The organism is Clostridium sp. AUH-JLR23 (genome assembly GCF_964238065.1).
Taxonomy (GTDB): domain Bacteria; phylum Bacillota_I; class Bacilli_A; order Erysipelotrichales; family Coprobacillaceae; genus Allocoprobacillus; species Allocoprobacillus merdigallinarum.
In genome coordinates, this window is the sequence record NZ_CAXSKY010000011.1 from 1 (window position 1) to 57,671 (window position 57,671).

The 57,671-nt window shown below is 31.7% G+C and carries 60 protein-coding genes, 1 pseudogene and 1 other annotated feature (1 of these 62 running past the window's edge); of the genes and pseudogenes, 6 read left to right on the forward strand and 55 right to left on the reverse strand.

Features of this window, described 5'->3' with window-relative positions; all coding sequences use genetic code 11:
- Positions 1 to 98 precede the first annotated feature (98 nt).
- The 14 genes from ACESR5_RS06725 to rpsO all read right to left on the reverse strand — a co-directional run bounded on the left by ACESR5_RS06725 (position 99) and on the right by rpsO (position 16,086).
- Positions 99 to 2,720 carry a valine--tRNA ligase gene (locus ACESR5_RS06725; protein WP_373154796.1) on the reverse strand — a complete coding sequence of 874 codons (2,622 nt, stop codon included), beginning with the start codon at positions 2,718 to 2,720 and terminating at the stop codon, positions 99 to 101.
- Positions 2,692 to 3,375, reverse strand: coding sequence for a DUF4375 domain-containing protein (locus ACESR5_RS06730; RefSeq protein WP_087244081.1), 684 nt, complete (start codon positions 3,373 to 3,375; stop codon positions 2,692 to 2,694). The genes ACESR5_RS06725 and ACESR5_RS06730 overlap by 29 nt, the downstream gene beginning before the upstream one ends.
- A 33-nt stretch (positions 3,376 to 3,408) precedes the next feature.
- Positions 3,409 to 3,615, reverse strand: a binding site (T-box leader).
- Positions 3,616 to 3,645: 30 nt separating this feature from the next.
- The gene (locus ACESR5_RS06735) at positions 3,646 to 4,551 is read right to left on the reverse strand and encodes a hypothetical protein (protein ID WP_087244082.1); all 906 of its coding nucleotides are present in this window, start codon (positions 4,549 to 4,551) and stop codon (positions 3,646 to 3,648) included.
- A complete protein-coding gene (locus tag ACESR5_RS06740) occupies positions 4,548 to 5,231 on the reverse strand; it encodes a LysM domain-containing protein (RefSeq protein WP_087936765.1) in 684 nt (227 codons plus the stop codon). The genes ACESR5_RS06735 and ACESR5_RS06740 overlap by 4 nt, the downstream gene beginning before the upstream one ends.
- A 95-nt stretch (positions 5,232 to 5,326) precedes the next feature.
- The gene (locus ACESR5_RS06745; RefSeq protein WP_087244084.1) at positions 5,327 to 5,635 is read right to left on the reverse strand and encodes a PTS sugar transporter subunit IIB; all 309 of its coding nucleotides are present in this window, start codon (positions 5,633 to 5,635) and stop codon (positions 5,327 to 5,329) included.
- Between the two features lie 162 nt (positions 5,636 to 5,797).
- Complete coding sequence (yihA, locus tag ACESR5_RS06750; protein WP_087936766.1) at positions 5,798 to 6,388, reverse strand: ribosome biogenesis GTP-binding protein YihA/YsxC; 591 nt, start codon at positions 6,386 to 6,388, stop codon at positions 5,798 to 5,800.
- A 43-nt stretch (positions 6,389 to 6,431) separates the two neighbouring features.
- The gene (gene lon, locus ACESR5_RS06755) at positions 6,432 to 8,759 is read right to left on the reverse strand and encodes an endopeptidase La (RefSeq protein ID WP_087304214.1); all 2,328 of its coding nucleotides are present in this window, start codon (positions 8,757 to 8,759) and stop codon (positions 6,432 to 6,434) included.
- A gap of 94 nt (positions 8,760 to 8,853) precedes the next feature.
- Entirely contained in the window at positions 8,854 to 10,134 is a 1,281-nt protein-coding gene (tig, locus tag ACESR5_RS06760; protein WP_373154797.1) for a trigger factor, read from the reverse strand.
- A 64-nt stretch (positions 10,135 to 10,198) separates the two neighbouring features.
- Positions 10,199 to 11,122, reverse strand: coding sequence for a DUF3196 family protein (locus tag ACESR5_RS06765; protein ID WP_087244088.1), 924 nt, complete (start codon positions 11,120 to 11,122; stop codon positions 10,199 to 10,201).
- Between the two features lie 127 nt (positions 11,123 to 11,249).
- Entirely contained in the window at positions 11,250 to 12,368 is a 1,119-nt protein-coding gene (locus ACESR5_RS06770) for a 6-phosphofructokinase (protein WP_373154799.1), read from the reverse strand.
- A gap of 117 nt (positions 12,369 to 12,485) precedes the next feature.
- Entirely contained in the window at positions 12,486 to 13,091 is a 606-nt protein-coding gene (locus ACESR5_RS06775) for a nucleoside triphosphate pyrophosphatase (protein ID WP_373154801.1), read from the reverse strand.
- Positions 13,027 to 15,159, reverse strand: a complete 2,133-nt coding sequence (pnp, locus tag ACESR5_RS06780) for a polyribonucleotide nucleotidyltransferase (RefSeq protein ID WP_087296617.1) — start codon at positions 15,157 to 15,159, stop codon at positions 13,027 to 13,029. The genes ACESR5_RS06775 and pnp overlap by 65 nt, the downstream gene beginning before the upstream one ends.
- A 126-nt stretch (positions 15,160 to 15,285) precedes the next feature.
- The gene (locus ACESR5_RS06785) at positions 15,286 to 15,657 is read right to left on the reverse strand and encodes a hypothetical protein (protein ID WP_373154804.1); all 372 of its coding nucleotides are present in this window, start codon (positions 15,655 to 15,657) and stop codon (positions 15,286 to 15,288) included.
- 162 nt (positions 15,658 to 15,819) lie between these two features.
- Complete coding sequence (gene rpsO / locus ACESR5_RS06790; protein WP_087245886.1) at positions 15,820 to 16,086, reverse strand: 30S ribosomal protein S15; 267 nt, start codon at positions 16,084 to 16,086, stop codon at positions 15,820 to 15,822.
- A 169-nt stretch (positions 16,087 to 16,255) separates the two neighbouring features.
- On the opposite strand from rpsO, the gene ACESR5_RS06795 reads away from it, so the two are divergent.
- On the forward strand, positions 16,256 to 17,107 hold the full coding sequence (locus tag ACESR5_RS06795) for an NAD(P)-dependent oxidoreductase (protein ID WP_373154806.1): 852 nt from the start codon (positions 16,256 to 16,258) through the stop codon (positions 17,105 to 17,107).
- Here ACESR5_RS06795 and ACESR5_RS06800 read toward each other — a convergent pair.
- The 12 genes from ACESR5_RS06800 to ACESR5_RS06855 are packed head-to-tail and all read right to left on the reverse strand — an operon-like array spanning position 17,102 to position 25,217.
- Positions 17,102 to 17,956 carry a DMT family transporter gene (locus ACESR5_RS06800; RefSeq protein ID WP_373154808.1) on the reverse strand — a complete coding sequence of 285 codons (855 nt, stop codon included), beginning with the start codon at positions 17,954 to 17,956 and terminating at the stop codon, positions 17,102 to 17,104. The two genes, ACESR5_RS06795 and ACESR5_RS06800, sit on opposite strands and share 6 nt — an antisense overlap.
- Before the next feature lie 45 nt (positions 17,957 to 18,001).
- Positions 18,002 to 18,922, reverse strand: coding sequence for a dihydroorotate dehydrogenase (locus tag ACESR5_RS06805; protein ID WP_087296621.1), 921 nt, complete (start codon positions 18,920 to 18,922; stop codon positions 18,002 to 18,004).
- Positions 18,915 to 19,673 (reverse strand): dihydroorotate dehydrogenase electron transfer subunit, encoded by a 759-nt coding sequence (locus tag ACESR5_RS06810; RefSeq protein ID WP_087245894.1) that lies wholly within the window; start codon positions 19,671 to 19,673, stop codon positions 18,915 to 18,917. Before ACESR5_RS06810 ends, ACESR5_RS06805 begins: the two co-directional genes overlap by 8 nt.
- Entirely contained in the window at positions 19,674 to 20,951 is a 1,278-nt protein-coding gene (locus tag ACESR5_RS06815) for a dihydroorotase (protein WP_373154811.1), read from the reverse strand.
- Complete coding sequence (locus ACESR5_RS06820) at positions 20,944 to 21,816, reverse strand: aspartate carbamoyltransferase catalytic subunit (protein ID WP_087245898.1); 873 nt, start codon at positions 21,814 to 21,816, stop codon at positions 20,944 to 20,946. Before ACESR5_RS06820 ends, ACESR5_RS06815 begins: the two co-directional genes overlap by 8 nt.
- A 19-nt stretch (positions 21,817 to 21,835) precedes the next feature.
- On the reverse strand, positions 21,836 to 22,309 hold the full coding sequence (gene coaD / locus ACESR5_RS06825) for a pantetheine-phosphate adenylyltransferase (protein WP_191340904.1): 474 nt from the start codon (positions 22,307 to 22,309) through the stop codon (positions 21,836 to 21,838).
- Positions 22,306 to 22,866 carry a 16S rRNA (guanine(966)-N(2))-methyltransferase RsmD gene (rsmD, locus tag ACESR5_RS06830; protein ID WP_087245902.1) on the reverse strand — a complete coding sequence of 187 codons (561 nt, stop codon included), beginning with the start codon at positions 22,864 to 22,866 and terminating at the stop codon, positions 22,306 to 22,308. Before rsmD ends, coaD begins: the two co-directional genes overlap by 4 nt.
- A 10-nt stretch (positions 22,867 to 22,876) precedes the next feature.
- Complete coding sequence (locus ACESR5_RS06835; RefSeq protein ID WP_373154814.1) at positions 22,877 to 23,224, reverse strand: YlbF family regulator; 348 nt, start codon at positions 23,222 to 23,224, stop codon at positions 22,877 to 22,879.
- 9 nt (positions 23,225 to 23,233) lie between these two features.
- Positions 23,234 to 23,416 (reverse strand): YlbE-like family protein, encoded by a 183-nt coding sequence (locus ACESR5_RS06840; protein ID WP_087245906.1) that lies wholly within the window; start codon positions 23,414 to 23,416, stop codon positions 23,234 to 23,236.
- Complete coding sequence (gene ylbD / locus ACESR5_RS06845; RefSeq protein WP_191340905.1) at positions 23,409 to 23,717, reverse strand: spore coat protein YlbD; 309 nt, start codon at positions 23,715 to 23,717, stop codon at positions 23,409 to 23,411. The genes ACESR5_RS06840 and ylbD overlap by 8 nt, the downstream gene beginning before the upstream one ends.
- 28 nt (positions 23,718 to 23,745) lie before the next feature.
- Positions 23,746 to 24,960: an FtsW/RodA/SpoVE family cell cycle protein gene (locus ACESR5_RS06850; protein ID WP_087245908.1), complete on the reverse strand. Its 1,215-nt coding sequence runs from the start codon at positions 24,958 to 24,960 to the stop codon at positions 23,746 to 23,748.
- Complete coding sequence (locus ACESR5_RS06855) at positions 24,957 to 25,217, reverse strand: UPF0223 family protein (protein ID WP_087245910.1); 261 nt, start codon at positions 25,215 to 25,217, stop codon at positions 24,957 to 24,959. The genes ACESR5_RS06850 and ACESR5_RS06855 overlap by 4 nt, the downstream gene beginning before the upstream one ends.
- A 123-nt stretch (positions 25,218 to 25,340) precedes the next feature.
- On the opposite strand from ACESR5_RS06855, the gene ACESR5_RS06860 reads away from it, so the two are divergent.
- Together ACESR5_RS06860 and def are read left to right on the forward strand one after the other, a co-directional pair.
- Positions 25,341 to 25,553, forward strand: coding sequence for a hypothetical protein (locus ACESR5_RS06860; protein WP_087245912.1), 213 nt, complete (start codon positions 25,341 to 25,343; stop codon positions 25,551 to 25,553).
- A gap of 73 nt (positions 25,554 to 25,626) precedes the next feature.
- Entirely contained in the window at positions 25,627 to 26,196 is a 570-nt protein-coding gene (def, locus tag ACESR5_RS06865) for a peptide deformylase (protein ID WP_087245914.1), read from the forward strand.
- A gap of 41 nt (positions 26,197 to 26,237) precedes the next feature.
- Here def and ACESR5_RS06870 read toward each other — a convergent pair whose 3' ends face one another.
- Both ACESR5_RS06870 and ACESR5_RS06875 read right to left on the reverse strand, forming a co-directional pair.
- Complete coding sequence (locus ACESR5_RS06870; RefSeq protein ID WP_087296624.1) at positions 26,238 to 27,512, reverse strand: O-acetylhomoserine aminocarboxypropyltransferase/cysteine synthase family protein; 1,275 nt, start codon at positions 27,510 to 27,512, stop codon at positions 26,238 to 26,240.
- 71 nt (positions 27,513 to 27,583) lie between these two features.
- On the reverse strand, positions 27,584 to 28,009 hold the full coding sequence (locus ACESR5_RS06875) for a hypothetical protein (RefSeq protein ID WP_087296625.1): 426 nt from the start codon (positions 28,007 to 28,009) through the stop codon (positions 27,584 to 27,586).
- A gap of 112 nt (positions 28,010 to 28,121) precedes the next feature.
- On the opposite strand from ACESR5_RS06875, the gene ACESR5_RS06880 reads away from it, so the two are divergent.
- Positions 28,122 to 28,547, forward strand: a complete 426-nt coding sequence (locus ACESR5_RS06880) for a spore coat protein CotJB (protein WP_224759449.1) — start codon at positions 28,122 to 28,124, stop codon at positions 28,545 to 28,547.
- 12 nt (positions 28,548 to 28,559) lie between these two features.
- Positions 28,560 to 29,141, forward strand: a complete 582-nt coding sequence (locus ACESR5_RS06885) for a manganese catalase family protein (protein WP_087245736.1) — start codon at positions 28,560 to 28,562, stop codon at positions 29,139 to 29,141.
- A gap of 21 nt (positions 29,142 to 29,162) precedes the next feature.
- On the opposite strand, the gene ACESR5_RS06890 is transcribed toward ACESR5_RS06885, so the two are convergent.
- The 8 genes from ACESR5_RS06890 to ACESR5_RS06925 all read right to left on the reverse strand — a co-directional run bounded on the left by ACESR5_RS06890 (position 29,163) and on the right by ACESR5_RS06925 (position 39,101).
- On the reverse strand, positions 29,163 to 29,639 hold the full coding sequence (locus tag ACESR5_RS06890) for a hypothetical protein (protein WP_373154818.1): 477 nt from the start codon (positions 29,637 to 29,639) through the stop codon (positions 29,163 to 29,165).
- A gap of 13 nt (positions 29,640 to 29,652) precedes the next feature.
- Positions 29,653 to 30,276 (reverse strand): rhomboid family intramembrane serine protease, encoded by a 624-nt coding sequence (locus ACESR5_RS06895; protein WP_373154820.1) that lies wholly within the window; start codon positions 30,274 to 30,276, stop codon positions 29,653 to 29,655.
- Position 30,277: 1 nt separating this feature from the next.
- Positions 30,278 to 31,273 carry a DNA-processing protein DprA gene (locus ACESR5_RS06900; RefSeq protein WP_087245740.1) on the reverse strand — a complete coding sequence of 332 codons (996 nt, stop codon included), beginning with the start codon at positions 31,271 to 31,273 and terminating at the stop codon, positions 30,278 to 30,280.
- Positions 31,274 to 31,367: 94 nt separating this feature from the next.
- Entirely contained in the window at positions 31,368 to 34,004 is a 2,637-nt protein-coding gene (gene ppdK / locus ACESR5_RS06905) for a pyruvate, phosphate dikinase (protein ID WP_087304163.1), read from the reverse strand.
- Between the two features lie 152 nt (positions 34,005 to 34,156).
- Positions 34,157 to 35,719 carry a DEAD/DEAH box helicase gene (locus ACESR5_RS06910; RefSeq protein ID WP_087245744.1) on the reverse strand — a complete coding sequence of 521 codons (1,563 nt, stop codon included), beginning with the start codon at positions 35,717 to 35,719 and terminating at the stop codon, positions 34,157 to 34,159.
- A 158-nt stretch (positions 35,720 to 35,877) separates the two neighbouring features.
- Positions 35,878 to 37,488 carry a GNAT family N-acetyltransferase gene (locus ACESR5_RS06915; RefSeq protein WP_373154823.1) on the reverse strand — a complete coding sequence of 537 codons (1,611 nt, stop codon included), beginning with the start codon at positions 37,486 to 37,488 and terminating at the stop codon, positions 35,878 to 35,880.
- Between the two features lie 41 nt (positions 37,489 to 37,529).
- Positions 37,530 to 37,856: a cyclic-di-AMP receptor gene (locus tag ACESR5_RS06920; protein ID WP_087245748.1), complete on the reverse strand. Its 327-nt coding sequence runs from the start codon at positions 37,854 to 37,856 to the stop codon at positions 37,530 to 37,532.
- A 57-nt stretch (positions 37,857 to 37,913) separates the two neighbouring features.
- Positions 37,914 to 39,101 carry a deoxyguanosinetriphosphate triphosphohydrolase family protein gene (locus tag ACESR5_RS06925; RefSeq protein WP_373154824.1) on the reverse strand — a complete coding sequence of 396 codons (1,188 nt, stop codon included), beginning with the start codon at positions 39,099 to 39,101 and terminating at the stop codon, positions 37,914 to 37,916.
- A 57-nt stretch (positions 39,102 to 39,158) separates the two neighbouring features.
- Here ACESR5_RS06925 and mutY point away from each other — a divergent pair, with 57 nt between their 5' ends.
- A complete protein-coding gene (gene mutY / locus ACESR5_RS06930) occupies positions 39,159 to 40,187 on the forward strand; it encodes an A/G-specific adenine glycosylase (protein ID WP_087304159.1) in 1,029 nt (342 codons plus the stop codon).
- Positions 40,188 to 40,255: 68 nt separating this feature from the next.
- On the opposite strand, the gene ACESR5_RS06935 is transcribed toward mutY, so the two are convergent.
- The 19 genes and pseudogenes from ACESR5_RS06935 to rsmB all read right to left on the reverse strand — a co-directional run.
- Positions 40,256 to 41,224 (reverse strand): PhoH family protein, encoded by a 969-nt coding sequence (locus ACESR5_RS06935; protein ID WP_087245937.1) that lies wholly within the window; start codon positions 41,222 to 41,224, stop codon positions 40,256 to 40,258.
- Complete coding sequence (locus ACESR5_RS06940) at positions 41,184 to 42,146, reverse strand: sporulation protein YqfD (protein ID WP_373154826.1); 963 nt, start codon at positions 42,144 to 42,146, stop codon at positions 41,184 to 41,186. The genes ACESR5_RS06935 and ACESR5_RS06940 overlap by 41 nt, the downstream gene beginning before the upstream one ends.
- Positions 42,130 to 42,327: a YabP/YqfC family sporulation protein gene (locus ACESR5_RS06945; RefSeq protein ID WP_224762526.1), complete on the reverse strand. Its 198-nt coding sequence runs from the start codon at positions 42,325 to 42,327 to the stop codon at positions 42,130 to 42,132. The genes ACESR5_RS06940 and ACESR5_RS06945 overlap by 17 nt, the downstream gene beginning before the upstream one ends.
- Before the next feature lie 64 nt (positions 42,328 to 42,391).
- Entirely contained in the window at positions 42,392 to 42,574 is a 183-nt protein-coding gene (gene rpsU, locus ACESR5_RS06950; RefSeq protein ID WP_087245930.1) for a 30S ribosomal protein S21, read from the reverse strand.
- 115 nt (positions 42,575 to 42,689) lie between these two features.
- On the reverse strand, positions 42,690 to 43,340 hold the full coding sequence (gene deoC / locus ACESR5_RS06955) for a deoxyribose-phosphate aldolase (protein WP_373154828.1): 651 nt from the start codon (positions 43,338 to 43,340) through the stop codon (positions 42,690 to 42,692).
- Positions 43,309 to 44,790 carry a UDP-N-acetylmuramoyl-L-alanyl-D-glutamate--2,6-diaminopimelate ligase gene (locus tag ACESR5_RS06960; RefSeq protein WP_373154830.1) on the reverse strand — a complete coding sequence of 494 codons (1,482 nt, stop codon included), beginning with the start codon at positions 44,788 to 44,790 and terminating at the stop codon, positions 43,309 to 43,311. The genes deoC and ACESR5_RS06960 overlap by 32 nt, the downstream gene beginning before the upstream one ends.
- The gene (mtaB, locus tag ACESR5_RS06965) at positions 44,777 to 46,084 is read right to left on the reverse strand and encodes a tRNA (N(6)-L-threonylcarbamoyladenosine(37)-C(2))-methylthiotransferase MtaB (protein WP_129738196.1); all 1,308 of its coding nucleotides are present in this window, start codon (positions 46,082 to 46,084) and stop codon (positions 44,777 to 44,779) included. The genes ACESR5_RS06960 and mtaB overlap by 14 nt, the downstream gene beginning before the upstream one ends.
- Positions 46,085 to 46,095: 11 nt before the next feature.
- Positions 46,096 to 46,866, reverse strand: a complete 771-nt coding sequence (locus ACESR5_RS06970; RefSeq protein WP_087245922.1) for a hypothetical protein — start codon at positions 46,864 to 46,866, stop codon at positions 46,096 to 46,098.
- The gene (locus ACESR5_RS06975; RefSeq protein ID WP_087245920.1) at positions 46,854 to 47,600 is read right to left on the reverse strand and encodes a 16S rRNA (uracil(1498)-N(3))-methyltransferase; all 747 of its coding nucleotides are present in this window, start codon (positions 47,598 to 47,600) and stop codon (positions 46,854 to 46,856) included. Before ACESR5_RS06975 ends, ACESR5_RS06970 begins: the two co-directional genes overlap by 13 nt.
- Before the next feature lie 91 nt (positions 47,601 to 47,691).
- Positions 47,692 to 50,262 (reverse strand): ATP-dependent Clp protease ATP-binding subunit, encoded by a 2,571-nt coding sequence (locus tag ACESR5_RS06980; protein ID WP_373154832.1) that lies wholly within the window; start codon positions 50,260 to 50,262, stop codon positions 47,692 to 47,694.
- Positions 50,263 to 50,403: 141 nt separating this feature from the next.
- Positions 50,404 to 50,679, reverse strand: a pseudogene (gene tnpA / locus ACESR5_RS06985) (IS200/IS605 family transposase); the annotation flags it as partial.
- Positions 50,680 to 50,833: 154 nt separating this feature from the next.
- On the reverse strand, positions 50,834 to 51,730 hold the full coding sequence (locus ACESR5_RS06990; protein ID WP_373154833.1) for a DegV family protein: 897 nt from the start codon (positions 51,728 to 51,730) through the stop codon (positions 50,834 to 50,836).
- A gap of 18 nt (positions 51,731 to 51,748) precedes the next feature.
- Positions 51,749 to 52,342: a thiamine diphosphokinase gene (locus ACESR5_RS06995; protein WP_087296638.1), complete on the reverse strand. Its 594-nt coding sequence runs from the start codon at positions 52,340 to 52,342 to the stop codon at positions 51,749 to 51,751.
- Complete coding sequence (rpe, locus tag ACESR5_RS07000) at positions 52,339 to 52,983, reverse strand: ribulose-phosphate 3-epimerase (RefSeq protein WP_087245214.1); 645 nt, start codon at positions 52,981 to 52,983, stop codon at positions 52,339 to 52,341. The genes ACESR5_RS06995 and rpe overlap by 4 nt, the downstream gene beginning before the upstream one ends.
- Positions 52,976 to 53,851, reverse strand: a complete 876-nt coding sequence (gene rsgA, locus ACESR5_RS07005) for a ribosome small subunit-dependent GTPase A (protein ID WP_087304149.1) — start codon at positions 53,849 to 53,851, stop codon at positions 52,976 to 52,978. The genes rpe and rsgA overlap by 8 nt, the downstream gene beginning before the upstream one ends.
- Positions 53,852 to 53,865: 14 nt before the next feature.
- On the reverse strand, positions 53,866 to 55,683 hold the full coding sequence (gene pknB, locus ACESR5_RS07010) for a Stk1 family PASTA domain-containing Ser/Thr kinase (RefSeq protein WP_087304148.1): 1,818 nt from the start codon (positions 55,681 to 55,683) through the stop codon (positions 53,866 to 53,868).
- Positions 55,680 to 56,420, reverse strand: a complete 741-nt coding sequence (locus ACESR5_RS07015; RefSeq protein ID WP_087304147.1) for a Stp1/IreP family PP2C-type Ser/Thr phosphatase — start codon at positions 56,418 to 56,420, stop codon at positions 55,680 to 55,682. The genes pknB and ACESR5_RS07015 overlap by 4 nt, the downstream gene beginning before the upstream one ends.
- Positions 56,398 to 57,447 carry a 23S rRNA (adenine(2503)-C(2))-methyltransferase RlmN gene (gene rlmN / locus ACESR5_RS07020; RefSeq protein ID WP_087304146.1) on the reverse strand — a complete coding sequence of 350 codons (1,050 nt, stop codon included), beginning with the start codon at positions 57,445 to 57,447 and terminating at the stop codon, positions 56,398 to 56,400. Before rlmN ends, ACESR5_RS07015 begins: the two co-directional genes overlap by 23 nt.
- 4 nt (positions 57,448 to 57,451) lie before the next feature.
- Positions 57,452 to 57,671, reverse strand: the final stretch of a protein-coding gene (gene rsmB, locus ACESR5_RS07025; RefSeq protein ID WP_191340918.1) for a 16S rRNA (cytosine(967)-C(5))-methyltransferase RsmB. The gene runs 1,028 nt beyond the window's last position; 220 of the gene's 1,248 nt are visible here — the last part of the coding sequence; its start codon lies off the right edge, out of view; the stop codon is at positions 57,452 to 57,454.

Sequence of the window (57,671 nt, forward strand, 5' to 3'; positions counted from 1 at the left end):
ATTTATCAATTTGCATAAAAAATAAAAAGAAGTGGTAGATTTAATAAAAAATTCTACCACTTTGTCAACAGCCTGAAGTGAAATTTTTCAATTTCACTTTACATCATATTCAATTTATCTTTCATCGCATTATATTTTGATTGGTAATCAGCCAATTTCTTTCTTTCCTGTTCAACTTTTTGAGCAGGTGCTTTTTGAACAAAGTTTGGATTAGAAAGCATAGATTCACAACGTTTAATTTCGTTTTCTAGCTTTTTGATTTCATCTTCCATCTTTTTCTTTTCTGCTTCCAAATCAATATAATCACCTAATTCAATAATCAAAGCATTACCACCTTTGATCATTTCTGTTGCTACATTTGAAGATGTTTCAACATTATAACCAAAGCAACGCGCATGACAAAGTTTATAAATATATGGTGAAAGATTTTCAAGTAAGCCTTCAAGCTGAGTATCCTGTGTTTGAATAGAATATGCAATTTCAATAGCATTTTTAATGACATATTGAGCTCTTAAATTTCTAATACCTTTAATGATATCAATTAAGTAAACAAATTGATCCTGAATTTGTTCATTATTGAATCTATCATTAATAGTAGGCCATTTCGCAATACAAATAGATTCTTCTATATGTGGAATAGATTGATAAATTTCTTCTGTCACAAAAGGCATAAATGGATGTAATAATCTTACAATTGCATTCAATACATAAACCAATGTATTTTGTGTTGCTTTCTTTTCAATGTCATTATCACTATTTAAATGAACTTTAGACAATTCAATATACCATGAACAGAAATCATCCCAAATAAAATTATAAAGTTCACTACCTACATTAACAAATTCAAATTTATCCATATTTTCATCAACAGAAGCAATCACTTCATTTAAACGATTGAGAATCCATTGATCAGCTAAATTTAAATGATCAAATGATAAATCCTGATATGACATATTTTCATCAATATTCATTAAAACAAATCTAGCAGAATTCCATATTTTATTAATAAAATTCCATGCAGCATCTAATTTTTCAGGAATATATCTTAAATCCATACCAGGTGCAGAGTTTGTTGTTAAAAAGAATCTTAATGTATCAGCACCATATTGGTCAATAACATCCATAGGATCAACACCATTACCTAAAGATTTAGACATCTTTCTTCCTTGCTCATCACGAATCAAACCATGAATCAGAACATTTTTAAATGGTCTTTGGCCAGTAAATTCTAATGATTGGAAAATCATACGAGAAACCCAGAAAAAGATAATGTCATAACCTGTGACTAATGTGTCAGTTGGGAAATAACGTTGATAGAGTTCACTCTCTTTATTTGGCCAACCCATTGTTGAAAATGGCCATAAAGCACTTGAAAACCATGTATCAAGAACATCTTCATCCTGTTTCCAGTTTTCAATATCTGCAGGTGGATTTTTACCCACATAGATTTCTCCTGTTTCTTTATGATACCATGCAGGAATCTGATGTCCCCACCATAATTGACGTGAAATACACCAATCTTCAATGTTTTCCATCCATTGTTTAAATGTTTTTTCAAAACGAGGTGGCACAAAAGAAACCTTAGAATCTTTTAATTGATTCTCTAATGCCGCATTAGCAAGTGGTTTCATCTTGACAAACCATTGTTTTGATAAGTATGGCTCAACAATAGCATGACTACGTTCAGAATGTCCAACCTGATGCATATGTTTTTCAATATGATCAACAACACCTCTTGCTTCAAAATCTTTGACTAAAGCTTCACGGCATTCAAAACGGTCCATCCCTTGATATTGACCACATAATTCATTCATTGTACCATCATCATTCATACATTTTGGCATCGCTAAATGGTATTTTTTTGCTAAAGCAAAGTCATTAGGGTCATGAGCTGGTGTACATTTCATAACAGCTGTTCCAAAACTCATGTCAATGTAGCTGTCTGCCATAATTGGTAAAGATTCACCATTCGCAGGATTAATTGCATGTTTTCCAACCAAATGCTGATATCTTTCATCATCTGGATGAACAAAAATCGCTTGATCGGCAAACATTGTTTCAGGACGTGTTGTCGCAATAATCAATTTTTCACCTGTTTCAACAACTTCATAATTGAAATAATACATATGTCCTTCAATTTCTTTATGGATAACTTCAATATTTGATAAAGCTGTACGTTGAACTGGATCCCAGTTAATAATACGTTCTCCCTGATAAATATAACCTTTTTCATATAGCGTTACAAAAACAGTTTTAACCGCTTCGCTTAATCCTTCATCCAAAGTAAAACGTTCTTTTGTATAATCTAATGATAATCCTAATTTTTCCCATTGGCTACGAATAATAGAAGCATATTCTTCTTTCCATGACCAAGCTTTTTCTAAGAATTTTTCTCTGCCCAAATCATAGCGAGAAACACCTTCTTCTCTTAAACGTGCTTCTACTTTTGCTTGTGTTGCAATACCAGCATGATCCATACCAGGCAACCATAATGCATCATAACCTTGCATTCTTTTATAACGAATAATCATATCTTGTAAAGTTGTATCCCAAGCATGACCTAAATGAAGTTTCCCCGTTACATTAGGTGGTGGAATAACAATACTATAAGGTTTCTTAGAAGTATCTCCCGCTTCAAAATAGTGATGATCTAACCACGTTTTGTATTTTCCTTCTTCTACACTTTTATGATTATATTTCGTCGCTAATTCTTTTTTCATCGATTTCATCTCCCTCTTTATCTTCGTCAGGAATATCTGTATCATAAAAATCTTCTTTATGATCTAAAACATATTGTGTTAACTTTTCTCCTAGATTTGTGGTACTGACAAGTGTCACAAATTCATTTGTAAAATCTGAAAAATTATATCTTGAATAATCTCCCATTTCTGGATCATCTTCATCATCTTCTTCATCATTCTCAATAATTTCTGCAAAACGTCTTGCTGCTTTCATTAAATCAGCAATTTCATGTGCACCAACTCTTTCAAAAATATCAACTACCATTGGTACATATGGTTGACTCGCTGGACTTAAAAAGAAACTATGTAAAGATGCATTACGACCTTCTAAAGAAGATGTAATCATATAAATACCATAAACAGTTCTCTCACTTTCATTCATTTTTTCAAAATAATGATCAAAATCATCATTTTCTTTTCTCATACAATGAAACAATGCTGCCGCAGTCACATCTTCTCTTGGACATGTTTCTAAGACTCCAGGTCTTAAATATGAATATCTCTCTTTTTTAGCTTCATATTCCATCGCAGCTTTTTGACGATGTGCCCTATTTTCATTAACTCTTTTTTTAAAGAAAAAACCTAAAAAGCAAAGTGCAAAAATAAATAATCCCCAGACAATATAATTAGCCATTTCTTCTCCTCCTTTAATAAAAAAGAACATTCGCATAAGGACGAATGTTCGTGGTACCACCTTAATTCATATACAATCTGTATACCTCATAAACCTTAACGCAGTTATACGTGTTTACCTACTTCAATATTCAGAAAACAAACTCCAAGGCTACCTTCCATTTCTTCTTCTATCTCTTCACACCAACCAGAGATTCTCTTTAAGAATACAAAATGTACTCCTCCTCTTCAACGTCTATTATATTCTAACAAACCTGACTATCAAAGTCAATTATAACTGTGTAATAAAATCATGAATTGAATCTAAATAATATAATAAGCGTGAAAGCTTAATAATGTTATCAATTTCGTCATGTTCTAATTGAATAATAGGCACAATATTCATTAAACAGCAAAGTAATAATTTTTCTTCTTCTCTTAATTCAAACTTTTTCAAATAGGATTGACTCAAACAATCCAAATCAAAAAGAATATCTGGTATTTTTTGATACATATCAAATATATCATAAATGGGTAAATCCATTTCCAGATAATCTAGTGATATTAAACATTTAGATTTCAGTGAAATATGTTGATAATCAAAATTTTTATATGTGATACAAATACGAATGGATCGACAATTTTGAACACAATTCATATACTGTGATAAATATTGGCGTGCTAAACATAATGCATCATAGATACGATAATAATTCATAACAAGCAGCCATTGACTAGGTGAACGGTAAAGCTCATTTTCATAATTGGTAATCATCTGTTCATAATAAGCCATACGTTCCTGAATCACTTTTAAAACATCATTTTCAAGTGTATGAAAATATTGCTGATTGACTTTCATATCATAAAAACTATGACCATGGAGATAAGCCAGTGTTTCAAAATAAAATTGAATTTTCATTTCCTTAAGATGTTGTGAACCACTTTCAATAAACGGCATAAGATAAAGATATTGTTGCTGATAGGAAGTCAGATATTCATGATGATCATTCGGTATGATATGAACAAAACAAGATAAATTCAATGTTTCAATAGAATCATACATATTCTGTAATGATTTCTGTGATGTGATTTTTGCAACATAATATCCTTCTTCACATTTTAATTTAAAAACATGTGAACTTAACTTAATTTCACCAATAACATGAAGTCCATAGTTTTTTAAAATAATTTCCTTCATATCATATATGGAATAATAACGATTGTTCCCTGGGTTAAAGAACGCTCATGATTGTACTGCTTAAGAGCATATTCATCTACTTTATAATGTCTAGCAATAGTTTCATAGCTATCACCGTCTTGAACAACATAAAAATAATATGTGCCTAAATCTTCATCATTATTGACATCTTCACTTTCTTGAACAGGCATATCAACTTGTTTATCTTCCAATGGCCTTGTCTGTTGAATTGTCACTTCCTTTGTTTCAGGAATAACATCCACAATTTTTTCTTCTTCACGTAAAAGCTTCTCAATCTCTTCTGCAGGATCCGCTTCTTCATTTCTCGTCACTGTATCAACAACACGATCTTCATCATCCAATACCCCATATACATAAGCCTGTATAACCAATGACAAATTACCATCAACAAGATGATAATCAAAATCTTCTACTTTCACATGAAAATCTCTTTTATCTGTAATCTTTTCAAATAATGCGAAAATATCTAAATCTATTGTTTCATGAAATTGATGTTTTTCCTGTGTATCTTTATATTCACCATTAATCATAATACTACCAACCGCACGCATTCCATTTGTTTCCATCTTATAACGAATAGATTCATCAACAGATATCGAAATTAATTCATGAAGTTGATGATTCAAATCAACCATTTTTTTAAAATATATCTTTTGCATACAATCCCTCCTATCAAACTGTATGCATAAGATTGAAGAATATGAATAAGAGAAACATTGACAATAAAAAAAGTAGAGCTTTTGTCTCTACTTCATTATTGATTTTTTTCAAGTATTGCTAATGCCTGTTTTAAAACAGATTGACCATTCATCATTCCATAATCTTTCATATCTATATGAGCAACTGGAACCCCAGGTGCTTCAGATTCAATTTTACGTTGAGCATAACGTACTTGAGGTCCTAATAAAATAATATCTGTTCGATTGGCATTAGCTTTCACCTCATTAGCACCAACAGCCCAAATTTCTGCCTCTATACCTTGTTCTAAAGCTGCTTTCTTCATCTTTTCAACAAGTAAACTTGTAGACATACCAGAAGCACAGCATAACATAATACGTATCATTTTTCTTCCCCCTCCCTTTATCTATTATACAAAAAATGAAAAGATTTGTTAAGAGCGAGATTATTTGTTATAGCATATGAAAAAATAGGTATTATTGTGTAAAGTTTATTCCTTGCCTCTTTCACCACTTAATTTTAAAATAATTATTTTCAATCAATATTTTTAGAGTTCACATAGTTGAAAAATAGCTTGCCATAATTCGTCAATTCCAACTTTATTTAGACTTGAAAAACGAACAAACAGATCCCCTTCTTGAAAATCCAAAGTTTCTTTAATACGTTTTTCATTTTTCTTTAAATCATTTCGTTTTAACTTATCTTCCTTAGTCGCCACAACAATAACAGGAATCTGATAATATTTAGCATACTGATACATTTGAACATCATCATGAGTCGGTTTATGTCGATAATCCACAATTAAAATTAAGCCTTTTAACAAATCACGTTCTCTTAAATATGTATCAATCATATCCGCAAAGCTTTCTTTTATAGCATCACTGACTTTCGCATAGCCATAACCAGGAACATCTACCAAACAGATTTCATCATTAATATTAAAGAAATTTAAAGTACGTGTTTTACCCGGTGTTGAAGAAACTTTTGCTAATTTTTGATGATTCGTCAACGTATTAATTAAGCTTGATTTACCGACATTACTGCGTCCGGCTAAACAAACTTCTGGTAATTGATGATCTGGCCATTGTGATTTCCATGCTGCACAGAGCAAAAACTGTGCTTTGTTTACCTTATACATATCTTTCTCCTTTCAAAAAAAGCTACTGATTCAATCAGCAGCTTTATTGTTTCACTAAAGCATTTTCTAAAACAGTATCAATATTATCTGCTAATATAATATTCAAATCATTTTGAACTGATTCAGGAATATCATCAATATCCTTTTCGTTATCTTTAGGAATAATGATTGTACGAATACCACTACGATGTGCAGAAATTGATTTTTCTTTAAGTCCACCAATTGGTAATACTTGTCCTCTTAATGTAATTTCACCTGTCATAGCAACGTCATCACGAACAGGACGATTGCTAAAGGCAGATAAGATTGCTGTTGTTAAAGTCACACCAGCACTTGGTCCATCTTTTTTGACTGCTCCCTCTGGAACATGGATATGAATATCTTGCTTATCAAAAGCAATGTTTTCTAATCCATATTTTTGAGAATTTGCTTTCATGTAATCTAATGCAATAGAAGCAGATTCTTTCATAACATCACCAAGCTGTCCAGTAATAATAAATTTACCACTACCAGCAAAATGATTAACTTCAATTGGTAAAATATCTCCACCATATTGCGTATATGCCATTCCAGTAACAACACCTACTTGTGGCTTATCTAATTTTTTAGTATGTTCAAATGGTGCTTTACCAAGATATTCTTCTAAATCTTCAACATTTAATGTAAGCATTAAAGACTGATCTTTTAAGATTTTTAAAACAGCTTTTCGACAGATTTTAGCAATTAAACGTTCTAATTGTCTAACTCCTGCTTCACGTGTATAATGACGAATCACATACATTAATGCATCATCTGATATATGAAGCTGTTCATCTTTTAAACCATGAACTTTACATTCTTTTTTCAATAAATGTCTTTTAGCAATTTCTAATTTTTCTTGTTCTGTATATGAAGATATCTCAATGATTTCAAGTCTATCTCTTAATGGATCAGGAATACTTCCAAGATCATTTGCAGTTGCGATGAATAAAACTTTTGATAAATCATAAGGTTCTTCTAAATAATTATCAGAGAAGAATTGGTTTTGTTCTGGATCAAGAACTTCAAGCATTGCACTTGTTGGATCCCCTTTATAATCACTAGACATTTTATCAATTTCATCTAATAAGAAAACCGGGTTCACAACACCTGCTTTTTTCATTCCTTGAATAATTCTTCCTGGCATAGAACCTAAATAAGTTCTACGATGTCCTCTAATTTCAGCTTCATCTCTTACTCCACCTAATGAAGCTTTTACAAATTTTCTACCTAATGCTCTTGCAATAGATTTAGAAATAGAAGTTTTCCCTACTCCTGGAGGACCAACCAAACAAATAATTGGAGCATTTAAAGACTGAGTCATTTGTTTAACAGCTAAGTGTTCCACAATTCTTTCTTTTGGTTTTTCTAATCCAAAATGATCTTCATCAAGAATTCTTTCTACTTCATTGATATCTTGTGTATCTTCAGTTTCTTGATACCAAGGTGTTTTCATAACCCAATCAATATAAGTTCTCACAACATTGGCTTCAGAAGAAGCAGGTGGCATCATATCATATCGTTTTAATTCTTCTTCAATCTTATCTTTGATATGTTGAGGATAAGGTTTTGATTGAATTTCTTCACGAATATAATCTGTATCATCTTCTTTACTAGGTGTATCACCAAGTTCTTCTTTAATTGCACGTAATTTTTCTCTTAAATAATATTCTCTTTGATTTTCATCAATACTTTCTTTGACTTTAAGATTAATTTTTTCTTCTATTTCATTAATTGTCTTTTCTTCTTCCATGCTTGCAAGAACTAATAATAAACGTTTATTAATATCACATTCAGCTAAAATAGCTTGTTTTGTTTTTAATTCGACATTAATATATTGTCCTATTGTATCAGCTAATGCACTTGCACTCATGCCCTGTGACAAACTCGCAAAAACTTCACGAGGGAAAACCTGAAGATTTTTATGCATTGTCTGCATCTGATCTGTTAATTTTCTAACTAACGCAATTTCTTCAGCACGGTCACCATGAATATCTTCAAGATATTTTGTTTTTGCAAAAAGACAACCATCTCTTTCTTCAAGATTTAAAATTTCTATTCTTTTTTGACCTTCAACAGTCAATTTGATTGTTCCATGATTATCTCTTTTGATTCTTCTTTTAATTTTGCATAATGTTCCATAATGATAAACATGATCAAAATCTGTATTTTCATCAAGTGGATTTGTTTGAGAAATAAAAACAACGTTTTCATCAAATTCATTCACACTTAATTCAATTGCTTTAAGGCTAAAACTTCTTCCTACATCTAAAGAAATTTCATGAGAGGGAAAAACAACCATCCCTCTAGTACAAATGACAGGTAAATCAACGACAATATCTAATTCATCCATAATTCATGACCTCCTTTGTATTTTCATTATTATATATAATAATGAGTCACTTGTCTATTCATTTGTTTTAATAAAACAAGACGCTTGAAGCGTCTTATTTTACATTATCTTTAATCAATTGAACAGCTTTACGAGTAGCTAAATCATTTCTAATTTGTCCTAACTGTCCTTCAAAGAGTTTTTTCACTTCGTCGAATTCTCTTCCATAGTAAGTTGCAATTTCTTTGATTTCGTCATCAACTTCATCATCGCTTACTTCGATATTTTCAGCTTTAACAATTTCAGATAAAATCAAATTAAATTTCACACGTTTTTCAGCTTGTTCTCTCATTTCAGCTTTCATATCATCAAGAGTTTTACCAGTTAATTGTTGGAATAAATCCATTGTTAAACCTTGTTGAGATAAATTTTGTTCAACTTCTCTTAACATTTGTTGAAGTTCTGTTTCAATCATTGCATCAGGAACTTCAAGTGGTGTATTTTCAATAACAGCATTGAAAATATCATCACTGAATTTTGCTTCAGCTTCATTTTGTTTTCTGTTTTTGATTTGTTCTTTTGTGTAAGTTTCTAAATCAGCTAAAGTTTCAATACCATCAACATTAACATCTTTTGCTAATTCATCATCAATTTCAGGTAAAACTTTTGATTTAATTTCATGAACTTTAACTTTGAAAGTTGCTTTTTGTCCAGCTAAATCAGCAGCTTGATAATTTTCTGGGAAAGTGACTTCAATTTCTTTTTCTTCACCAACACCCATACCAATTAATTGTTCTTCGAAACCAGGAATGAATGATCCTGAACCAATTTCTAATGAATGGTTTTCACCTTTTCCACCTTCAAAAGCAACACCATCTTTAAATCCTTCAAAGTCAATAACAGCTGTATCACCGTTTTCAACTTGACCATCTTCTTTTATAACTAATTCAGCAAATTGATTTTGATAATTCTTTAATTCAGCTTCAATTTCTTTCTTTGTAACTTTAACTTGTGTCTTTTTCACTTCTAAACCTTTGTACTGACCTAATTGTACTTCTGGAGCAACTGGTGCAGTTACAGTTAATTTAAGAACATCTTCTGAAATTTCATCAATTTTCACTTCAGGTTGTCCTACTGGACGAATATCATTGTCCAATAAAATACCTGAATAATTTTGTTGTAAAATCATATCAGTTGCTTCTTCTAAAATAGTTCCTTTTCCAAGTCTTGCTTTAACCATTTGTTTAGGTACATGACCTTTTCTAAAACCATCAATCTTAACTTGTTTTGCTAATTTGTCTAATGCTTTTTCTTGAGCTTTTTTCCATTCTTCAGTTGTGAAAGTCACTTTAACTTCCATCATAGATTTTTCAAGTTTATTACAAACTGTTTCCATTTATACTTCCTCCATTATTTCAACACGCTTATTATACATGAAACAATTACATAATGCAACTATTTTAACACTCAACTTGTTTGAGTGCTAAAATTTGTTCTTCAATTGCTTCTAAATCACAATAATATAAAATTTCTAATTCTGACAAGTCAACATCTATAGAGAGTAATGTTGCCACATAATAATGAATTGAGGCTGCCCAGACATTATAATCCATTTCATCAATTTCCTGTGGATAGAAAGAATACAGTAAATATTCCAAATATTCCTGACACTGTTCAAAAAGTGATGGATTATCACTTTCTAATGCATTTTCAAGATACTTTAAAATACCTGTATAAGCAAGCTGATCTAATACCATTGGCATATAGCTTGGATTAAAACTATAAATCTGACCAAACTTCTCAACTTCCATTTCTTCATCAACCTGCTGATCGATCATAATTTCCATCAATAAAGTCTTTGCAAAAAAATGTTTGTTTGGATCCATCAAATAAGTTTTAATTGTAGGAATAATCATACGAACATTCAATTGCTGTAATTGATCAAGTGCCATATACAACAAATCTTCATTACAATCTTTTTTATTTAACAATTGATTAATTTCTTCTATTGAAAAAATTTGATTTTTATTTTCAACTTCATATCGGGCTTCCTGCTTTTCAAGCAAAATTTCGTCATAAGCCGTATTAAACAAAGTTTCATATTGATAAGGTATATAAGGCATAGATAATTCTTCAATTAATAAATCTATTGCTTCTTCATATTCACCCAATTCTTTTAATGCCATGATGTACATAGATATAACATCATAATATGTTTCTTTTGCCAAAGCCTTTGCATGAGCGCCTTCATATTTTGCTTTTTCAAATTCACCCAACCCAATGAAACAAACGAGTCTTAAATATCTTGTTTTTTCATCATTCATATCATGAAGCTGATTTAAAGCTTGAAGATATTCACCATTTTCAATCAACTCTTCAATCAATTTTATCCCTCCTTTTGACTTGTACGAGATATTCTATCAAAATTTAAATATTTAAGCAAATTATTTTTACATATTTTATCATTCTACAAAAAACTGTTATACACAAACATGTATAACAGCCCTTATGTTATTCATCACCAAAGCAAACACCAACAGCTTTAGCAGCACGAACCAATTCACCATTTGGATCGACACGTTTTTGTTTACCGAATTTAGCATCACCAATAACTTCTTCTAATGATGTATAATCCATATTTTCTCCATGAAGAGTCACAACATTACCAAATAGTCCTTCATCAATCAATTCACATGCTTTAACTCCAAAACGAATAGATAAAATACGATCATAAGGAGTAATATCTCCACCACGGATAATATGTCCTGGATTAACAGAACGTACTTCATGATTTGGAATCACTTTTTCTAAATCATCCGCTACTTTTGCAGCCAAACCACTATAACGTACTGGATCAGGTGAATCTTCTACAATTTTACCAATGACTTTTGTACCATCAGCATATTTTGCTCCTTCAGCTACTGCAATAACAGTATAAGGCAATCCCTGTTCATCACGTTTAGCAATATGTTTAGCAATATTTTCAATCGTAAATGGAATTTCTGGAATTAAACAAACACCAGCATTTCCAGCAAGTCCTGCATATAAAGCAATCCAACCTGCATCTCTTCCCATTAATTCACAGCAAATAACACGATGATGAGATTTAGCAGTTGTCTGTAAACGATCAATAAATTCAGTTCCTACACTCATTGCACTGATGAAACCATATGTAAGGTCTGTACTAGATAAATCATTATCCATAGTTTTAGGAACTCCAATAACTTTAACACCTTTTCTTGAAAAATCTCTAGCACTTGTTAGCGTTCCATCTCCACCTAAAACAACAAGAACATCAACACCCGCTTTTTTCAAGTTTTCTACACCAACATCACTGACATCTTTTTTAACTTTTCCACCTTTTCCATCATCTACCAAATAGTCAAAAAGATTATCTTTATTAGAACTATATAAAATAGTTCCACCTTCCTTATAGATGTTTTCAACTTTTTCTTCTGTTAATTCAATATAGTTATTGTTATATAAACCACGGTATCCATAAACATAACCTATAACTTCCCATCCATATTTATGAATAGCTGTTTTTGTAATTGTTCTAATTACTGCATTTAATCCTGGACAGTCACCACCACCAGAAAGTAATGCTATTCTTTTCACTTTCTTTTCCATATCATTATCCTCCACATTTATTTTCCATTCTTCATTATAATAAAAATCATCACAGAAAACAACAAAAAATGAATCCGTTTACAAAATTTCGTATAAAATAAAAAGTTAAAGATGTTTTCATTGTTTTAAACATTCTTTAACTTTTGTTATAGGTAAGCCAATGACATTATCACGATCACCAACAATATAATCAACAAATACACTAGCTTTCCCCTGAATACCATAAGCTCCTGCTTTTCCCATCCATTCATTGGAATCTAAATAATCATCAATCATCGCAGTTATATCTTTAAAAAAGACTTGTGTTTTTTCACAAAATGTTTTTAAATCATTTCCCATATATATGGCAACTCCTGTATAAACATCATGACGATGATGAGATAGACGCATCAATATTTCATAAGCTTCCTGACGATCATGTGGTTTACCAATGACACAATGATCAAAATAAACCACTGTGTCTGCCGCAATAACAATATCGTGAGGATATTTTTGATGAATAGGATATGCTTTACGCATTGCTAAATCACATAAACGTTTTTCAATAGGTAATGAATCATCTAATGTTTCATCAATAAAAGAAGCATCAACTTTAAAGTCAATGCCTTCTCTTTCAAGCAATTCTTTTCTCCTAGGAGAAGTGCTTGCTAAAATAATTTTACTCATGGTCTTTCTTTTCTTCTTTATGTATTGGTTTAGGAAGCAACGCTTTACGAGAAACATTGACACCCTTATCAGTAATCTTAGTTACTTTGACTTTAATGATATCACCTATTTTTAAAACATCAGAAGCTTTATTGATACGTTCATGAGCAATATCTCCAACATGTAAGAAACCATTTGTTCCTTCAAATAATTCTACAAAAGCAAATTTATCTTCAACACGTACAACTTTTCCATCATAAATTTCCCCAACTTCTGCTCTTCTTACAATATTTTCAATAAGTTTTGCAGCAGTTTCAATAGCTTCCTGATCATAATGATAAATTGTTACACGACCATCTTGTTCGATATCAATTTTAACATCATTAGATTTTTCAATAATTTCATTAATTGTTTTACCACCAGTTCCAATAACATCTTTAATTTGATCTGGTTCAATTTTCATCATATAGACTTTTGGTGCATATGGACTCAAATGATCTCTTGGTTCACTAATAGCATTCATCATACATTCCATAATCTGCTGACGTCCTACTTTCGCTTGCGCTAAGGCTTCTTGTAAGATTTCTTTTGTGATTCCATCAATCTTGATATCCATCTGTAAAGCACAGATACCATTTTTTGTTCCAGCGACTTTAAAATCCATATCTCCTAAATGATCTTCCATTCCCTGAATATCTGTTAAGATTGTATAATCATCGCCTTTTTTCACAAGTCCCATTGCAACACCACTAACCGGATTACTAATTGGAACACCAGCAGCCATTAATGCCATAGATGATGCACAAATAGAAGCTTGTGATGAAGAACCATTAGATTCTAAAACTTCAGAAACAACACGAATTGTATATGGGAATTCTTCTTCGCTTGGAATAACCTGAGCTAAGGCTCTTTCACCTAAAGCACCGTGTCCAATTTCACGACGACCAGGCGCACCCATTCTACCTGTTTCACCAACAGAATATGGTGGGAAATTATAGTGATGCATAAAACGTTTTTGATCTTCTAAACCTAAACCATCAATTTTTTGATGTTCTCCTAAAGCACCTAATGTACATACAGAAAGCACTTGTGTTTCACCACGTGTAAACAAAGCAGAACCATGTACTCTAGGAAGTAAATCAACTTGTGCATCCAATGGACGAACTTCATCAATTTTACGTCCATCAGGTCGAATCTTATCTTCTGTGATTAATCTTCTTACTTCATCTTTTTCTAAATCATGTAAAACGATTTTAACCTGTTTAATAACAGCTTCCTGTTCTTTTGAATCAGCATATTCTCTAGCTTCAAATAAAGCAACAACTTCATCATTGATTTCATCAATAGCTCCATATCTTTCTAATTTACCAGGAATAGAAACTGCCTGAATCATTCTCTCTTTAGCTAAAGATTCTACTTCTTTTACAATATTTTCATCTAATTCAAACAAAGGAATTTCAATTTTTTCCTTACCATATAAAGCCACAATTTCTTCTTCAAAAGCAATTAACTGCTTAATAGCCTCATGACCAAATAATAATGCATTTAACATTGTTTCTTCATCAACTTCTTTAGCATCAGCTTCAACCATGTTAATAGCTTCTTTAGTCCCAGCAACTTCTAGATTAATTAAACTTCTTTCCATCTCTTCAGGACCAGCATTGATTGTAAACTGTCCATCAATCAAACCAACATTCACACCTGCAATTGGTCCATTGAATGGAATATCAGATAAACATAAAGCTAGTGATGCTCCAAGCATCGCTGCCATTTCTGGTGACGCATTCTGATCCACTGATAAAACAGTATTCACAACTTGAACTTCATTTCTAAATCCATCAGCAAATAATGGACGAATAGGACGATCAATCATACGTGCCGTTAATGTTCCATGTTCACTAGGACGCCCTTCTCTCTTTAAAAATCCTCCTGGGATTTTCCCAACTGAATATAATTTTTCTTCATATGTTACTGTTAATGGAAAAAAGTCTACGTCTTTAGGCTCTTTTCCAGCCACTGCAGTAGATAAAATCACTGTATCATCATATCTTACTAAAACGGAACCATTAGCCTGCTTAGCAAGTTCACCTGTTTCAACAGTTATTGTTTTCCCATAAAACTCTAAACTCATTACATGTTTTGACATATTATATTTTTCACCTCATTCATTATCTTTGTCATTATAGCATATTTTACAGTAATAACAAATCATTTCTTTATCATATTTTACACAGATATCCATAAAAAAAAGATGACCGAAGTCATCTTTTCACTATTTATGCTTTGATAATTCCTTATCCTTCATTTCTTTAACCATTTTCGTCAGACGTTCTTTTTCACTTTGAAGTTGTCCATACATTTCTTGTGTTTCCATCTTCTGATGAGATGGAATATGTTTATTTGTATTTTCATGAAATGTCTTTTCATAAGATTCCTCAGCTTTTTCATGAATACAATGACGTAAAGCTTCTAAAGTTTTATGTTTTTGTTCTTCTTTTTCTTTCATTTCCTGAATTTCTTTTTTTAATTCAGTCTGATTGAAAATAACTTCATTTTCTTCATCCTGACTATTTCTTTTTTCCTGATCTTTAAATACCTTTTGATAAGCGTCTTTTGCTTCTTGAATAATATCTTCCTTACTCATATTGTCGTCCTCCTTCATTTGACGAACTTATTATAAAATGATTGATTTCAAAAAAACATAGACGCTCAACATTTGATTACATGATTAACAAAATTTATGATTGAAAATGATATTTCTGTTATTTTTATTTACAAAAAGAAAAGATATTCATTTCGAATATCCTTATCTTCTTAATCCTAATTTGTCAACTAATGCTGTGTATCTATCAAGATCTTTATTTTTTAAATATTTTAATAAATCTCTTCTTCTACCGATTTTCTTTAAAAGACCTCTGTTTGAATGATAATCTTTTTTATGAACTTTAAAGTGTTCATTTAATTTGTTGATATCAGCAGTTAATACAGCGATTTGTACTTCTGGAGAACCTGTATCTCCTTCTTTAGTTGCGTATTCTTTCATAATAGCAGTTTTTTCTTCTTTAGTTAACATTATTTATTCCTCCTTTTATTTGACTTAGCTATGTCCAAGAAATAGGTCGAGGACTCTTATATCCTAGATATAGCCGCATTTGTAATTATAAAGAAAGCATAGGAAAAGTCAAGTTATTTATTGATTTTCATGAAAAGAATTTATAAAATATTTCAAAGGAGGATATTTCATGAATAAAATAGCATTTATTGGTGTTGGCGTTATGGGTAAACCTATGGTTCAACATCTTACTAGCGCTGGATATGATGTAACAATCTATACACGTACTAAAAGCAAGGTACAAGATTTAATAGATCTTGGTATTACCTGGAAAGACAGTGTTTATGAATGTATACAAAATCAAGACATAATTATGACAATGGTAGGCTACCCTCATGATGTTAAAGATATTTATTATGGTCCAAAAGGAATCATAAACAATGCAAAGCCAGGAGCTATTCTTATAGATTTGACAACATCATCGCCAAAACTTGCAAAAGCAATTTATAACGATGCCAAAGCACATCAGTTAGAAAGTTTAGATGCTCCCGTATCTGGAGGAGATTTAGGAGCCAAAAATGCAACACTCTCTATTATGGTTGGTGGAGACTATACAACTTTTCAAAAAGTTCAAAAAATATTAGATATCCTAGGTACAAGTCTATATGTAGGAACAAGCGGTATGGGACAACATACCAAAATGGCTAATCAGATAGTGATTGCTGGAACCATTGCAGGTGTCAGTGAAGCCATTCACTATGCCAAAGAACATCAATTAGATATGGATATATTGATGCAATGTATCACCAAAGGTGCCGCTGCCAGCTGGCAGTTAGAACATAATGGACAAGCGATGATTGATGAACAGTTTCAGCCAGGGTTTTATATCAAGCATTTTATCAAAGATTTAAAAATTGCTAAAGAGGAAATGGATCATCAAGAACTTCCTGTCTTAAATACTGTCTTACAAATGTATCAAAGTCTTCAAGAAGACAATCTAGGAACACAGGCTCTCATACAGTATTACGAAGAAAACTCATGAAGTTTTCTTTTTTTGTATCATAATCAAAGAAAGCATTAATAATAAAAAACTGATAAAATGCATCAAATCAAAACTTTCATTTAAAAATATTAAGGATTCTATATAAGTAAACACAGGATTTAAACTTAAAAAGAAACTTGTTTGAACAGCACCGATTTGTTGAATAGCTTTCATATAAGTGATTTGTATAAAAGCAAACCCTAGACCAGAAATAACCAAAAATAAAATCCAGTCCCATATATTTAACGAACTTAACTGATAAAATCTCAATTGTCCATCTAACAAACAATGTCCAAGTAAAAAAAGAGAGCCAAATAATAATTCAAAAAAAGTAAAACTTATACTATGAGAAATATTCCATTTTTGAATAAGAATATTACCAGAAATATAGAGAATCATACCAAGCAGAAGATAAAAGAATCCAATCTGTATTGAAAAAATCTGAAAATGAATAGATAGTAAAAAAGCAAACAATGATAAAAACATAGCTATCCATTCTTTAAATGTATAATGATTTCTTAAAAAAAGAAATGATAATAAGAAAGTTACTGTTGGAGATAAAGCATTCATAAATGCATTATCTACCCCTTTTACTTGATTCATACCCAAGAAAGTAAAATAGAAGTTTAAATATATAGATAGAAGTGCAATAATGATTAATTTCTTCTTATTTGGACAATGTAAAGGAATATGAGTAAAACAAATATATAAACCTAAAAATAAAAAAGATAATAAGACTCTTAAAAATGCTAAAAATAAAAAAGGAAGCTGATTCAGCAATAATTTCATAACAATAACATTACTTCCCCAAAAAAAGCTTGCTAAAAAAAGTTGAAAATAAATGGACATACTATTCACCATTTCTAGTATGTCCATTTTCATATATTTCAATCATTATTTATATTGATGTGATTTTCCAATAATCTCATGAATATCTTCAATACCCATGTCATCCAAAATATCATTCATTTCCTGAATGATTTTAGGACAAGCATAAGGATCAACAAGGTTTTGACAACCTACAGCCACTGCACTAGCTCCTGCTATCATCATTTCAATAGCATCCTTACCAGTGGCAATCCCACCCATTCCAATAACAGGAATAGACACTGCCTGAGTCACTTGATAAACCATACGTAAAGCTACTGGAAAAATAGCTGGTCCACTATATCCACCTGTTTTATTTGCAATAATTGGTCTTCCTGTTTTGATATCAAAACGCATTCCTATCATTGTATTAATCATTGTAATTCCATCTGCTCCAGCTGCTTCAACTGCTTTTGCCATAGCAACTATATCAGTGACATTTGGAGAAAGTTTTACATAAACAGGTTTTTGACTCACTGCTTTTACAGCCTTTGTCACTGCGGCAGCCATGTCCGGATGAGTTCCAAATTGAATTCCTCCCGCATGTACGTTAGGACAAGAAATATTAAGTTCTAATGCCCCTACCATATCATGTTTAGATAGACGTTTAGCAGTTTCAACATAATCATCAATAGCACTACCCCCAATATTAGCAATAACTTTATCATTGTATAATGGACGTAATTTTTCTAATTCTTCATGTATCACTGCATCCACCCCTGGATTTTGTAAACCAATAGCATTTAACATTCCACTTGGTCCCTCTGCGATTCTTGGTAAAGGATTTCCATAACGTGGTTCTAAAGTTGTTCCCTTTAACATCATCGAACCTAAACAGTTGATATCATAAAATTTTGTAAACTCATACCCAAAACCAAATGTTCCACTTGCTGGAATAACTGGATTTTTCATATTTAATCCAGGTAATTCAACTCTTAAATTAGCCATTGACAATCACCTCACTTGACATTAACACTGGTCCTTCAACACAAATACGTTTATATGGTTTTGTCTTGACTTTACATGAACATCCCATACAAGCACCAAAACCACATCCCATACGCGCTTCAAATGAAAGATAACCATTTTCAGGATATGTTAAAACCAAAGCATCAAGCATTTTTTCAGGACCACAAGCATAATATTTATCAAATTCAATATGATTTTCTTTTAAAGCATCAATAACAGTCCCTTTAACACCAACACTTCCATCCATAGTTGCTATATATGTAGGACAAATGTCCATAAATTCCTTTTGATAGAAAATATCATTTTGACTATTAAATCCAAGTACAGCCTGAACTTCAACACCATGATTTTTTAAAGTTTTTGCTAAATTATACATCGGTGGCACACCTAATCCCCCACCAATCACAACTGCCTTTTGAGCCTGAAAATCTAAAAAGCCATTTCCAAGTCCTGTTAAACAGTCTAAAGTATCACCAATATTTTTCTGTGAAAGAATCTGTGTTCCTTCTCCAACAACTTTAAAAATAATAGTGATATGATTTTCATCATAATCACAAATACTCATAGGTCTTCTTAAATAAGGCTGTAATGAGTCATTAATTTTGACATTAATAAATTGTCCTGGTGTTTGAATGAACTTTGCAGCTTCACCTTCTAAAACCATTTCATATACATCTTTGACAAGTTCTTTTTTAGAAACAATTGTCATTATTCCCTGATAGTTTTCCATTTATTTTTCCTCCAAATTTATAAATTCACCATTCATAATATTAGCAAAAATACGACCATAACATGTTGTTCCTAAAAATGGTGTGTTGGCTGATTTTGATTTCAAGTCCTTTTCTTCAATCGTAAAAGATTGATCAAGGTCAAAAATACATAAATTAGCTAAAGAACCAGTTTGAACTTGACAGTCAAAATGTAAAACTTGAGCTGGTCCAACTGTTAAAGCATCTAGAATTGTTTCTAAAGAAACCAGATTTTTCTTAACTAAATAAGTATATAATAATGGAAATGCATGTTGTAAACCTATAATACCAAACGGTGCATTTTGAATAGATGTATTCTTTTCATCTCTAGCGTGTGGCGCATGATCAGTAGCAATAACTGTGATTGTACGATCATTGAGTCCTTGAATAAGTGCCTGATGATCTTCTTGACTTCTAAGTGGTGGATTCATCTTAAAATTAGGATGACAATCTTGAATATTGTCTTCTGTTAAAATTAAATGATGTGGTGAAGCTTCACCTGATACAGATAAACCTTCTTTTTGAGCTTCATTTAATAAAGCTACAGTTTCTTTTGTAGAAATATGACAAACATGATAACGATTGTGATATTGCCTAACTATCTCTAAATCTCTTGCTACCTGCTTATACTCTGAAGCACTATTAATACCTATTAAATGATGTTCTTTAGCATAACGTCCTTCATGTATACAACCACCATGCAGTTCACTTTCATCTTCACAATGAGCAACAATAATAGAATCTAAATTACTTGCCAACTGCATAGCCAATTCCATCATCTCATCACTTTGAACACCTTTACCATCATCAGAAAAACCTACGACTATTTCTTCATCAATAAGACGTGCCATATCTACTAATTTCTGACCTTGAAGATTTTGAGTGATTGCACTATATGTATAGATGTTAACACAACCATCTTGTTCAACCCTATGTTTGAAATCTAAAACTGTTTCAATATCATCCATACATGGATTTGTGTTCGCCATAGCTACAATTGTACCATATCCACCATACAATGCACTTAAACTTCCTGTATGAATTGTTTCTTTATGTTCAAATCCTGGTTCTCTTAAATGTGTATGTATATCTATAAAATTATGTGAAACCAACTTACCTTGTAAATCAATGACAGGCATATCACCGTTTTCGATATTTGAAGATATCTCTTCAATATAACCATCTTTGACTAAAATATCTGTTTTTTGAAAAATACCCTGATTATATAAATAAGCGTTTTTTAATAAGTAATTATTCATTTTCTAATACCTTATGAAGCATTGCCATTCTTACAAAAACACCATTTTGCATTTGTGTAAAAATACGACTCTTCTCACTTTCTACCAATTCGTCCTTAATTTCTACATCACGATTAATAGGAGCAGGATGCATAATAATAGCTGTTTCCTTTAAACGTTGATATCTTTCTAAAGATAATCCATAAATCTGATGATATTTTTCTTTAGAAAAATTTTCATCTCCAACATGACGTTCATGTTGAACTCTTAAAAGCATAACAATGTCCATGTCTTCAATAACATCATCAAAATCAACATAGTTGTAGCCTTCCTGTTTATATTCCAATGGTCCAGAAGTATATACATTCATACCAAGTCTTTGCATAACATGATAATTAGAATGAGCGACACGTGAATGTAAAATATCACCCACAATAACAACATTTAATCCTTCAAAATGTCCAAATTCTTCTTTAATAGTCATTAAATCAAGTAAAGATTGTGAAGGATGATTTCCTTTACCATCACCAGCATTTAAAATAGGAACATTAAGCTTTTCTAGCTGTTTAAAATAATCTTCTTCAGGATGACGAATAACTAAAGCATCACAACCGATACTTTCAAATAATTTACAAGTATCATACAAAGTTTCACCTTTCTTTAAACTTGAATTACTAGCCTCAAAATTTTGAGTACGGCAGCCTAAATTACCAGCAGCCATATCAAAACTATAATGAGTTCTTGTTGATGGCTCAAAAAAAAGATTGGCAACAACTTTCTTTTGGTGATAATCAATCACTTTACCATTTTTAAAAGCAATAGCCTCATCAATAATATTTTGAATCTGTTCTAAAGACAATTCATTTAAATCAACAATTCTTTTCATAGATCCTCCCTTATTTATATTACCCAAATTTTTCATGTAATGCTTTTTCCACAATCGGTGGTACCAAGCCTGTTACACAACGATGGTGTGAAGCAATTTCTTTGACTGATGAAGAAGAAATATAAGAATGATTAGGCCTCGTCATTAAAAAAATCATATCCACACTATCATCTAAATATTGATTTGAAAAGGCCAACTGTAATTCATATTCAAAATCCATCGTTGCACGTAAACCTCGTACCAGTATGGGTGCATTCATTTTTTTAGCATAAGATACTGCTAAATCATCACTAAAATCCACACGAACATTAGTATAAGTTTTTGTCACCTCTTTTAAAAGCGCCAAACGTTCTTCAAGAGAAAACAATGTTGTTTTTTGCGGATTGACAAATATAGTGACATACAAAACATCATACATCTTACTTGCACGTTCAATAATATCCAAATGACCACATGTAACCGGATCAAATGTTCCAGCATATACTGCATTCATGATTTATTCTCCTTATATATTAATATTTGTAATGATGTAATCCCATAAATTTGTTGTTTCTTTAATATAAATGGTTCTTTAACATCAATGGCTTCTTCTTTTAAATCTTCTATAACAATAATACAATCATCATTCAACATATGATTTTCAACCAGAAAATCTAATATTTTCTGATGAACTTTCATACTATAAGGTGGATCAAGTAAAACCAAATCAAAGCAAATATTCTCCTGAGCAAACTTTAATAAAGCTTTCCAATAATCCATCTTATAAATATGAACAACATCTTCAATCTTTAATGCTTTTACATTGTCTTTCACTGTTAAAAAAGCACGATATTGTTTATCAACACTATACAATTGATCCATACCACGACTAATAGCCTCAATTCCAAGTCCACCACTACCAGCGAACAAATCTAAACATGTACCACCTTGAAAATAAGGACCTATCATATTGAATAAATTTTCTTTGTTTTTATCTGTTGTAGGTCGTGTTAATTTAGAATCAACACTTTTAAGTTGACGACTCTTTAATTTTCCTGCAATGACTCTCATGAATTATACCTCACAACTGAAAACGTTCTATTTGTAAATCATCACTTATATTCTTAAAAACAATACATGTGACTTCTTCTAACAAGTCATTCAATTGATCATAAGCCTGATAATAATTTTGAATAAAAGAATTTTGACTCATCTCATATTGAACTTGCTGTAACTCTTTTTTTAATGACTGTTGCCCAATATCTCCAGGATAGTCTTTTATTTTTAAATAATCTTCCTTCAAACTTTGATACCTCGATAATAATGCAACAGTATGATCATGATACAAATGACATTGTGCCTGATTATATTTTTCAAATTCTTCTGTTTTAAAAATAGCATCCATTAGTTCATCAATCATTTCATACATATTTTTCACCTACAATAACATATCTAACATCTGTAATAAAGTTCCTACTCTTTCAATACGGTCAGCAAAAGTCATTTTATTTTCTACTTTATATTGTCGTAAAAGTGTTGGAAACTCTTGAGGATAGCGTGATAAAATCAAATACCATTTTGGGTGCATTCTTAAATATTGACGCAACTCCTCATTAATCATCGTACCACTGCCTATTTTGAGACTTTGGTTGTTCTTTAACAACAAAAGTGCCAACAAGATCTAAGATTTTTTGCAACCCCTCAAAACTTTTTGAAAGAGCATCTAAATCAACATTTTTTAAAATATCTAACAACCCAGTCAAGTCTGTCCTATTATGTTTATAAGGTTCCCACATTTTGTCATCTTCACCATATAAAACATAAAATTCATAAAGTTGCTGCCAGGTATAACGTCCTTTTACAACTTCTTCGCGAATAGCTGGTATTGTTTTCACAAAAGCTTTAAAATCATCAATTTGCATATTCTCACCATTAATAACATATGCAATTTTATTCCATTTGTTCTTTTAAAAGATCACGGTTATATTTTGCAATGATAGATTGAGCAATTCCTAATCCCATCATAGCTGCCAAAGTTGAAGAACCCCCTGAAGAAATCAATAACAATGGAACTCCTGTCATAGGAATAAAGCCAGAAACTCCTCCAACATTCACTAATAAATGAGTAAAGAAATATAATCCTACTCCATAAAGAATTAATTTACTTTTTGTATCCTTAATTCTTAATGCATAATGAAACATCTTATATATAATAATCACATAAGGAATTAAAAACAGCATGAAACCAACCAAACCTAATTCCTCATAAATAATGGCCACAATAAAGTCATTATGTGATTCAGGTATATAGCCATACTTTTGAGTTGATGAGCCAAACCCTTTTCCAAATAAACCACCTGTCGCGAAAGCAATCAATGCATTCGTTAATTGCCAGCCATCACCTTCAATATCACCCAAAGGATTTAACCAGGTATAAATACGACCTAACTGATATGGTTTTAATATGAAAGTTGCACTTAACAATATAAGAATAAAACCAATAACCAGTAAAATCAAAGCAAGTTTTTTATATTTGGTATAGTATGGACGTGGTGTAATAAAAAACAACATCATACAGATAAACGCCATAATTAAAGAGCTTCCCATATCCTTTTGTAAAAAGACACCAACAAAAAAGGCAATAAAAATAGCTAAAATAGGTCTAAGTATACAATACCATAATTTTCTTTTTTGAAGCTCTTCCTTTTTTTGTCTTGTGATATTTCGAGGAATCTGACAATATTCTTCGATTTCTCCAAAATGGAAAGACAGAAAAAGAATCATAATAACTTTCATAAACTCAGCAGGCTGTATAGTAAATGAGCCAATACGAATCCAGGCATGTGAACCTTTTCCATCTTCAAAAAATAAACAAGCTAACATTAAAACTAAACCAATAGCATAAAAGATCCATGTTGAATTGGCATTCACCCAGCTCTTTTTAAAACAACGTGTCAAAAAAATCATTGCTGCAAAACCACCCAACACAAAAATAGCTTGTTTAATCATATTCATCGAAGCATACATAGGTCCCATCTTCGCTGATTGACCAACTGAAGCACTTCCAATCATCACAATACCATATATGGTTAAAATAACTACACAAAAATAAACTGTCTTATCAACTCCACGTCTTTTAAAAATTCTTTTCAATAAATTTATCATCGCATGTCAATCCAATCATTGTCTTTAGCTTTTTGAAAAACTTTATATATTGAATAATGTGAAACCTTTTCAAAAGCAGCATCAATTTGTTTTTGTTCACTTTTTGAATCAACAACTTTTATATATCGACGATAACATGTCATAAATTCATCTTTTGAAATACCTTCTTCATAAGCTTTTTCAACAGCATTATATAAAGACATTACATCAATAATATCTTGGGTATCCCAAAATGGACTCAACGGATAATCGTACATTTTCTTCACTTCCTATCTTTTTCATATTATACATGATATGAATTAAAAATAAAACAGGAATTGGGTAGAAACACTAGCAAATTTGTAAATAAAGAATAGTTTAAAGTGAAAGGAGGGATTTCAATGAACTCTTGTTATAATTACGGAGGATGTGGATGCAATAGCTTCATGCCAACATTTGGATTTAATCCATTTGGATGTGGTGGCTGCAACAGTTTTCCAGTCATGACAACAAGTTGTGGTGGATTTAGCTGCAATAATGGATGCACTTGGTTTGCTATTGTCTTAGTTGTCTTCTTATTGCTTATTATCTGTGGTTGCACAAAAATTTGTTAATCCAAAAAATATGCTAGATTTCTAGCATATTTTTTTTGTTTATGATACAATACATGGCGAGGTGATTAACAACATGATTTTAATGAAAGATATTATTGATGATCATCATCCTTTGATTCGTGAAATTTCTCAACCTGTAGAGATGCCTCTTAGCCAGGAAGACGAACAATTATTATTAGATATGCATGAATTTCTTGTGAATTCACAAGATGAAGAGCTTTCTGAAAAATATCAATTACGTCCTGCCGTTGGAATCGCAGCAGTACAATTAGGTATTTTAAAAAGAATGTGTGCTATTCATGTTTTGACATACGATCAGGATGGAAATATAAAAAAAGCCGATGACTATGCTCTTGTTAATCCTAAAATTGTTTCTTATACAGAAAAACAATCTTATTTAAAAGATGGTGAAGGATGTTTAAGTGTCAATGAGGAAAAAGATGGATATGTCCCTAGACATGCAAAAGTAACTGTCAAAGGATATGATGTTTTAACACATCAAGATGTCACTATTGTTGCAAGAGGATTTTTATCTATTTGTTTACAACATGAACTCGATCATTTTGACGGTGTTCTTTTCTATGATCATTTCAATAAAAACAATCCTAAGGCACCTTTGCCTAATGCTATGATTGTTGAATAAAGAAGCCCTATGGAATTTATTTCATAAGGCTTTTTTATTTATTAAATTTGATCAAATGCTTGATTTAAATCAGCAATCAGATCATCAACATTCTCTAATCCTACAGAAATACGAATTGTTCCTTGTTGCACTCCTCCAGCTAATCTTTCTTCTTCACTCATTTGAGCATGTGTTGTTGATGCAGGATGTGTGAGTAGACTTCTAGAATCAGCAAAATTTGTAACATGAGTAAAAAGTTGAATATGATTAATAACTGATTTTCCAGCTTCTAAACCACCCTTTACTCCAAAAGTAAACAATCCTCCAAAACCTTTTGGAAAATATTTCTGACATAAATCATATGATGAATGGCCTTTTAACTCAGCATAGCTTACCCATTCCACTTTTTCATGATTTTGTAAAAACTCAGCAATCTTTCTTGAATTTTCAACATGTTTATCCATACGTAAAGATAATGTTTCTAATCCAAGTAAAGTCATATACGCATTAAATGGCGACATACATCCACCTAAATCTCGCAATGTTTTCGCAACAGCTTTTGTACAAAAAGCCTCTTGTCCTAAATCTGCATAAACAATATCATGGTAAGCTTTATCAGGTGTTGTCATCAATGGGTATCTTTCATTATGCCAATCAAAACGGCCACTATCCACAATGATTCCTCCCATAACATTTCCATGTCCAGCAATATATTTTGTCGTAGAATAAACAACCAAATCAGCACCATGTTCAATAGGTCTAAATAAATAAGGCGTTGGAGTTGTATTATCTACGACAAATAATAAACCATGACGATGGCAAATTTCACTAATCGCATCAAAATCCAACATATCACCATTAGGATTACCCACTGATTCAACAAATATCATTTTTGTTTTCTCATTAATTAAGTTCTCCATAGTATCCAAATCACGTGGATTAACAAAATGAGAAGTAAATCCCATTCCCTGCATTGTTCCTGATAATGAACCAATTGTTCCACCATATAAATTATTTGCAGCAATAATTTCATCACCACTTTGACAAACAGTCATAATCAATCCCATGATAGCTGCTGTGCCAGAGGCAAAAGCTACCGCTCCTACCCCACCATCTAAAGCAGCCATTCTTTGTTGTAGAACATCAACAGTTGGATTAGATAAACGTGAATAAAAATAGCCACCTTCTTCTAAGGCAAAAATATTTTTTGCCTGATCAGCACTATCAAATGTAAAAGCATTAGATAAATAAAGTGGTACACCTGTTGCTTTTGTTACAGGATCAGGTTTTTGTCCTGCATGTATCTGCAATGTTTCAAATTGATATTTCTTTGACATTCATATTCCCCCTTTTATGAAAGATATTGTATCACAAATAAAATACAAAAAAAAGCTATTCCATAGATAGCTCAATAATAATGATTACAAATATTTACCATATCTTCAATATATACACGACCACCAGAGATGATATCATCATCTAAATGATGTTTTGTTTTAAATGACTTCTTACAAGAATATGTTTCTCTCATTAATGGTAAGTCTTGTTTTAAACATAATTGAATGATTTTTTCCATTTCTTTGCTTTTAAAACAAAATAAGTTAAATAATGCCAGATTACGAATATGTTGACGAGATAGCTGACATATAAAATTTTCTAATTCTTTATCTTTTAAACATGGATATTCTTCAAATCCAATAACCAGAAGATCAATGTCTTCCTGAAAAGAAAAATCTGTTATTGGTTTGGCATAAGTTCGTGCATATCTTGCCATGTCTTCTGCTAAAAGTTTTGCATCTTTGCAATGCGTTGTATAAACAACTTGAACTTTCATAAAACCAGCCACCTTTCTATTTTATTATAAAAACAAAATATGAACTGAAAATAAACATGTGTCCTTATCGTTTCATAAATCAAATCATATGTTATGATGGAAGGAGGTTTATATGAATATTTTTCAAGAAGATAAAAACTGTTTTTCACCATTTTATATGTCAAATCAAACAAGACAATGTCAACCTGTTCTTTTTGATCCACAGGAAGCTATTTCATTAGGTAATTTATTTAAAGATCTCTATATGTCTTATCAGGGATTTTCTAATTATTGTCTACAACCTGAAAATGCACGTCAACAAGCGTTACTAGAAGTTCAGATGTATTATTTTGTAGCACATGAAATCAATCTCTATTTAGATATGCATCCTCATGATGAAAAAATGATTCAATTATATGAACAATATATTCAAAAGGCAAAACAAAGCCAAGATGTATTTGAAAAGAGATATGGTCCTTTAGAAGTACAAAACACTCAAAATAAAATCCCATTTGAATGGATACAAGGTCCTTGGCCTTGGGAATATCAAAAAGATTAAGGAGGTTTAAAAATGTGGATTTATAGTAAGAAATTACAATATCCTATTTCCATTAAAAATAAAGATTTATCTATGGCCAAATTCATCATTACACAATTTGGTGGACCTAATGGTGAACTTGCTGCTTCAACACGTTATATTACACAACGTTATACAATGCCTGATGAAAAAGGAAAAGCTTTATTAACCGATATCGGTACTGAAGAACTTGGACATATGGAAATGGTATCAACAATGGTTTATCAATTAACACAGGGAGCAACAATGGAAGAAATTAAAGCTGCTGGTTTACAAAGTTATTATACTGAGCATGGCTGTGCTTTATTCCCTAATGATGCCAATGGTGTTCCATTTAATGCTATGGTCTTTTCATCAACTGGTGATCCTGTTGCTGATTTAGCGGAAGATTGTGCCGCTGAACAAAAAGCCAGAGCCGTTTATGAAAACTTGATGAACCAAACACGTGATCCTGATTTACTTGCCCCATTATCTTTCTTACGACAACGTGAAATTGTTCATTATGAAAGATTTAGAGAACTTTATGAAGAATATGTTCAAAAATATTATCAACCTGATTTTCCTTCAAAATGTTAAAAACCCGAAAAATTCGGGTTTTTACTTTGCTGAAGCATAAGCAATAAATAATCCAATAAGTGCAACAACTGTTGTAAACAAATCTCCTACAAACAGTGAACGAACACTTAAAGTGAAAATATCTAACAATGATATAAATTGCATACCCATACCTGCTTCATGTAAAGGAAGATAGATCATAGTCATTTCTCCCACGACATAACAGATAACAGTTAAAATCACACTTAAAATAGCCATTTGTGATGAATGAATTTGTGATATTTTAGTCACTGTTCCAGCAACAACCAAAGCACATATAATATAAAATAATGATGAAGTAATATGTAAAGAGTGAATCACAATTCCTAGTACTACACCACTCGCAATGGCAGTCAATAATCCTAAACCAATAACTTTACTCCATTGTCCAGAATTTAAAAACTGATCATTATTAGAACGAAAATATTTCTTTGCTTCTTGTCTTTCTTTATATTCATTGTATTTATCCTGAAATGACATAACTTACCTCCAATTAATGAATAACATGTTTTTGATGTTTAAACATCAATAAAATATATGTACAAATAAATCCACTCACTAAACCAGCTAAATGTCCTGATAATGAAATAGATGGAATAACAAATGAAATAACCAACATCAAAATAACATTAGGTGCTAATTGTTTGAAAATATCCATATAAATATAGTGATAATGTAAAGCTAAAGCTCCTAAAGCTCCAATCAATCCAAAAATAACACCACTAATTCCACCACTTACAACATTAGCCCCATATCCAGTCAACAGATAAAAAATATAAGGCAGTCCAGTTGTCATAAAAGCAGTGACAATAATTAAAATAAGATATTTTTTAAAATCCAGTGATTTTTCAATAAACATCCCCAAACCATAAAGAGAATAACAGTTAACAGTTAAATGAAGAAAACCAAAATGAATGAAATTAGCTGTAAAAAGACGATAATATTCATGCGTTACCACTACATATACAGGATTATAACCACCAAAAAATAGGCCCTCATAAGCTGTCATTTCTTCACCAAACAGAAAAAAACTTAAAATATAAACAATAATACATATACCAATCAGAGAAACTGTAATTGGAGCTTTCTTAAATTGCCATATCAACCTATTTAACATATTATTCATCCAAGAACTCATAGATAGACATTTGATCTACAAGAACTTCTTCCTCCTCCTTAACAACTTCATTTTTTTCAATAATCTGATCAAGTGTTAACAATGACAAAACATCATCATAACTCATTTTAATAGCTCCCATTTCCAACAAACGAATATTACCACCATAACGATTATCATCAAGAACCATTTGTTTAGTCCAATGATAATGAAAATTTTGAATCGTCGTAAACCATACTGCACCACTATTAATATGTGTAGCTGTAATAATTTGTATATCACTTAAACCACAAACGTAAATATTTCGATCTAAAGCATTTGTTACATTGAAATATGCAAATGGATCAACCGCACTCATGAGTAACATACGTCCATCTTTGATATATCGAGAATAAGTTTTCTTTTTATCAAACATATGATCACTCACAAAACAGATTGCATTTCCACCTAAATTTAAAAATGTTTTCAATGCATATGCATCTGTTCCCTTTGTTCCATTAGCAACCAATACTTTTTGCTCATCATAAACTTTTGTGACAATATTTTTTGTATAAGTATTTAACCTCTTTTCAAGTTCCTGTGGTCCTACAACAGATACCATATGATTTTGAGTCAAAGACATATCACCAACATAATATAAATACAAAGGTGCTCGTTTTTTTAGAGTTGTCGTTAAAACAGTAGGATAATTATCTTCGTATTTTGTAGTAATGGAAATGCCCTCATTTTCAAGATTAGACAAAGCAAATAACAATTCATTAATTGTTGATAATCTTGCAATCATCTTATAAGCAATATATTCTTCAATACCTAAAATATCTATCAATGTATCTTTATTCATACCAAATAATTTAGATGGCGTTTTTTTAGTAGAACTTTTCAATTTACGTTCTACATTATACCATTCATCTTGAGAAAGAGCGGCTGTATTATCAACAACCAAATCTCCACAAAATAAAAGAACAGCCAAGCTATCTAAATTTAACTGTATTTTCATAAAACCACCTGCACTTTGCCATTATTATATCATAGTTGGATAAATCCGTCGATAAAAAAAGGTATGATAATGCATCATACCCTTTGTATTTCAATTATTCAATTCCCATTTTTTCTTTAACAGCAGCTTGTGCAGCAGCTAAACGTGCTAATGGTACACGGAATGGAGAACATGAAACATATGTTAATCCTAATTTATGGCAGAATTCAACAGTGCTTGCTTCTCCACCATGTTCACCACAGATTCCAAGTTTGATATCAGGACGAGTTTTCTTACCTTTTTCAATAGCAATTCTCATTAATTCTCCGACACCTTCTTGGTCTACTTTAGCAAATGGATCTGATTCAAAGATTTGTTTACCATAGTAATCACCTAAGAATTTAGCAGCATCATCACGGCTGAATCCATAAGTCATCTGAGTTAAGTCATTTGTTCCAAAGCTAAAGAATTCAGCTTCTTCAGCAATTTTATCAGCAGTTAAAGCAGCTCTTGGGATTTCAATCATAGTACCAACTTTATATGGTAATTCTACACCAGCTTCTTTAATAATCTTATCTGCTGTATCACAGACAACTTTCTTAACATATTTTAATTCATGAACATCTCCAACAAGAGGAATCATGATTTCAGGAACAACATTTTGTCCTTCTCTATTGACTGCGATAGCTGCTTCAATAACAGCTCTTGTTTGCATTTCAGCAATTTCTGGATAAGTCACTGCCAAACGGCATCCTCTATGACCCATCATTGGGTTGAATTCTTTTAATGATTCAACACGAGCTTTTAAAGCATCAAAAGTCATACCTAAGCTTTCAGCAAGTGGACGAATTTCTTCATCAGTATGAGGTAAGAATTCATGTAAAGGTGGATCCAAGAAACGAATAGTTACTGGATAAATTTCCATAGCTTTAAACAATTCTTTAAAGTCACTTCTTTGATAAGGTAAGATTTTTTCAAGTGCTTCTCTTCTTGCTTCTTCAGTTTCAGCAGTAATCATACGTCTGAAGTTGAAAATTCTTTCTTCTTCAAAGAACATATGTTCTGTTCTACAAAGACCAATACCTTCTGCACCAAATTTACGTGCCTGTAAAGCATCTCTAGGTGTATCAGCATTTGTACGAACTTGTAATTTACGTACTTCGTCAGCCCATTCCATGAATGTTTCGAAATCACCACTAATTTCTGGTTCAACAGTTTTAATTTGTTCACCATAAACATTACCAGTGCTTCCGTCTAATGACATATAATCACCTTCATGATATTGTTTACCATCAGGTGTAGTTAAAATTTTATTTTCTTCATCAATCTTTAATGAACCACATCCACAAACGCAGCAAGTTCCCATACCTCTGGCAACAACTGCAGCATGTGATGTCATACCACCACGAATTGTCAAGATACCATGAGCAATATTCATACCTTCAATATCTTCAGGTGAAGTTTCAAGACGAACTAATAAGATATCTTGAACACCATTCTTTGATGCTTCAATAACATCTTCAGCAGTAAAATAGATACGACCAGTAGCGGCACCTGGAGAAGCAGCTAAACCAGTAGCTACAACTTGTGCACAACGTAATGATACATCATCAAAGTTTGGATGTAATAATTGATCTAATTGTTTAGGTTCAACTTTTAATAAAGCTTCTTCCTTAGTAATCATACCTTCATTAACAAGATCAACAGCAATCTTTAAAGCAGCAGCAGCTGTTCTTTTTCCATTACGTGTTTGAAGCATGAATAATTTACCATCTTCAATTGTAAATTCCATATCTTGCATATCTTTGTAATGATCTTCAAGGATTTTATTAATTTTTACAAATTGATCATAACAATCTGGCATAACTTCTTTTAATGTATCAATTGTTTGAGGTGTACGAATACCAGCAACAACGTCTTCACCTTGAGCGTTCATTAAGTATTCACCATATAATTTCTTTTCACCAGTAGCAGGGTTTCTTGTAAAGGCAACACCTGTACCAGAAGTTTCACCACGGTTACCATAAACCATTTCTTGAACGTTTACAGCTGTTCCCCAGCTTCCTGGGATATCATTTAAACGTCTATAAGTAATTGCACGATCATTATTCCATGATCTAAACACGGCTTTAATAGCTTCCATCATTTGTACTTTAGGATCTTGAGGGAAATCTACACCAGCATGTTTTTTATATTCTTCTTTATAGATTTCTACAACTTCTTTTAAATCATCAGCTGTTAAATCTGTATCAAATTCAACACCTTTTTCTTCCTTAACTTTATCAAACATATGTTCAAATGAGCTTTTTGGGAATCCCATAACAACATCAGCGAACATTTGAATAAAACGACGATAGCTATCATAAACAAAACGAGGATTTTGAGTCGCTTCAGTAAATCCTTTAGCCACTTCATCGTTCATTCCTAAATTTAAAACTGTATCCATCATACCAGGCATAGAAGCTCTTGCCCCAGAACGTACAGAAACAAGTAATGGATTATGTGCATTCCCCATTGTTTTTCCTGTAATTTTTTCTAATTCAGCAAGTTTTTCATAAACTTGGTCTTCGATTTCTTTAGCAATCACTTTCCCGTCTTCATAATATCTAGTGCAGGCTTCAGTTGTGACAGTAAATCCTTGAGGTACAGGCAAACCAATATTTGTCATTTCAGCTAAGTTAGCCCCTTTACCACCAAGTAAGTTACGCATGTCTTTATTTCCTTCACTAAATAAGTAGACATATTTTTTCATATAACTTCCTCCTTTGTTACTACTTTTCATATTATACACTATGTGAGTGCTTACATTCAATAAAAAAATGACGGAATTTAAAAAAAGTGAATGAATCTTTTTTCAAAATTCATTCACTCTCTTTTAAATTTATTTGAGCCATTCGGTGTTTTTTATTCGTCCTGTGCTAATTCTATACGAACACGTCTTCCTTTAATTTTTTGATTATAACAATAGTCAAGAACCTTTTGAGCAGCCCCTGGACTTAGATTAACAAAAGTAAACTTTCTTTTGATTGTAATATCTCCAATTTCTCTTTTTGGAATATCTGCATAGCGTACAAAAAAATCAATAATATCTTTGACATTAACTTTATCCATTGAACCTACTGTCATAAAAATACGCTGTTCTTCTTTATTCATCTCATTAAGACTTTGATAATCATATCCAACTCTTTGAGAATAACACATAGCAAGTAATGCTGCAATCACATCGTTTTTCATATGCTGTGGAATATCTTTTACAATCTTTTGAAAAGGTTTCATATTTCCTTTAAGCATGATTTCCTGTACATCAAACAATAATTCTTTAACTTTTTGATCAAAGATATCTTCAATAGCCGGAATATCTAATTTTTCAATATGACTATGTGTATGTTTTTCAATAGCTTTTAAGAAATTTCTCTCACGTGATGTCACAATAGAATAGGCTTCACCTTTTTTATTGGCACGACCAGTTCTTCCAATACGATGAATATACAATTCTTCATCTTGAGGCAATTCATAATTAATCACATGCGAAATATTGTCCACATCAATTCCTCTTGCTGCAACATCTGTCGCAACCAAATATTGAATTTGTCCAGTTTTAAATCTTCTTAACGTATTCATTCTTTGGTTTTGTGATAAATCTCCATGCATAGCTTCAACATTATAATGCTTTTGTTGCATAGCTGCGACAACTTCATCAACAGAACGCTTTGTTTTACAGAATATAATCGCATTATCCATTTCTCGAGAATCTAAAATACGGCATAGAACTTCAAAACGACGATTGACTTTCGTTTCAAAATAATATTGAGAAACTGTAGAAGCTGTCATTGTTTTGGCTTTGATTTGAATATGCTGATAATCTTCATGCATATAAAAACTTGCTATTTTCTTGATATCACTTGGCATTGTAGCTGAGAATAAAACTGTATGTCTGTCTTCAGGAACGGTTTGTAAAATCGTTTCAATATCATCAATAAATCCCATATTCAGCATTTCATCCGCTTCATCAAGAACGAGCCATTCAACACAATCTAATTTTAATGCTTTACGACGCATTAAATCTAAAACGCGTCCAGGTGTTCCAACAACAATGTCTGCACCTTTTTTTAAAGAACGAATCTGTTTTTCTATTTCACTTCCACCAAAAACACTGACAATAGATAAACTCGTATACTTACCAATACGTCGAAGTTCTTCATCAATCTGTAATGCAAGCTCACGGGTTGGTGATAATACTAAAGCTTTTACTCCATCATCCTTTTTGTTAATGCAAGACAATAAAACACTTCCAAAAGCCAAAGTCTTTCCAGTTCCAGTCTGAGCCTGTCCAATAATATCCTTTCCTTCCAATAATACAGGAATAGCTTTTTCCTGAATAGGAGAAGGGAGCACATACCCCATCATTTCAATACCTTGTAAAACCTGTTTTGATAAACCTAAATCATAAAAAGTGACTTGTTGCATATATAACCTCTCTTTCATCTACATTCGCCTTGTATCCGACAAAATCAAGGCAAACGTCATACAAATCATTCAAAATAAAAGTCAGGAAAAGATTTTTCCCGACTTACTTTTTTCTTTTCTATGCGATAATATCATACTCTCTACAAAAACACAACTCTTTATTTATTTTTTTGATGTTCTAAAATATAAGGCCTTACCTGTGCTAAAAAATAAAGTGATCCCGTTACAAAAACAACACCTTCATGTAAAAATGCCTGATCAATGGCTTTATGCCAATCTTTTTCAATTTTAACAGGAAAGTTTTCTGCCAATTTTTCAACGGTTTGTGCTCGATAAAAATCAAATTCACAAACAGTAATATCATCTGTTAGTTTTAACAACATTTCCATCATAGCGTGCGTATCTTTATCTTTTAAAGCACTAAAAATAATTTTTATATGCGAATATTTTTTAGCTGACTGATAAAAAGCTTCTATACCTTCCTTATTATGAGCTCCATCAATAATAATAAGCGGATGCTGACATACAGTTTCAAAGCGCCCTGCCCAGGTTGCTTCTAATAAGCCATTTAAGAGCTGTTCATCAGTATAGGTTAAATATTCATACTCTTTTAAATATTCCAATATTTCTATGGCTAACGCACTATTTTGGCATTGATAAATGGCCGATGTATTTAATCTTACATGATAATGACGATAATCATAGGTTAAATAATGACCATGATCTTGAATATTTTCTATATGTCTTGTTTGTATAAGTGGGCTATGCAATTTGTCACATATATTCTGAAAAACATTTAAACACTCACTCTTCTTTTCACCTGTTACATAGGGAATCCCTTCTTTAACAATACCAGCTTTTGTACGTGCAATCTGTTCATATGTATTTCCTAAATATTCAACATGGTCTAAACCGATATTGGTATTGGCACAAATCATTGGATAGATAATATTTGTTGCATCCAAGTCACCACCCAATCCAACTTCAAAAACTGCAAAATCAACACGATGTTTAATAAAAAACATAATCGCAATAAAAACTTCTATTTCAAACATAGAAAGTTCATATTCCAAACATAAATCCATATAACGATTTGCATAGGTAATAATTTCACCTTCTTGAATGTGTTGATTATTAATACGCATAATTTCTAAACGTGTTACTAAAACAGGTGATGTAAAAGTTGCCACTTTATAACCTGCATTTTGTAATACAGAACGTATATAATTCGTTGTTGAACCTTTTCCATTTGTTCCACCAATATGAATAGATTTCAATAAAATTTGAGGATTCCCCATATCTTTCATAAAACGTTTGAAATTATCCAGGGCATAAACACGTTGCTTTTGACTGGCAATAAAATCATGAACTTGCTGATAATGAGTAAAACGTTTTTGAATTTGATGGCGATAAACAAGTTTTTGTTCTGTTAATTGATCTTCGAGAATTTCAAAGCCCAATTGTTTATATAAAGGCTCTAATGTTTGAGAAACAGTCACATATAAATCATCACAAGATAATTGTATAGCTTGACGTATCAAATCACTGGCAATGCCTTGATGACGATAACTTTCTAAAACGCATAAATATTTGATGTGTTGAAATTCATAAATCCCAATAACCCCTACCAGTTTCTTTTCAAAAGCTCCAATAAAAAATAGCTTCTTTTGGCGAGAAAGAGTGAGTATTTCTAATAAGGATTGCTGGTCATTATAAAAAAGTTGCGCTGCTTCTTTGATTTCATGTCCTCTTAAAATTCTTAATTCCACAATGTTCTCCTTTACAAAGAAAAAACAGCTTAAGCTGTTTTTTAAATTTTTTCAAAACGATCTACGTCTACTACAAAGACAGTTGCTCCACCAACTAAGACATCCACCATGATAGGTGTAAAAAATTCTCCCATTTCAGTAGGTGGAACCGTAGGTTCCTTTTCTACACGCTTTCTAGCATGAGCTTTTATAATCTCAAGTGCCGGATCTACTTTATCATCATTTGTTCCGATAAAGAAAGTTGTATTTCCTTTCTTTAAAAAACCACCAGATGTTGCTAACTTCGTAACAAAGAAACCACCTTCAGTCAATGCTGTCTGAACAGCATTACTATCATCATTATTTACAATTGCAATTATGAGTTTCATAGTCTGACTCCTTTCTTTCTTTTATCTTATCACTTTTTTAAGATAAGTACAATTTTTTTAATAGTCTTCTATCATTTCCCCATGTTGTCGTGGTAAAAAACGTTCTTCATAAAAACGCAAAGCATAGCTATCTGTCATTCCTGATAAATAATCACTGACAATCAGTTCACCAGGAGATTGCTGATAAGTTTCTGCCATTTTTGAAACATGAGCACATATACCCTTTTGAGGATAATGACGGTATATGAAATCATCATATAAAATATCATATAATTCTTTCACCATTCGTGTTAATTTTTCGTTTTCTTTCAATATTGTGGGATGATGATGAATATGTGTTGAAATAAATGTAAAGAGAATTTCTAAGGCATGAAAGACTTCTTTTGAAAATTCTAAATATGGTTTATGATAACTATGAATAACCAAATCACCAATCAAACGATTAATAATAGCTTTATTATCTTTACCTAATACTTGAACCACTTCTAATGGCAAATCATCTATAGAAATAATACCTACCTTAATTGCATCTTCAATGTCTTTACCAACATATGAAATAACATCAGAAATACGAACAACACATCCTTCTAATGTCATTGGCAAAATCTTAAAAGAATAATCTTTCTCATGCCAACATTTTTCATATTCTTCCCAAAACTGTTCAATTGTTTTATGACTATCTGGTTTATATATAGGTGAAAGAATCTCACCATTATGGCATAAGATTCCATCTAAGACCTGTAAAGATACATTATATCCGATTCCATTTCTTTCTATAAACAGTAAATTTCTAACACTATTCGCATTATGCGTAAAATAGCCAAATCCTCTTTCTTCTAAACAATCATTAATAGCTTTTTCACCTACATGTCCATATGGCGCATGACCTAAATCATGTCCTAATGCAATAGCTTCAATTAAATCTAAATTCAGATTTAAACCTCTACCAATCTGTCTTGCTATACGTGATACCCACTGGCCATGTAAAGAACGCTTAGTAATGTGAACATTACTAAAAAAGGATAATGCCTGTGTCTTGTCGACATATCGGCTATAACTTTTAGAATATAAAACACGATCAATATCTTCTTCAAAAGGCCAGCGAATATCAAATTCTTTGGCTTTCTTTTTTGTATTCTTCACTTTAATACAATCACTATTACATGTTGCATAAGGAGACAATCTTTCATCTGCTAATTTTGTTTCTCTTAAAGAATCATGAATAATTTGATCTTGAGCTTTCATGAAATCACATCCTTTTTCTTTTTTTATTTTTTATAGTATAATACTTATGGTGATTTGATGCAAAATAATATACAAAATAATTTAATTTCATGGTATAACCACAACCATCGCCAATTTCCTTGGCGAGAAACCACGAATCCTTACTATATATGGATTAGTGAAATTATGCTACAACAAACAACAACCGAAGCAGTCATTCCCTATTATAAACGTTTTATTCAAACGTTTGATACTATTGATAAATTGGCTAGTGCCTCTTTAGAAGAAGTTTATAAATTATGGGAAGGTCTTGGTTATTATCGTCGAGCTAAACATATTCATGAAACTGCACAACTGATTTGCGAAAAATATGATGGACAGTTTCCTGACACCTATGAAGATATCTTAAAACTCAAAGGGATTGGTCCTTATACTGCTGGAGCTATTTGTTCTATTGCTTATGGATTGTCTACTCCTGCCATTGACGGCAATGTGTTAAGAATTATCTCACGATTATATGCCTTAACTGAAAATATTGCTTTACCAAAAGCTCAAAAGAATATTTTTCATATTGTGAACGATTTATTGATTGGTTATGATGCTTCTGCCTTTAATCAAGGTTTAATGGATCTTGGTGCCACTATTTGTCGTCCTTTAAATCCACAATGTGAAATTTGTCCTATTGCCCCCTTTTGTAAAGCCAGACAATCTGGACAACAGAAAGTATTACCTATTTCTATAAAAAATATCAAACATAAAGAAATCAATTACATAACTGGCATTATTACTTATCAAGATCAATATGTCATGATTCAAAATCCTGCCGGATTATTAGAAAATTTATATGGTTTTATTCAATACGAGTTGGAAAGCCCCTATCGCTTTATTGAAGAATTTGAAAAACAGTATCATATATCATTATCTCTTGTTTCTTATCATGGTCAGGTTAAACATGTTTTTACGCATCGTACATGGCATATGCATATCTATCATTTTACAATTTCCAAACCATTGTCATCATTATATAGTTTAAATGATATTTCACAGCTTCCTGTTTCAACGGCACATTTAAAAGTTTTAAAGCATTATTTAAAAACAATCGAATAAGCAATAAAAAGTGGTACAATGTGTGAACCACTTTTTATTATAGGATAACTACTGATTTTCATCAGTATTTAATTGATATTTTCACTTTTTTCATCTTCTTCATAACGTTCTATAATTCTCTGCACAACAGGATGTCTAACAACATCTAAGGCTGTCAAATAGACAAAACGAATACCTTTGACATCTTTTAAAATATGCAAAGCTTTTTTCAATCCACTACCTACACCTTTTGGTAAGTCTATTTGCGTAATATCACCTGTAATGATCATCTTAGAACGAAAACCAAGTCTAGTTAAAAACATTTTCATCTGTGCATCAGTCGTATTTTGTGCTTCATCCAAAATCACATAGGCATCTTCCAAAGTACGTCCACGCATATAAGCAAGTGGTGCAATCTCAATAATGCCTTTTTCAATAAAGCGTTCTGTCTTTTCACGACCTAACATATCATATAAAGCATCGTAAAGAGGTCTTAAATATGGATCCACCTTTTCTTTTAAATCCCCTGGTAAAAATCCCAGACTCTCACCCGCCTCCACTGCCGGTCTTGTCAGAACAATTTTTTGAACTTCGTTATTCTTTAATGCCTGAACAGCAAAAACAACTGCCATATATGTTTTTCCTGTCCCTGCTGGACCAATCGCAAAAACAACATCATTACGCTTTAAAGCATTATAATATTCTTTCTGACCTAAAGTTTTTGGATAAATCAATTTTCCATTTGTTGTCCTTGCTATTTTTGTCTGATAAAGTTCATCAATCATATTCAACTGATGATTTTTAGCTAAATTCAAAGAATAGATAATATCACGTTGACTGATTGTTTTTCCTTGCTTAACTAAAGTCAGTAAAGTACGAATCATATCTTCAACTTCCTGATTTTTGATTTCTGTATCATTTAAAACAATCTCATCACCACGAACAATCATTTCACATTGCATAGCTTCTTCTAATAAATGTATATTTTCTTCCTGCTGTCCTAAAAGTCTTGATATTTCATCCATTGTGCATGTTTCTAGCTTTAAGATTTTCTTCATTGTCTTCTCCTTTGACTGCAATATCTTCAATAAGAGTATAATGCATCTTTAACGTTATTTTACTACGTGTACTTGTCATTTGTAAAACATTTTCTTTATCAATAACAGCTTCTGTTGGTATCTGAGCACGAATATTTAATAAAAGCTGATAAAAGGCTTCTCCGTAATCTTGTTTTTTATTAGGCAGACTCGCTTCATACTGATGAAAAGTATAAGCGTAAACATGCCCTTCTACTGGAATAATCTTTGTTTTATTTTGGGTTGAAATGATTGTGTTTTCAACAAGCAAATCACCTTTTTTAACGTAATCATTTTTCTTGACAAGAATATGACCACTTTTAACATCTAACGATTGAATCATGCCATCTTCTTTGGCATATAAATTACGATAATCATCTTTTTTGACTGTTTCTTGTCGACGTTTCGTATATTCAATATGAAAAACACTGCCTGTCTGATAGATATTCATATATTCAATTTTCTCTTTATATATATCCTTAAATTGCAGCAATAAATCATTTAATTTCTCATAGCTTTGAAGCGGTTTTAACAAATCTATATTTTCTTTTTGTAAAGTTTTCATCATGCTCTTATTGACCTCAGGTAATGTTCCTTCAATTTGAATATCAAAAATAAGATAAGATGAAACAAAAATACTGATGAAGAAAAAAAGCACTCCAATAAAATTTAAATGCTGTCGTGATAAGAAAAAGATATATTTCAATAAGCCAATGGTCTCAATATACTGATATGGATAATCCCATCTTTTTAAAATATATCTTTGATAAACAGGAAGATAAAATAGAAATTGAGAGTCCTTTTTTTGTAAATGTATTAATTTTAATCTTCTATCTCTAGCATAAATCAATAATGAATAAATTAATGACTCATCTACACTATATTTATCATACCCTATTTTCATCATATTCAATCACTTTCACATGACCATGAAGTCGAATTTCCTTTTGATCATAATATTCAATCTGTAGATTTTCTCCTCTAATAATCAAATTGTAATCGGGCATCTGAATTTTAAAAAAATGTGTATCCATCATCAGAACTTCATGATAATCATAAATACAAATACGTTCCTTATCAATCATCAGCATGATACCACCTCAGTGGAATATATGATACAAAACAAAAAAGAAGAACCAAAAGTTCTTCTTATCTTTGTTTACCTTTATTTTTTCTAGCAGCTTCTGATTTCATTTTACGTTTTAAACCAGGCTTAACATAAAATTCTCTTTTACGAGCTTCTGCAAGGGTACCTGTTCTAGAAACTTGTCTTTTGAAACGACGTAATGCATCATCTAATGATTCATTTTCTCTTACTACAGTTTTTGCCATATTGAACTTCCCCCCTTTACTAATACCAAATACATGCGTTATTATACATTGATAATAACAGAAAATCAAGTTTTTTTATATAATTCCCACTTGATATTTTCATTTTTTTCATTTATTACTGTTTCATCAACGAAACTCCTGATGAAGTTCCAATACGTGTTGCTCCAGCATCAATCATATCTTGCATATCCTGATAAGTTTTCACTCCACCACTTGCTTTGACTTCACATTGTTCACCAACTGTCTGTTTCATCAATGCAACATCATGAACAGTGGCTCCTCCAGTTGAGAATCCTGTTGATGTTTTGACAAAAGTTGCTTTTGCTTTCATAGCCTGTTGACAAGCTAAAACTTTTTCTTCATCAGTTAATAAACAAGTTTCAATAATCACTTTTACACAACGTCCCTGGCTGGCATCAACAACAGCCTGAATATCTTTATATACAGTTTCAATATCACCAGCTTTTAACGCCCCAATATTAATAACCATATCAATTTCATCACTACCATTTTCAATAGCATTTTTTGCTTCAAATGCTTTCACTTCTGAAGTATTAGCTCCTAGTGGAAATCCAATAACTGTACAGATTTTCACATCGCAATCTGCTAAGTATTTTGCACAATAAGATACCCATACTGGATTAACACATACTGAAGCAAAATCATATTGCTTTGCTTCATCACACAAATGCGTAATTTCATCTTTTGTTGCATTCGCTTTTAATAATGTGTGATCAATAAATTTGTTCCATTTCTTTTCCATCATCTTCTTCTCCTTTAAAGATTTTATGAATTGCCTCTAAAGCAACATATTTATCTCCAGGATAAGGATCATTACCAATTGCAGAAGCCATAAATTGTTCATGTCCTTTCCCTAGAATCAAAATAACATCATCACGATTCGCAATTTCAATTGCCTGTTCAATAGCAATGCGACGATCTTCAATAATAACACTTACAGGTTTTTCAATATATTTTTGAATATCTAAGCAGATATCCTGAATATCTTCATCTCGATTATCTTCAGCCGTCAAAATAACCTGATCACAGTATTGATTCGCTAATTTCCCTATTTTTTGCCTTTTATTATAATTCTTCTTTCCTGGCGCTCCAAAAACAGCAATAATTCTTCCGTTTTTCTTCACTTGTTGAGCAAACTGAAATACTTTTTCATAACTTTTCGCATGTTGACAATAGTCCACAATAACATGGAAAGGATATGGATGACTTAATAATTCCATACGTCCATCAACACCTTGAATATGTTCAATCATATCAATAATTTGCATAATCGGCATTTCTAGCGCTAATAAAGATGTTACAACAGCCAGAATATTCGATATATTAAAACGAGCTAAAACAGGAACTGAGACATGATATAATTCATCATGAACCTGTAAATCAAATTCACTATGATCAATAAATAACTCTATATTTCTAGCCATGACGTCTGCTCTATGTTCAATACCATAAGTCAGAACATGACTTTTGATAGAGTCTTTGACAAGAGTGTAAAAGCGAACTTCATCTGTATTTAAAATAGCATAACCTTTTTCATCCAACAAGGAAAAAAGCTTAGCTTTAGAAGCCATCAGATTTTCCATCGTCCCATGAAAATCCAAATGTTCTTCATAAACATTTGTAAAAACAGCAATATCAAAATGAACACTATCAACTCTTTTCAAAGCCAAACCATGACTTGATACTTCTAATGTTACACCTTTGACATCTTTTTTCACCATATCATTTAAATGTCTTTGTAAAAAAATAGTTTCTGGTGTTGTATATGGGCATTGTTCAATAATACCTGCATATTCAATATTATTTGTCCCAATATATCCCATTTTTAAAAATTGTGATAAAGCATTTTTAATCATCAAGGCAACAATTGTTTTTCCACTTGAACCAGTTATACCAATCACCGTCATTTTATAACTAGGGTGATCATAAAATAAATCAGCAACTCTGTTCAATTCATCTAAAACATTATCAACCTTGATATATAAAATATCCTTATGCTTAAATGTTAGAGGTTTAGAGTAAACAATGCATTTCGCCCCTTGAAATATAGCATCTTCAATATATTTATGTCCATCTACACTTAAACCATCAATACAAAAGAAAATAGAATCTCTTCCTACATAGCGTGAATCACTATGAATGGAACGAATCTTAAAATCTTCTTCAACATCAAATAATTCATTAATTTTCTTCACTCACAACACTTCCTATCAATTCTGTATCTTGACATTCCTCAATAAAAACAGGATAGATATGTCCTACTGAATCCAATGGTAACTTCGTTTTAACTTTCAAATAATTAGAAGCATGACCAATCATATAATCCCCATCAGCTTCTTCAATTAAAACATTCAAAGTCTGTCCAATCTGTTGGCTGGCAAACTCATGAAGGAGCTGATGCGATAAATCCATCAACGCTTTCACTCTTTGATGTTTAACATTTCCATCTACCTGATCTTTCATTTTGGCAGCCGGTGTCCCTTGACGAGGTGAATATGGGAAAACATGTAATTGGTTAAAATGCATGTCTTTAATCCACTGATATGTGGATTCAAAATCTTCATCAGTTTCACCAGGAAAACCAACAATAACATCAGTTGTTATAGACAAGGTTGGTAATTTTTCTTTTAATTCTTTCATCTTTGATGCAAATTCATCAGTCGTATAATGACGATTCATTTTTTTCAAGATTTTATCGCATCCAGACTGAATAGGAATATGAAGATGATCAACGATAATAGGTGATGTAGCAATCAGATCTATGATTTCATGAGTGATTTGACTCATTTCAATTGAAGAAATTCTTAATCGCTTTAAACCTTTCACTTTTGTCGTTAAATCTACCAATAAGTCATAAAAGCTGTAATTATCAAAATCTTGTCCGTATCCAGCAGTATGAATTCCTGTCAGAACAATTTCTACAAAACCATGATCAACTAATTTTTGAGCCTGTTTTAAAACACTCTCCTTATCTCTCGAACGAATACGCCCTCTCGCGTATGGGATAATGCAATATGTACAAAAATTATTACATCCATCCTGAATTTTCAAAAAGGCTCTTGTGTTTTTCGTAAATTCATCAATATCCAGATCTTCAAAATGAGATAATTTCATAACATCAGCAACATGAATAACAGTCTGATGTGTTTTTTGGTATTCTTCAACAAATTCCACAATTCGATTTCTAAACTGAGTTCCTAAAACAACACCAACACCTTCAATTTTTGCAACTTCTTGGCTTGCAACCTGACTATAACATCCCACTACACATACTGTAGCTTGAGGATTTTGACGAATAGCTTTACGAATCATCTGACGAGATTTAGAATCTCCAGTGTTTGTAACAGTACATGTATTAATGACATAAACATCTGCCTGTTCTTTAAAATCTACACTTTCATATCCTGCATCACAAAAAAGCTTCAGCATCGCTTCTGATTCATAAGTATTCACTTTACAACCCAATGTTAAAAAAGCAACTTTTTTCATAAAAATCCTTTCTATTTATATTTTTTTATAATTTTTTTATAATTCTTTAAAGAAATATATTCCAAATCTTTCAATGTTTCTAAACAATCCAGATACAAATAATTTTCAATATCATATGCAATCTTTTGAATATCTTCAATACGAACTTCACATTGAGCTTTATCGTCTTGAATGATAACTTTATTCAAAAATTCATGATTATCTTTTTTAAAGATATAAATGGTTTTAAGCGGATCAAAATAAAAGCAAATATGTCTTTGATCTTCATATACATTCTCTAAAGAAGAAAAACCTGTACGAAAGATAGAATAACCATACATATCAATTGGTGTATGAAGATTCACTTTAAAATTTTGTATATATTCACGATGTTGTTTTAATAGCAACATTTGATAATCATGAGTATAACGCTGATTGACAAATGGTTCTAAATAAGGAATATAAATCATGACTTGACTCTGTAAATCCTGGAAATGAGGAGCCGTTTCTAAAACTCCAGCAATATCATTATTAAACATCTTTTGTTTTTCATCATAATTTAAATAATCCAATAAATCATAATGTTGATTTAAAAATCCCTCATAAATATTTTCAATCTGATTTTGCGTTAATAAACCACGATATATAATTTCATATGAAAACAAATCAAAATCAGTCTTGATTTTTGAAGATAAGCCCATCTTTTCAAAAAAAGAACGATGACTTTCTATTTCTTGATATAATTGTGTTTTAGCAAGAGGAATTTCCACCCCTATTTTATTTAAACTTTCTATAAATCCCATGATGACATCAACTCCCTACTAAATCCAATAACACTTAACATATATAACGGGGCTGTTTCGCTACGTAAAATTCTTTTTCCTAACGAGCAGGCCTGAACACCTAGCTCTTTCATCTTTTGAATTTCACTTTCATCGAAACCACCTTCAGGTCCTACAATAATTGTTATAGTGTGATAATCTTTTTGAAGCGTTTTTGCTAAAAGTGATTTTTCACCATTTCTACTTTCTTCTTCATAGGCAACTAAATTGACATCGCCTAAATATTTCTCTAACTGTGATATTTTTATAAGTGAAGTCAACTCAGGTATTGTCTGACGACAAGATTGTTCACTTGCCTCTTTTAAAATACGAGTATAACGTTCTCTTTTCTTTTCAAAAGATTTTTCATCCGTTTTAATAATACTTCTTTGTGATAGAAAAGGAACAATTCTATGAACACCTAATTCCGTAGCCTTTTGAAGAACCCATTCAAATTTATCATTTTTAGGCAAGCCATAGATTAAAGTCACTTCAACATCCAATTCATTATTTTCTATGAGCTCTTCTTTTTGTTGAAGTATTCCTTTTTCAATATCTATAATTTCATATATATAAACATGATGATCTGGTAAAATACAAATCACTTGATCACCTTGATGATATCGCATGACACGTTGCATATGTTTATGATTATAAGGGTCAATATGTATGAATGATCCCTCTATATTTTGAGCATCTATAAAATATCTTTGCATAACTTCCTCCTTTGGCTATTCTATCACATTTTGTTGAATATAAAAAGAAAAAAAGATTAGTAAAGTCAATCCTCTACTAACCTTCTCACTCTTATGACTTTCTAATCATAAATTGTTGATTTTGATAATCAATCGTAATGTTATCATCTTTTTGAATAGAACCTTTAATCATTTCTTTGGCAACTAAAGTTTCAATATGTCCCTGAATGAAACGTTTAAGTGGTCTCGCTCCAAAAGTAGGATCAAAACCTTCTCTTGCGATTTCTTCTTTAGCCCCGTCACTCACTTGAACTGATATATTTTGTTGTTCTAGACGTTTAGAAAGCTGAGCAATAAATTTATCAACAATCTTATAAACAACTTGATTATCTAATGAATTGAACATGACAATTTCATCAATACGATTCAAGAATTCTGGTTTAAAATGAGCTTTTAATTCCATTTCAACTTCATGTCTTGTTTCTTCATTATTACCTTGTAATAAATATTGTGAGCCAATATTAGATGTCATAATAATGATTGTATTTTTGAAGCTAACAACATTGCCTTTAGAATCAGTAATACGACCATCATCTAAGACTTGAAGCAAAACATTAAAGACTTCAGGATGGGCTTTTTCAATTTCATCCAATAAAACAATGCTATAAGGTGCACGTCTAACAGCTTCCGTTAATTGGCCACCTTCTTCATATCCAACATAACCTGGAGGAGCTCCTAACAAACGAGAAACACTGAATTTTTCCATATATTCACTCATGTCAATACGGACAATATTCTTTTCACTATCGAATAATTGTTCTGCTAAACTCTTTGCAACTTCTGTTTTTCCTACTCCAGTTGGCCCAAGGAACATAAATGAACCAATTGGACGGTTTTCATCATTGATTCCAGCACGTGATCTTAAAATAGCATCACAGATTTTTTCAATCGCTTCATCCTGTCCAATAACTCTTTTTCTTAAAGTATCATCAAGATGTAATAATTTTTCTCTTTCAGATTCCATCAATTTATGAATAGGAATACCTGTCCATCTAGCAATAACTTCACTGACTGTATCAACTGTTACTTTTTCCTGTAATAAAGCATCATCAGACTCTTGTGATTGATAATTAGCAATTTCTTTATTAATACGAGGTAATGTTTCATATTTGATTTTTGAAGCTTCTTCTAAATTACCTTCAGTTTCATATTTATCTTTAAGGGCTTCATATCTCACTTTTTGATCTTTTAATTCTTTAATATGATCTAAAGCTTTCTTTTCTTCTTTCCATTTATCTGTTAAACCTGTTACTTGTTCATCTAATGAAGCAATACGACTCCTAATTTCATCTAGACGTTTTTCATTATCTGCATTTTTATCTTCTTTTTCAATAGAAATACGTTCCATTTCCAAACGATTCTTTTCTCTTGTGATAACATCTAATTCTTCTGGTAAAGAATCAATTTCCATACGTACAGATGCACATGCTTCATCAATCAAATCAATAGCCTTATCTGGCAAGAAACGATCAGTAATATAACGTTCACTCATATTCACAGCTGCCACAATGGCACTATCTGTAATCTGAACACCATGATGAGATTCAAAGCTATCTTTTAAACCACGTAAAATCGCAATTGTATCGTCACTATCTGGTTCATCAACTTGAACTTTTTGGAAACGTCTTTCTAAAGCAGCATCTTTTTCAATGTACATACGATACTCATCTAGCGTTGTTGCTCCAATACAGTGAAGTTCACCACGTGCTAACATTGGTTTTAATAAGTTAGCTGCATCCATAGCACCATCTGTTTTTCCAGCTCCAACAAGCTGATGAATCTCATCAATGAATAAAATGATATTTCCTTCAGATTTTTTAATTTCATTTAATACAGCTTTTAATCTTTCTTCAAATTCACCACGATATTTAGCACCTGCTACCAAAGCTCCTAAATCAAGTTCATAAAGAGTCTTATTTTGCAAGCTGACAGGCACGTCATTTTTAAAAATACGCCATGCCAATCCTTCAACAATAGCAGTCTTTCCAACACCTGGTTCACCTATCAAAATAGGATTATTTTTTGTTTTACGTGATAAGATTTGAATAACACGTCTAATTTCTTCATCACGACCAATAACAGGATCTAATTTTCCATCCTTAACATCTTGAATAAGATCTCTACCATATTTTGTTAAAACTTCATATTGATTTTCTGGTTGTGGATTATTAACCATATTTCCACCTCGCATTTCCTGAATAATCTTTTCTAATTCTTTTTTATTTAAATGATATTGTCGAATCAAATCTTGAATAAATGTTGATTGCACTTCAAACATTGCCATAATCAAATGTTCAACACTTGTATATTCATCTTTATAATCACTCATCACTTTTTGAGCCTTTATTAACAATTGATTCAAATCATATGATATTCTTAATTGACTTTCATCAACACCATTGACTCTTGGTTTTTGTTGTTGTTTATTTCTTAAAAATGTTTCTAACTGTTGAATATTGACATTTGCTTTTGATAGCACACGATATAAAATACCACTTGTATCTTCCAATAATGCTAATAAAAAATCTTCAACATCAACAACCTGACAAGACATTCCTAAAGTCTGTTGCATGGCTTTTTGCATAGCTTCCTGCATAGCTGTTGTCCATTTTTCTATATTCATCTTCATCACTCCTTTAGCACTCATTATATCCAAGTGCTAATTATAGTATACCATGTTTTTTAGCACTGTCAACCCCGAAGTGCTAAAATGTTTATTAAAATTCAAATACTGTTTTTATAATGAATAACCTGACTTATTCAAATCAAATATCATCAGTGTAGACTTTGACTTCAACTGCCCCATAAATTCCGATATAGAATATTTTGGTGGAATTTCAAGCAACATATGTATATGGTCAGGACATGCTTGCCCCTCTATAAGTTCTACATCCTTGAATCTGTTAATCAACAGTATCAATATCTCTATGATATCTCTTCTTAATTTATTATATATGATGAGCCTTCTATATTTTGGTACGATAACTATATGATATTTGCATCTATATGATGTATGTGATAAACTATTTATGTCTTTCATAGACTAACCTCCTTTGATTCTTTTGTTTCTTAGCTGCCAGGCTAAATTCATTGTATCATTGGAGGCTTTTTACTTTCAACGCTCTAAGCTTAATTCTTTTACCACGCATATAACACGTGGTATTTTTAATAACAAAAAATCTTTAGGATTTCTCCTAAAGATCATATTTTTTTAAAATACCCACACCAATTGGATATGGTCCCGTATGCACACCAATTGTAGCGCCAATTTGTTGAATTAAAATAGGTTCATGGAAGTCTGGATAAGCTTGTAACATCACCTCTTGCAAGCTTTCTTTAAACTTTTCTCCTTCTTGTTGATCATAGCCATACCCAACACAAAAACGATAATCATTTGGTGAAAGCTGGTTATCTTTAAAATATTTTACAGTATGGTCAAGAACTTTCTTTTTAGATTTTTCACGTCCACGTGTAACACCCATTGCAAATATTTCACCATCATGAAGTACAATTAAAGGTCTAATTCCTAATGTTTTCGCTGCAACTCCAGCAACTTTACCAATTCGTCCACCATGAATGAGATATTCAAAATTTCCAACAGTAAAGAAAATACGTCCTGACGATTTGATATTTTCAATTTTATGAATCACTTCGTCATATTGATAGCCAGCTTCTTTCATTTGGGCAGCCTCAATAACCAGTAAACCTTGTAAAACAGTATTCACAGTAGCATCAATAATCATAATTTGACGTTCAGGATATTTTTCCTCTAATATCATTTTCGCATTCATGGCACTGTTATAGGAACCAGAAAATTTAGTCGTAATACATATACATATAATATCTTCCTGATTTTCCAGGATAGGTGTAAAAGTTTTTATATAATCTTCAATAGAAGGCATAGAAGTTTTAGGAAAAACATCTTTATGATCAACCATAAATTGATAAAATTCATGCACTTCTAAATCTTCTTTTTCTTTTTGATAGTGTTCATTATCAGTTGTTATATAAAATGGAACAACATGAATATGAAACTGATTCATCAATGACTGATCTAAATCACATGAACCATCTGAAACTATCTGATACATTCTTATTCCTCTTTTCCATTATGATATTGATTGAATACAGAGTACAGGTTGTGAATTTTCCACAATCGCATATTCTTCATTCATTTGATTGGATACACACAGAGGATCATTTCTTTTTAAGATGTAATGATCCAATGGATAATGACAATCTTTTAATGTCACGACGCTCTCATCAAAAGCAAATATTGAAAAATAATGATATTGATCTTTAGCAAGATAATGTTGACCTGGTTTTAAAACAAATATCTTGTTCCATTCATCATAGATCGTGATAGAGATATCCTGATATTTTTCTAACAAACATAGTACTGCCATAAAATGATCAATACGGCGATGTGTCACACCATATAAATCAATGGCATCATAACCCTTTTGAATAGCATATTGTATTGCCAATGCTGTATCAGTGTCATCTTTAATACTCGAATAACGCTGAATATTGATATCTTGAAGAATCTGCTCATTTTCAATAGAATCCATATCTCCAATAGCTATCACAGGTGTAATTCCCTGCTGGTATAAATGATAAACACCCTGATCGACACCAATATATTCAATTGTTGAATCTTTCACAGATCCAACATTGATTCCACTATAAATGCCTATTTTCATTTTAAAGAATCAATAGCTTCCTTTCTATTTTCAGCATTAAAAACATAACTTCCAGCAACCAGCACATCCACACCTGCTTCTCGACATAATTGACCTGTCGTAGCATTAATGCCACCATCCACTTCAATCAAATAATGACGATTCTGTTTTAACTGACAAAGTTCCTGTATCTTAGAAAGCGCCTGCTCTTGAAACGTTTGTCCGCCAAATCCAGGCTCAACACTCATAACTAATACTAAATCAAGATCATCTAAATATTGTTGAATTGATGAAATAGGTGTGTTTGGCTTTACACTTAGTCCTACATGTACGCCTTGATCATGAACATACTGTATAAATGTTTTCACTTCCTGTTCGTGATGAAAAGCCTCAATATGCGCTGTTATTAATGAAGCATGTGATTTTATAAATGCATCTACATATTGCATTGGTTTTTCAATCATTAAATGAACATCAAGATATAAGTCACTCACTTTTGCAATATCATTTAAAATACTATAACCAAATGAAATATTAGGTACAAAATGTCCATCCATTACATCATAATGAATCCAGTCTGCCCCACATTCACGAATAGAATCCAAATCTTTCTTGAGCTCAGCAAAATTAGCTGATAAAACTGACGGTGCAACTTTAACCATATTTTTTCTCCTTCAATAACTTACTTTCTTTTAAAAACATTAAATAATGTTCATATCTTTGAGATGATATTTCCCCTTGTTCAACAGCATTTTTCACTGCACAATGTGGTTCACTTTCATGTAAACATCCTCTAAACTTGCATTGTTTAGAAAGTTCATGAAAGTCATGATAACTTATAGCCAGATCCACTGGTTCAATATTTAATTCCAACGATGAAAAACCTGGTGTATCTGCAACATAACCACCATACATCTCAATAAGTTCAACATGTCTGGTTGTATGTTTTCCACGTCCTAAAGCTTTTGAAATTTCATTTGTATCAATCTGCAAATGAATATCCAAAGCATTTAATAAACTTGATTTTCCAACACCACTTTGTCCAGTAACAACTGTTACTTTATCTTTAAAAATATTCTTAACAGCCTCTATCCCCTGTTCTTGTTTAGAACTCACATATAGAACCTGATATCCTGCATCTTCATAAGGTTTCATTTGATGATATATCAAACTTGAATCCACAAGATCCATTTTTGATATACAAATAATCGGTTGAATCTGAAGATGTTCAATTAAAATCAAAAAACGATCTAACAGTAATAAATTCATATCTGGTTCTTTAGCAGAAAAAACAAGTAAAGCCTGATCGACATTACAGATTGGAGGTCGAATAAGACTGTTCTTTCTTGGTAACAGGGATAAAATGTATCCTTCAGTTTGATTTTCAATAGAGAATTCACAATAATCTCCAACCAATGGTTTTAAAGAATCTTTTCTAAATTTTCCACGGGCACGACATTGATAAACTTGTCCCTGTGACTTAACATAATAGAATCCTGCCAAAGCTTTAATAATTTGTCCTTTTTGCATTGTTTTTCTCTACCTCATTGTTGTCCTGTTATCTGATTTGTTCCTGTTACTTGTGAAGAAGACGGAGTGTCAGTACTTGGTGTCGTTGTATTATTATTTTCGTTTTCTGCAGGAGTTTCAGGAGTTTCAGGAATTTCTGGTTTTTTATCATAATAATACAAAACAATTTTTTCACCTTTTTTATAAACTGTTGTAAAAGCAGCAAGTGACTGTTCTTCTACAACATTGATTTTCATAGTTTTAATCTCTTCGACTGATGTTGGTGGTTCTAATACACTTAGCTCTACAGTAAATCCTGCTTCTGTCAAAATGCTTTTAGCTTTTTGAATATCTTGACCATAAACATTTGGAACCTCAGCACTGTATCCTTGTGAAACTGTCAATGTTATTGTTTTATTGTCACTATTTGGATCAATTTTCTCTCCTGCATCCAAAGATTGTTCTAAAATAGTTCCTTTTGAAGCTTCATCAATTCTATCTTCTTTATTGACTTTAAAGCCTAATTCCTCAAGTTGATCTGCAATAGTATCATAATCTTTACCGACATAATCTTCAATGACGATATATTGTCCAGAAGAAACAACCAAATGAACCTCATCACCTTTTTTAACATTTGCTTTTGCAAGAGGATCACTTTCAATCACTTTTCCTTCTTCAACATCATCACTCAATTCATAAGTGACATGACCTTTAACTTCCAAACCTCTATCTTCTAACAAAGTGATAGCTTCAGCTTCTGTCAAATTCACTACATCAGGCATTTCAAATGATTGTGAAGGTCGTAAAAGCAGAAAATAGACTGCAATTAAAATTGCTAATGCTGCAACAACACTACCACCAATAATCATCAGCATCTTTTTATGTGAACGTTTTGTTTCTTCTTCTGTTTCTTCTTCAATTGGTAAATGTGTCTGCGATTGTGTAAAAAAGTCTTTATCTTCAGCAACAATTGTTGCTAATTCATCATCTTCCTCATAATCAAATGTTATTTTTTCATCATTGATATGCGCTGCTTCCAAACAATGATTCAAATCTTCCAACATTTCAGAAGCACTTGCATAACGATCTTTTATATTTTTAGCAGTTGCCTTAATAATAATATTTTCAACCGATTGAGGGATAGATGGATTAAAAGCACAAACAGAAGGGATTTCATCACGCATATGTTTTAAAGCAATATTAACTGGAGATTCCCCATTAAATGGAACTTCACCGCGAAGCAACTCATAAAAGACAATTCCTAAAGCATAAATATCACTTTGTGCAGTTGCTTTCTCTCCACGGGCAATTTCAGGTGCCAAATAATGTAAAGAACCCATAATTGTATCTGTTTGTGTCACCTGTGATAATGATTGAATAGATGCAATTCCAAAATCACCAATTTTGACAACCCCACTATCAGTAACCATAATATTTTGAGGTTTTAAATCACGATGTATAATACCAATAGAATGTGCTTTAGCAGTAGCACTAACAACCTGCTTCATAACATCAACAGCTTCTACATAATGTAAAGCACCACGTTTATGAATCAATTCTTTTAAAGTTTGACCTGGTACATATTCCATGACAATATAATAGTCATCTTTTTCATCACCAACATCATAAATTTCAACAATATTTTTATGTGACAAAGCCGCAGCCGCACTGGCTTCACGATGAAAACGTGTCACATAAACCGGATCCCCAGTTAATGATGAACGCATAATTTTAACAGCCACTGTTCTTTTTAAAATTAAATCTTCAGCCTCATAAACATCAGCCATTCCACCTTGTCCAATTAATCTTTTCAATTGATAACGTCCAGCAATCGTTTTATTGATTGAACTCATAAATTAACAACTCCTTTTGTCAAAATAAGTGCAAAACTGATATTGTCTTGCCCACCATATGTATTGGCAGCATCCATCAACTGACTAGCCCTCGTTTCAATATCTTCCTGAGCATGCAAAATACTCATCATCTGTTCATCACTCAGTGAATTATATAACCCATCTGAACAGACCAATAAAAATCCATCATTGATTTGTTTTTCAAGAAAAGAAGGATTCAATGAATCGCTGACTCCTACAGCCTGTAATAAGATATTCTTTTGAGGATGAAATCTTGCTTCAGCTTGTGAAATTGTCCCCGAATCAACAAGAACATTCACCAAAGTATCATCTCTTGTTAATTGAATAAATTCATCAGTAACCCAATAAACTCTCGAATCACCAACATGAGAAATATAAATATTGTCATGAATACATAAAACAAGAACTATTGTTGTTCCCATACCTTCAAATTCTTGGGATTCATGGCTTTTTGATTCAACAATCATATGAGCATGTTGAATAGCTGATAAAATCCAATCATGAATTTGACTTGTATCAGTTAAAGACTCTTGTTGCTGATAATTTTCAATAATATCATCGCAAGCCATTTGTGAAGCAATTTCACCTGCGTTATGTCCACCCATTCCATCACATAAAACAACCAAACATTCATGATCACTTTTTTGATAGCAACGGACATAATCCTGATTCACTTTTCTCATGCGTCCAATATCACTTTTCATGATGACTTGCATGTTGTTCACCTACCTTCATGGCACGCAGTTGCCCACATGCCCCATCTATATCACGTCCATGTTCTTTACGTAAAGTTACATTCATTTTTAGACGCAATAACTCACTTTTAAATGCCTCAACAGTTCCTTTATCTGACTGTTGATATCCATGTTCATCAACAGCATTATAAGGAATTAAATTGACATAGGCATTAAGCCCTCTGATGTAATGAGCTAACTGTCTAGCATGTTTTAATTCATCATTAACTCCCTTTAAAAGAATATATTCAAAAGTCACACGACGATTCGTCTGTTGAATATAATTTTCAATAGATTGTCGTAACTGTTCCATTGGATAACGCTTATTGATGGGCATTAATTGATCCCTAATTTCATTATTTGGTGCATGTAAAGAAATAGCTAAATTGGTTTGAATTCCTTCACTGGCATAACGTTCAATCTGATGACATAAACCACAAGTAGAAATTGTGATATGTCTAGCACCAATAGCCAAACCTTTAGGATGATTAATAATACGAACAAAATCCATGACAGCATCATAGTTATCAAAAGGTTCTCCCGTTCCCATGACAACGACATGACTGATTCTTTCCTGTGTATCTTGCATAACTGTCAGTACTTGATTGACCATTTCTCCAGCAGTCAGGTTTCTTTGTTTTTTTAATAAACCACTGGCACAAAAACGGCATCCCATATTGCATCCCAACTGACTTGTGACACATAAACTTCTTCCATAATCATGAACCATTAATACCGTTTCAATAAAACCTCCATCTTCCAGTTGAAGAAGATATTTAATTGTTCCATCTTGAGAAACCTGTTTTGTTTCAATTTTCATTGGTCCAATCTGATAGATTTGAGATAATTTTTCTCTTAAATCTAATGATAAGTTATTCATCTGTTCAAACGATTGTACATTTTGACGATATAGCCACTCAAAGACTTGTGTTGCTCTAAATTTCTTTTCTCCAAGTTCTTTAAATTCTTCAATCATCTGTTCTTGTGTATAATCATAAATTGATTTCATATTTTCATTCCTTTTCTAATAGACACATATAAAAACCATCACTATGATACTGATATGGTAAAATTGTTAATTCTTTTCTTTTCTTCATATCAGGATACTTTGTCATGAATTTTTCTATTTGTTTTTCATTTTCTTTTTTATTGAGTGTACATGTACTATATACAATATTACCACCTTTTTTCAATAAAAAATATGCATTTTCTAATAATTTTTCTTGTATAGCT

What these genes read in the sequence shown, in the direction of transcription:
- ACESR5_RS06935 (WP_087245937.1), bottom strand. Translation starts at nt 41,224, where the DNA reads ATGAAGAAAATCTTAAAGCTAGAAACATGCACAATGGATGAAATATCA.
- ACESR5_RS06980 (WP_373154832.1), bottom strand. Translation starts at nt 50,262, where the DNA reads ATGAATATAGAAAAATGGACAACAGCTATGCAGGAAGCTATGCAAAAA.
- ACESR5_RS06970 (WP_087245922.1), bottom strand. Translation starts at nt 46,866, where the DNA reads ATGGGATTTATAGAAAGTTTAAATAAAATAGGGGTGGAAATTCCTCTT.
- ACESR5_RS06860 (WP_087245912.1), top strand. Translation starts at nt 25,341, where the DNA reads ATGAACTCTTGTTATAATTACGGAGGATGTGGATGCAATAGCTTCATG.
- ACESR5_RS06995 (WP_087296638.1), bottom strand. Translation starts at nt 52,342, where the DNA reads ATGAAAATAGGCATTTATAGTGGAATCAATGTTGGATCTGTGAAAGAT.
- ylbD (WP_191340905.1), bottom strand. Translation starts at nt 23,717, where the DNA reads ATGCAAATTGATGATTTTAAAGCTTTTGTGAAAACAATACCAGCTATT.
- mutY (WP_087304159.1), top strand. Translation starts at nt 39,159, where the DNA reads ATGCAAAATAATATACAAAATAATTTAATTTCATGGTATAACCACAAC.
- pknB (WP_087304148.1), bottom strand. Translation starts at nt 55,683, where the DNA reads ATGAGTTCAATCAATAAAACGATTGCTGGACGTTATCAATTGAAAAGA.
- ACESR5_RS06810 (WP_087245894.1), bottom strand. Translation starts at nt 19,673, where the DNA reads ATGGAAAACTATCAGGGAATAATGACAATTGTTTCTAAAAAAGAACTT.
- ACESR5_RS06785 (WP_373154804.1), bottom strand. Translation starts at nt 15,657, where the DNA reads ATGAGTAAGGAAGATATTATTCAAGAAGCAAAAGACGCTTATCAAAAG.
- def (WP_087245914.1), top strand. Translation starts at nt 25,627, where the DNA reads ATGATTTTAATGAAAGATATTATTGATGATCATCATCCTTTGATTCGT.
- ACESR5_RS06975 (WP_087245920.1), bottom strand. Translation starts at nt 47,600, where the DNA reads ATGCAAAGATATTTTATAGATGCTCAAAATATAGAGGGATCATTCATA.
- ACESR5_RS06770 (WP_373154799.1), bottom strand. Translation starts at nt 12,368, where the DNA reads ATGGAAAAGAAAGTGAAAAGAATAGCATTACTTTCTGGTGGTGGTGAC.
- ACESR5_RS06875 (WP_087296625.1), bottom strand. Translation starts at nt 28,009, where the DNA reads ATGAAAGTTCAAGTTGTTTATACAACGCATTGCAAAGATGCAAAACTT.
- rpe (WP_087245214.1), bottom strand. Translation starts at nt 52,983, where the DNA reads ATGGTTAAAGTTGCACCGTCAGTTTTATCAGCTAATTTTGCTGAGCTC.
- ACESR5_RS06840 (WP_087245906.1), bottom strand. Translation starts at nt 23,416, where the DNA reads ATGATTAATGAGGAGTTGCGTCAATATTTAAGAATGCACCCAAAATGG.
- ACESR5_RS06920 (WP_087245748.1), bottom strand. Translation starts at nt 37,856, where the DNA reads ATGAAACTCATAATTGCAATTGTAAATAATGATGATAGTAATGCTGTT.
- ACESR5_RS06820 (WP_087245898.1), bottom strand. Translation starts at nt 21,816, where the DNA reads ATGAAAAGAATTGTTGATTTAAATGAATTGTCTTTAGAACAGATTCAA.
- ACESR5_RS07015 (WP_087304147.1), bottom strand. Translation starts at nt 56,420, where the DNA reads ATGCAAGTCATCATGAAAAGTGATATTGGACGCATGAGAAAAGTGAAT.
- ACESR5_RS06745 (WP_087244084.1), bottom strand. Translation starts at nt 5,635, where the DNA reads ATGATACGTATTATGTTATGCTGTGCTTCTGGTATGTCTACAAGTTTA.
- ACESR5_RS06805 (WP_087296621.1), bottom strand. Translation starts at nt 18,922, where the DNA reads ATGGCTAATTTAAGAGTTGAATTACCTGGATTAAATATGAAAAATCCA.
- ACESR5_RS06890 (WP_373154818.1), bottom strand. Translation starts at nt 29,639, where the DNA reads ATGTCATTTCAGGATAAATACAATGAATATAAAGAAAGACAAGAAGCA.
- ACESR5_RS06730 (WP_087244081.1), bottom strand. Translation starts at nt 3,375, where the DNA reads ATGGCTAATTATATTGTCTGGGGATTATTTATTTTTGCACTTTGCTTT.
- ppdK (WP_087304163.1), bottom strand. Translation starts at nt 34,004, where the DNA reads ATGAAAAAATATGTCTACTTATTTAGTGAAGGAAATAAAGACATGCGT.
- ACESR5_RS06725 (WP_373154796.1), bottom strand. Translation starts at nt 2,720, where the DNA reads ATGAAAAAAGAATTAGCGACGAAATATAATCATAAAAGTGTAGAAGAA.
- ACESR5_RS06885 (WP_087245736.1), top strand. Translation starts at nt 28,560, where the DNA reads ATGTGGATTTATAGTAAGAAATTACAATATCCTATTTCCATTAAAAAT.
- ACESR5_RS06895 (WP_373154820.1), bottom strand. Translation starts at nt 30,276, where the DNA reads ATGTTAAATAGGTTGATATGGCAATTTAAGAAAGCTCCAATTACAGTT.
- ACESR5_RS06835 (WP_373154814.1), bottom strand. Translation starts at nt 23,224, where the DNA reads ATGTATGAAATGATTGATGAACTAATGGATGCTATTTTTAAAACAGAA.
- ACESR5_RS06775 (WP_373154801.1), bottom strand. Translation starts at nt 13,091, where the DNA reads ATGTTTCTCGTAAAGCGTTGCTTCCTAAACCAATACATAAAGAAGAAA.
- rlmN (WP_087304146.1), bottom strand. Translation starts at nt 57,447, where the DNA reads ATGAAATCAATTTATGATTATACACAAGAACAGATGATTGAAGAATTT.
- ACESR5_RS06735 (WP_087244082.1), bottom strand. Translation starts at nt 4,551, where the DNA reads ATGAAGGAAATTATTTTAAAAAACTATGGACTTCATGTTATTGGTGAA.
- ACESR5_RS06940 (WP_373154826.1), bottom strand. Translation starts at nt 42,146, where the DNA reads ATGAAAATAGGGTATGATAAATATAGTGTAGATGAGTCATTAATTTAT.
- ACESR5_RS06910 (WP_087245744.1), bottom strand. Translation starts at nt 35,719, where the DNA reads ATGCAACAAGTCACTTTTTATGATTTAGGTTTATCAAAACAGGTTTTA.
- ACESR5_RS06945 (WP_224762526.1), bottom strand. Translation starts at nt 42,327, where the DNA reads ATGATTGATAAGGAACGTATTTGTATTTATGATTATCATGAAGTTCTG.
- deoC (WP_373154828.1), bottom strand. Translation starts at nt 43,340, where the DNA reads ATGATGGAAAAGAAATGGAACAAATTTATTGATCACACATTATTAAAA.
- rsgA (WP_087304149.1), bottom strand. Translation starts at nt 53,851, where the DNA reads ATGCAAAAAGGACAAATTATTAAAGCTTTGGCAGGATTCTATTATGTT.
- ACESR5_RS06855 (WP_087245910.1), bottom strand. Translation starts at nt 25,217, where the DNA reads ATGTACGATTATCCGTTGAGTCCATTTTGGGATACCCAAGATATTATT.
- rpsO (WP_087245886.1), bottom strand. Translation starts at nt 16,086, where the DNA reads ATGTTAACTAAAGAAGAAAAAACTGCTATTATGAAAGAATACGCAACT.
- ACESR5_RS06880 (WP_224759449.1), top strand. Translation starts at nt 28,122, where the DNA reads ATGAATATTTTTCAAGAAGATAAAAACTGTTTTTCACCATTTTATATG.
- tig (WP_373154797.1), bottom strand. Translation starts at nt 10,134, where the DNA reads ATGGAAACAGTTTGTAATAAACTTGAAAAATCTATGATGGAAGTTAAA.
- pnp (WP_087296617.1), bottom strand. Translation starts at nt 15,159, where the DNA reads ATGTCAAAACATGTAATGAGTTTAGAGTTTTATGGGAAAACAATAACT.
- ACESR5_RS06850 (WP_087245908.1), bottom strand. Translation starts at nt 24,960, where the DNA reads ATGATAAATTTATTGAAAAGAATTTTTAAAAGACGTGGAGTTGATAAG.
- ACESR5_RS06740 (WP_087936765.1), bottom strand. Translation starts at nt 5,231, where the DNA reads ATGCAAAAGATATATTTTAAAAAAATGGTTGATTTGAATCATCAACTT.
- mtaB (WP_129738196.1), bottom strand. Translation starts at nt 46,084, where the DNA reads ATGAAAAAAGTTGCTTTTTTAACATTGGGTTGTAAAGTGAATACTTAT.
- coaD (WP_191340904.1), bottom strand. Translation starts at nt 22,309, where the DNA reads ATGAATGCAGTATATGCTGGAACATTTGATCCGGTTACATGTGGTCAT.
- ACESR5_RS06925 (WP_373154824.1), bottom strand. Translation starts at nt 39,101, where the DNA reads ATGAAAGCTCAAGATCAAATTATTCATGATTCTTTAAGAGAAACAAAA.
- lon (WP_087304214.1), bottom strand. Translation starts at nt 8,759, where the DNA reads ATGGATGAATTAGATATTGTCGTTGATTTACCTGTCATTTGTACTAGA.
- ACESR5_RS06795 (WP_373154806.1), top strand. Translation starts at nt 16,256, where the DNA reads ATGAATAAAATAGCATTTATTGGTGTTGGCGTTATGGGTAAACCTATG.
- rsmD (WP_087245902.1), bottom strand. Translation starts at nt 22,866, where the DNA reads ATGAGAGTCATTGCAGGAAAATTAAAGAGTCGTCAACTTAAAAGTGTT.
- ACESR5_RS06870 (WP_087296624.1), bottom strand. Translation starts at nt 27,512, where the DNA reads ATGTCAAAGAAATATCAATTTGAAACATTGCAGATACATGCAGGACAA.
- yihA (WP_087936766.1), bottom strand. Translation starts at nt 6,388, where the DNA reads ATGTATAAGGTAAACAAAGCACAGTTTTTGCTCTGTGCAGCATGGAAA.
- ACESR5_RS06800 (WP_373154808.1), bottom strand. Translation starts at nt 17,956, where the DNA reads ATGTCCATTTATTTTCAACTTTTTTTAGCAAGCTTTTTTTGGGGAAGT.
- ACESR5_RS06900 (WP_087245740.1), bottom strand. Translation starts at nt 31,273, where the DNA reads ATGAAAATACAGTTAAATTTAGATAGCTTGGCTGTTCTTTTATTTTGT.
- ACESR5_RS06990 (WP_373154833.1), bottom strand. Translation starts at nt 51,730, where the DNA reads ATGTATCAGATAGTTTCAGATGGTTCATGTGATTTAGATCAGTCATTG.
- ACESR5_RS06815 (WP_373154811.1), bottom strand. Translation starts at nt 20,951, where the DNA reads ATGAATAATTACTTATTAAAAAACGCTTATTTATATAATCAGGGTATT.
- rpsU (WP_087245930.1), bottom strand. Translation starts at nt 42,574, where the DNA reads ATGGCAAAAACTGTAGTAAGAGAAAATGAATCATTAGATGATGCATTA.